This window comes from Arthrobacter sp. TJ-236 (genome assembly GCF_058269235.1).
On the sequence record NZ_JBZCNI010000001.1, the window covers coordinates 922,747 to 980,417 of the forward strand.

General features: G+C 69.6%; 47 protein-coding genes (2 of these 47 only partly in view). 21 read left to right on the forward strand and 26 right to left on the reverse strand.

Translation table 11 applies throughout. From position 1 onward, the window contains the following. Both AC4D16_RS04290 and rfbA read left to right on the forward strand, forming a co-directional pair. On the forward strand, positions 1-790 hold the 3' portion of the coding sequence (locus AC4D16_RS04290) for a polysaccharide biosynthesis protein (RefSeq protein ID WP_490954068.1). 341 nt of this gene lie to the left of the window's left edge; the window shows 790 of its 1,131 coding nt (coding positions 342-1,131); its start codon lies beyond the left edge, outside the window; its stop codon occupies positions 788-790. A gap of 136 nt (positions 791-926) precedes the next feature. After that, positions 927-1,790 (forward strand): glucose-1-phosphate thymidylyltransferase RfbA, encoded by an 864-nt coding sequence (gene rfbA / locus AC4D16_RS04295; protein ID WP_490954069.1) that lies wholly within the window; start codon positions 927-929, stop codon positions 1,788-1,790. 61 nt (positions 1,791-1,851) lie between these two features. Here rfbA and AC4D16_RS04300 read toward each other — a convergent pair whose 3' ends face one another. From AC4D16_RS04300 to glf, 4 genes are read right to left on the reverse strand one after another with little or no spacing between them, the layout of a single operon-like run. Beyond that, positions 1,852-2,577 (reverse strand): ABC transporter ATP-binding protein, encoded by a 726-nt coding sequence (locus AC4D16_RS04300; protein ID WP_490954070.1) that lies wholly within the window; start codon positions 2,575-2,577, stop codon positions 1,852-1,854. Between the two features lie 2 nt (positions 2,578-2,579). Continuing rightward, positions 2,580-3,473, reverse strand: coding sequence for an ABC transporter permease (locus AC4D16_RS04305; protein WP_490954071.1), 894 nt, complete (start codon positions 3,471-3,473; stop codon positions 2,580-2,582). Between the two features lies 1 nt (position 3,474). Continuing rightward, positions 3,475-5,481 (reverse strand): glycosyltransferase, encoded by a 2,007-nt coding sequence (locus AC4D16_RS04310; RefSeq protein ID WP_490954072.1) that lies wholly within the window; start codon positions 5,479-5,481, stop codon positions 3,475-3,477. Continuing rightward, positions 5,478-6,665, reverse strand: coding sequence for a UDP-galactopyranose mutase (glf, locus tag AC4D16_RS04315; protein ID WP_490954073.1), 1,188 nt, complete (start codon positions 6,663-6,665; stop codon positions 5,478-5,480). Before glf ends, AC4D16_RS04310 begins: the two co-directional genes overlap by 4 nt. A 416-nt stretch (positions 6,666-7,081) precedes the next feature. Between glf and AC4D16_RS04320 the strand changes: the two genes are divergently transcribed. Further along, positions 7,082-11,398 carry an FtsK/SpoIIIE domain-containing protein gene (locus tag AC4D16_RS04320; protein ID WP_490954074.1) on the forward strand — a complete coding sequence of 1,439 codons (4,317 nt, stop codon included), beginning with the start codon at positions 7,082-7,084 and terminating at the stop codon, positions 11,396-11,398. Here AC4D16_RS04320 and AC4D16_RS04325 read toward each other — a convergent pair. Next, positions 11,361-11,783 carry a hypothetical protein gene (locus AC4D16_RS04325; RefSeq protein ID WP_490948731.1) on the reverse strand — a complete coding sequence of 141 codons (423 nt, stop codon included), beginning with the start codon at positions 11,781-11,783 and terminating at the stop codon, positions 11,361-11,363. The genes AC4D16_RS04320 and AC4D16_RS04325 overlap by 38 nt on opposite strands. A 242-nt stretch (positions 11,784-12,025) precedes the next feature. Between AC4D16_RS04325 and AC4D16_RS04330 the strand changes: the two genes are divergently transcribed. After that, positions 12,026-12,274, forward strand: a complete 249-nt coding sequence (locus AC4D16_RS04330; RefSeq protein ID WP_055769355.1) for a WhiB family transcriptional regulator — start codon at positions 12,026-12,028, stop codon at positions 12,272-12,274. A gap of 151 nt (positions 12,275-12,425) precedes the next feature. Here AC4D16_RS04330 and AC4D16_RS04335 read toward each other — a convergent pair whose 3' ends face one another. From AC4D16_RS04335 to AC4D16_RS04350, 4 genes are all read right to left on the reverse strand, one after another. After that, the gene (locus AC4D16_RS04335) at positions 12,426-13,904 is read right to left on the reverse strand and encodes a sensor histidine kinase (protein ID WP_490954075.1); all 1,479 of its coding nucleotides are present in this window, start codon (positions 13,902-13,904) and stop codon (positions 12,426-12,428) included. 130 nt (positions 13,905-14,034) lie between these two features. Further along, positions 14,035-18,870, reverse strand: a complete 4,836-nt coding sequence (locus tag AC4D16_RS04340) for an NAD-glutamate dehydrogenase (protein WP_490954076.1) — start codon at positions 18,868-18,870, stop codon at positions 14,035-14,037. A gap of 47 nt (positions 18,871-18,917) precedes the next feature. Then, the gene (locus AC4D16_RS04345) at positions 18,918-20,246 is read right to left on the reverse strand and encodes a CpaE/TadZ family protein (protein ID WP_490954077.1); all 1,329 of its coding nucleotides are present in this window, start codon (positions 20,244-20,246) and stop codon (positions 18,918-18,920) included. Next, the gene (locus AC4D16_RS04350) at positions 20,243-20,896 is read right to left on the reverse strand and encodes a CpaB family protein (RefSeq protein ID WP_490954078.1); all 654 of its coding nucleotides are present in this window, start codon (positions 20,894-20,896) and stop codon (positions 20,243-20,245) included. Before AC4D16_RS04350 ends, AC4D16_RS04345 begins: the two co-directional genes overlap by 4 nt. Before the next feature lie 189 nt (positions 20,897-21,085). Between AC4D16_RS04350 and AC4D16_RS04355 the strand changes: the two genes are divergently transcribed. Continuing rightward, positions 21,086-21,313 (forward strand): helix-turn-helix domain-containing protein, encoded by a 228-nt coding sequence (locus AC4D16_RS04355; protein ID WP_490948726.1) that lies wholly within the window; start codon positions 21,086-21,088, stop codon positions 21,311-21,313. Positions 21,314-21,488: 175 nt separating this feature from the next. Here AC4D16_RS04355 and AC4D16_RS04360 read toward each other — a convergent pair whose 3' ends face one another. Continuing rightward, positions 21,489-22,049 carry a hypothetical protein gene (locus tag AC4D16_RS04360; RefSeq protein WP_490954079.1) on the reverse strand — a complete coding sequence of 187 codons (561 nt, stop codon included), beginning with the start codon at positions 22,047-22,049 and terminating at the stop codon, positions 21,489-21,491. Between the two features lie 121 nt (positions 22,050-22,170). On the opposite strand from AC4D16_RS04360, the gene AC4D16_RS04365 reads away from it, so the two are divergent. After that, entirely contained in the window at positions 22,171-23,055 is an 885-nt protein-coding gene (locus AC4D16_RS04365) for a LysM peptidoglycan-binding domain-containing protein (protein ID WP_490954080.1), read from the forward strand. A 312-nt stretch (positions 23,056-23,367) separates the two neighbouring features. Next, positions 23,368-24,009, forward strand: a complete 642-nt coding sequence (locus tag AC4D16_RS04370) for an Rv3235 family protein (protein WP_490954081.1) — start codon at positions 23,368-23,370, stop codon at positions 24,007-24,009. Here the strand turns inward: AC4D16_RS04370 and secA are convergent, their stop codons facing one another. The 7 genes from secA to mtrA all read right to left on the reverse strand — a co-directional run bounded on the left by secA (position 24,010) and on the right by mtrA (position 34,580). Next, on the reverse strand, positions 24,010-26,718 hold the full coding sequence (gene secA, locus AC4D16_RS04375) for a preprotein translocase subunit SecA (protein WP_490954082.1): 2,709 nt from the start codon (positions 26,716-26,718) through the stop codon (positions 24,010-24,012). Positions 26,719-26,832: 114 nt separating this feature from the next. After that, positions 26,833-28,038 carry a winged helix-turn-helix domain-containing protein gene (locus tag AC4D16_RS04380; RefSeq protein ID WP_490954083.1) on the reverse strand — a complete coding sequence of 402 codons (1,206 nt, stop codon included), beginning with the start codon at positions 28,036-28,038 and terminating at the stop codon, positions 26,833-26,835. 152 nt (positions 28,039-28,190) lie between these two features. Beyond that, complete coding sequence (gene hpf, locus AC4D16_RS04385) at positions 28,191-28,925, reverse strand: ribosome hibernation-promoting factor, HPF/YfiA family (protein ID WP_490948720.1); 735 nt, start codon at positions 28,923-28,925, stop codon at positions 28,191-28,193. A gap of 119 nt (positions 28,926-29,044) precedes the next feature. Next, positions 29,045-30,208, reverse strand: coding sequence for a ComF family protein (locus AC4D16_RS04390; protein ID WP_490954084.1), 1,164 nt, complete (start codon positions 30,206-30,208; stop codon positions 29,045-29,047). A 61-nt stretch (positions 30,209-30,269) separates the two neighbouring features. Next, the gene (locus AC4D16_RS04395) at positions 30,270-32,021 is read right to left on the reverse strand and encodes an LpqB family beta-propeller domain-containing protein (protein WP_490954085.1); all 1,752 of its coding nucleotides are present in this window, start codon (positions 32,019-32,021) and stop codon (positions 30,270-30,272) included. After that, a complete protein-coding gene (mtrB, locus tag AC4D16_RS04400; protein WP_490954086.1) occupies positions 32,018-33,931 on the reverse strand; it encodes an MtrAB system histidine kinase MtrB in 1,914 nt (637 codons plus the stop codon). Before mtrB ends, AC4D16_RS04395 begins: the two co-directional genes overlap by 4 nt. Next, entirely contained in the window at positions 33,903-34,580 is a 678-nt protein-coding gene (gene mtrA / locus AC4D16_RS04405) for an MtrAB system response regulator MtrA (RefSeq protein WP_490948716.1), read from the reverse strand. Before mtrA ends, mtrB begins: the two co-directional genes overlap by 29 nt. A 189-nt stretch (positions 34,581-34,769) precedes the next feature. Here mtrA and AC4D16_RS04410 point away from each other — a divergent pair, with 189 nt between their 5' ends. The 7 genes from AC4D16_RS04410 (at position 34,770) to AC4D16_RS04440 (ending at position 42,525) form a co-directional block, all read left to right on the forward strand. After that, positions 34,770-36,200: a DUF7847 domain-containing protein gene (locus tag AC4D16_RS04410; protein ID WP_490954087.1), complete on the forward strand. Its 1,431-nt coding sequence runs from the start codon at positions 34,770-34,772 to the stop codon at positions 36,198-36,200. A gap of 46 nt (positions 36,201-36,246) precedes the next feature. Next, entirely contained in the window at positions 36,247-36,909 is a 663-nt protein-coding gene (locus tag AC4D16_RS04415; RefSeq protein ID WP_490954668.1) for a DUF4129 domain-containing protein, read from the forward strand. A gap of 8 nt (positions 36,910-36,917) precedes the next feature. Further along, positions 36,918-38,207: a DUF4350 domain-containing protein gene (locus AC4D16_RS04420; protein WP_490954088.1), complete on the forward strand. Its 1,290-nt coding sequence runs from the start codon at positions 36,918-36,920 to the stop codon at positions 38,205-38,207. After that, a complete protein-coding gene (locus AC4D16_RS04425; protein WP_490954089.1) occupies positions 38,204-39,439 on the forward strand; it encodes an AAA family ATPase in 1,236 nt (411 codons plus the stop codon). Before AC4D16_RS04420 ends, AC4D16_RS04425 begins: the two co-directional genes overlap by 4 nt. A 148-nt stretch (positions 39,440-39,587) precedes the next feature. Beyond that, entirely contained in the window at positions 39,588-40,880 is a 1,293-nt protein-coding gene (locus AC4D16_RS04430; protein ID WP_490954090.1) for a DUF58 domain-containing protein, read from the forward strand. Further along, a complete protein-coding gene (locus tag AC4D16_RS04435; RefSeq protein ID WP_490954091.1) occupies positions 40,877-41,860 on the forward strand; it encodes a phosphotransferase family protein in 984 nt (327 codons plus the stop codon). Before AC4D16_RS04430 ends, AC4D16_RS04435 begins: the two co-directional genes overlap by 4 nt. Then, positions 41,857-42,525 carry a DUF4166 domain-containing protein gene (locus AC4D16_RS04440; RefSeq protein ID WP_490954092.1) on the forward strand — a complete coding sequence of 223 codons (669 nt, stop codon included), beginning with the start codon at positions 41,857-41,859 and terminating at the stop codon, positions 42,523-42,525. The genes AC4D16_RS04435 and AC4D16_RS04440 overlap by 4 nt, the downstream gene beginning before the upstream one ends. 48 nt (positions 42,526-42,573) lie before the next feature. Here AC4D16_RS04440 and AC4D16_RS04445 read toward each other — a convergent pair whose 3' ends face one another. The 4 genes from AC4D16_RS04445 to AC4D16_RS04460 form a co-directional block, all read right to left on the reverse strand. Next, positions 42,574-43,605, reverse strand: a complete 1,032-nt coding sequence (locus AC4D16_RS04445; RefSeq protein WP_490954093.1) for a uroporphyrinogen decarboxylase/cobalamine-independent methonine synthase family protein — start codon at positions 43,603-43,605, stop codon at positions 42,574-42,576. Then, positions 43,598-43,990, reverse strand: coding sequence for a chorismate mutase (locus AC4D16_RS04450; protein ID WP_490954094.1), 393 nt, complete (start codon positions 43,988-43,990; stop codon positions 43,598-43,600). The genes AC4D16_RS04445 and AC4D16_RS04450 overlap by 8 nt, the downstream gene beginning before the upstream one ends. A 71-nt stretch (positions 43,991-44,061) precedes the next feature. Continuing rightward, positions 44,062-45,231 (reverse strand): tRNA 2-thiouridine(34) synthase MnmA, encoded by a 1,170-nt coding sequence (gene mnmA / locus AC4D16_RS04455; RefSeq protein WP_490954095.1) that lies wholly within the window; start codon positions 45,229-45,231, stop codon positions 44,062-44,064. Further along, complete coding sequence (locus AC4D16_RS04460; protein WP_490954096.1) at positions 45,228-46,454, reverse strand: cysteine desulfurase family protein; 1,227 nt, start codon at positions 46,452-46,454, stop codon at positions 45,228-45,230. Before AC4D16_RS04460 ends, mnmA begins: the two co-directional genes overlap by 4 nt. A gap of 103 nt (positions 46,455-46,557) precedes the next feature. Between AC4D16_RS04460 and folP the strand changes: the two genes are divergently transcribed. Both folP and AC4D16_RS04470 read left to right on the forward strand, forming a co-directional pair. Continuing rightward, positions 46,558-47,502, forward strand: a complete 945-nt coding sequence (gene folP / locus AC4D16_RS04465; protein WP_490954097.1) for a dihydropteroate synthase — start codon at positions 46,558-46,560, stop codon at positions 47,500-47,502. Next, complete coding sequence (locus AC4D16_RS04470; protein WP_490954098.1) at positions 47,499-48,290, forward strand: pyrimidine reductase family protein; 792 nt, start codon at positions 47,499-47,501, stop codon at positions 48,288-48,290. Before folP ends, AC4D16_RS04470 begins: the two co-directional genes overlap by 4 nt. A 61-nt stretch (positions 48,291-48,351) precedes the next feature. Here AC4D16_RS04470 and AC4D16_RS04475 read toward each other — a convergent pair whose 3' ends face one another. Continuing rightward, positions 48,352-49,068, reverse strand: a complete 717-nt coding sequence (locus AC4D16_RS04475; protein ID WP_490954099.1) for a hypothetical protein — start codon at positions 49,066-49,068, stop codon at positions 48,352-48,354. A gap of 337 nt (positions 49,069-49,405) precedes the next feature. Between AC4D16_RS04475 and AC4D16_RS04480 the strand changes: the two genes are divergently transcribed. The 5 genes from AC4D16_RS04480 (at position 49,406) to AC4D16_RS04500 (ending at position 53,349) form a co-directional block, all read left to right on the forward strand. Continuing rightward, positions 49,406-50,365, forward strand: a complete 960-nt coding sequence (locus AC4D16_RS04480) for a J domain-containing protein (protein WP_490948702.1) — start codon at positions 49,406-49,408, stop codon at positions 50,363-50,365. 9 nt (positions 50,366-50,374) lie between these two features. Further along, positions 50,375-50,842, forward strand: a complete 468-nt coding sequence (locus AC4D16_RS04485) for a tRNA (cytidine(34)-2'-O)-methyltransferase (RefSeq protein WP_490948701.1) — start codon at positions 50,375-50,377, stop codon at positions 50,840-50,842. Between the two features lie 20 nt (positions 50,843-50,862). Beyond that, positions 50,863-51,690, forward strand: a complete 828-nt coding sequence (locus AC4D16_RS04490; RefSeq protein WP_490954100.1) for a class I SAM-dependent methyltransferase — start codon at positions 50,863-50,865, stop codon at positions 51,688-51,690. A gap of 182 nt (positions 51,691-51,872) precedes the next feature. Further along, entirely contained in the window at positions 51,873-52,490 is a 618-nt protein-coding gene (gene sigK / locus AC4D16_RS04495) for an ECF RNA polymerase sigma factor SigK (RefSeq protein ID WP_490948699.1), read from the forward strand. 16 nt (positions 52,491-52,506) lie between these two features. Beyond that, entirely contained in the window at positions 52,507-53,349 is an 843-nt protein-coding gene (locus AC4D16_RS04500; RefSeq protein ID WP_490954101.1) for an anti-sigma factor, read from the forward strand. Between the two features lie 149 nt (positions 53,350-53,498). Here the strand turns inward: AC4D16_RS04500 and AC4D16_RS04505 are convergent, their stop codons facing one another. The 4 genes from AC4D16_RS04505 to AC4D16_RS04520 form a co-directional block, all read right to left on the reverse strand. Then, positions 53,499-54,257: a PIG-L deacetylase family protein gene (locus tag AC4D16_RS04505; protein ID WP_490954102.1), complete on the reverse strand. Its 759-nt coding sequence runs from the start codon at positions 54,255-54,257 to the stop codon at positions 53,499-53,501. Continuing rightward, positions 54,254-55,201 (reverse strand): electron transfer flavoprotein subunit alpha/FixB family protein, encoded by a 948-nt coding sequence (locus AC4D16_RS04510; protein WP_490954103.1) that lies wholly within the window; start codon positions 55,199-55,201, stop codon positions 54,254-54,256. Before AC4D16_RS04510 ends, AC4D16_RS04505 begins: the two co-directional genes overlap by 4 nt. Positions 55,202-55,253: 52 nt before the next feature. After that, positions 55,254-56,084 (reverse strand): electron transfer flavoprotein subunit beta/FixA family protein, encoded by an 831-nt coding sequence (locus AC4D16_RS04515; RefSeq protein WP_490954104.1) that lies wholly within the window; start codon positions 56,082-56,084, stop codon positions 55,254-55,256. A 162-nt stretch (positions 56,085-56,246) separates the two neighbouring features. Then, positions 56,247-57,671, reverse strand: partial view of a trypsin-like peptidase domain-containing protein gene (locus AC4D16_RS04520; RefSeq protein ID WP_490954105.1) — the 3' portion only. It continues 180 nt past the right edge of the window; 1,425 of the gene's 1,605 nt are visible here — the last part of the coding sequence; its start codon lies beyond the right edge, outside the window; its stop codon occupies positions 56,247-56,249.

The window sequence follows — 57,671 nt, forward strand, 5'->3', positions numbered from 1 at the left end:
CCTCATCGGAGCGTCCAGGAGCGTGATGATCTATCCCGTGCTCCTCGTGCTGTTCACGGTCATCGCGCTCGTATCCTTCCGCTACGTCCACTTCACGCGCGGTACCAGCCTTCGACCAGCACCCCGGGACACCTGGCGCGAGATGAAGAGGCAGATCGGGTCAGCAGGAGTGAACGTGTCTGGCAGCGCGTACGCTTCGGTGCCGGTCCCGGTGGCAACAGTGAGAGGGCCTGCTGCTCTCGCCAGCATCTATTCATCGGCCGATCAGCTCTACCGTTTCGGACTCTTCACCACGATCGCCCTCGGCAATTCATTCCAGGGGTGGGTACTCGAGATCACCGGCAAGGACCAGATTCGCCGGCATCGCGCGGCCTTCATCAGCCACGCGATCCTCGGCTCGGTGGGAGCGCTCATCCTCACCACCCTGGGGCCTCCTGTATCTGCTGTGCTGTTCAGCGCCGACGTCGCTGCGACACAGGCAACGTGCGCGCTCTACGGAGTCGCCTTCGTCTTCATCAATCTGGCCACACCTCTCACTCGCAACCTTCTGATTCCGGCGGGTGAGGACACGTACGTGCTGCTCGGTACCCTGTGCTCGAGCGCCGTCGGCATCGCTCTGATGCTGACACTTCCCATCGACGGACATCTGACAGTCATCGCGGTGGGAGTTGCGGCAAGCGAATGCCTGTTGTTCCTGATCCTGCTGCCGAAAGCAGTTCGGATGGCGCGTGCGCTCGGAGAAGTACCCGAAAAAGTGGCTGATCCCCTGTCTGCGGACGGTGGAAGGTGAACCGTCCACGCCCTATTGCAGCGGCTGCAAAAGACGGCTCCGTCGGTGCCGTCCATGCGCCCGTTCAGGCGGGAATCGGTCCGCGGCCGCCCCGGCGAAACATCAATGTCAACTGAGAATGAAAGGTAGGTCCGTCATGCGCGGAATAATCCTCGCCGGTGGAACCGGTTCACGTCTTCACCCGATCACCTTGGGGATCAGCAAGCAGCTGGTACCGGTGTACGACAAGCCGATGATCTACTACCCGCTCTCCACGCTGATCCTCGCCGGTATCCGTGACATCCTCATCATCACGACACCTCACGATGCTGACCAGTTCTCCCGCCTCCTCGGTGACGGCAGCAAGTTCGGCGTCTCCATCACCTACGCGCAGCAGCCTTCGCCGGACGGCCTCGCGCAGGCTTTCATCCTGGGCGCGGAACACATCGGTAACGAGACCGTGGCCCTCGTCCTGGGAGACAACATCTTCTACGGCCAGGGAATGGGTACCCAGCTGCGACGCTTCGCCGACATCGAAGGCGGAGCCGTTTTCGGCTACCAGGTAGCCGATCCGACCGCCTACGGCGTCGTCGAGTTCGACGCTCAGGGAAAGGCCATCTCGCTCGAGGAAAAGCCCGACCGGCCTCGTAGCAACTATGCGGTGCCCGGTCTGTACTTCTACGACTCCACTGTGGTGGACATCGCCGCGAATCTCCAGCCGTCCCCGCGGGGCGAGCTGGAGATCACGGATGTCAACCGGACCTACCTGGACCAGGGGAAGCTACACGTCGAGGTCCTGCCGAGAGGGACAGCCTGGCTCGACACCGGCACGTTCGAGTCACTGAATGATGCGTCGAACTTCATCCGCACCGTGGAGAACCGGCAGGGACTGAAGATCGGCGCTCCGGAGGAGATCGCGTGGCGCCAGGGCTTCTTGACCGACCAGGAGCTCCAAGCCAGGGCTGAGGTGTTGGTGAAGAGCGGTTACGGGGCCTACCTCCTCGGCCTACTCGGCCAATAAAGTTCGACCGATAGACAGCTCGGGCCCGCAGCTCGGTGGGCGGGCCCGAGTCTCCCGAAGCTCAGGCGCGAAGCCGTGCCACTACGTCGGCGACGTCGCCGTCCATAACTACCCGACCGTGTTCGAGCAGCACTCCTCGCTTACACACACGAGCGACGAGGTCGAGGTCGTGGCTGACGACCACGAGCGTCTTCCCCGCTTCTCCCAACTCCTTGATCTTTGCCAGGCACTTCTTCTGGAAAGGCTCGTCACCGACGGCGAGAATCTCGTCTATGAGGAAGATCTCCGGATCCGTGTGAATTGCGACCGAGAAGGCAAGCCGGAGATACATACCGGAGGAGTAGAACTTCACCTCCGTATCGATGAACTGGCCGATCTCGGAGAAGTCGAGGATGCTCTCGAACCGCTCGTTGATCTGATCCTCCGTCATTCCGAGGATGGCGCCGTTCAGGTAGACGTTGTCGCGGCCGCTCAGGTCGGGATGGAACCCGGCGCCGACTTCAATCAGGCCGGCGACCCTACCCCTCGTCCTCACAGTGCCGCTGTCGGGGAGCATCACTCCGGAGATATGTTTCAGGAGCGTCGACTTACCGGATCCGTTGAGACCCAGGAGGGCGACCGACTCCCCCTGCTGCACTGTCAGCGACACCTTGTCGAGAGCATGGAACTTCTGCGAGAGGTCGCCCTTCCGACCCTTGACGATCCAGACGAACGCCTCCTTGATGGAGCGTGTGTGTCTGAGCACGAACTGCTTCGAGATCGACTGCACCTCTACTGCGATGGTCATTACTACAGCTCCTGTGCGAATCGGCCCTCGAGGCGCCGGAAGGTGAACTGACCTGCCAGAAGCACGATCAGTGCGATTCCCAGTCCTATCGGCGTCCAGACGTCGAGGAGATTGGGGGGGACGGCCAGCAGCGGATCGGTCCTGGGCACGGAGGTGGTCGGCATCCAAAAAGCGAAGTGGAACAATTCGACCGCGATGGTGAGCGGATTCGTCTGATACACGGCATGCAGGATCGATCCGGTGTCCTGGCCGAAGGCGTCGAACAGCCCGTCACGCACCATCACCCACGAGTAGAGAACCGGAGAGGCCCACGTGGCGATCATCAGCAGCATGTCGACGAAGTTCTCGGAATCCCTGAAGTAGACATTCGCCGCTCCGAAGAACAGCCCGAGTCCGATGGCGAGCATGCTCACGATCGCGAAGGCTGCGAAGGCCGCGGCGATCTGCACCGGCCCCGGCGACCAGCCTCCGATGAAGCATGCGATGAGAAGGACCAACAGCTGAGGGAGGAAGTGGACGCCGGACACCCAGACCGAAGCCACAGGAAAGAGTTCCCTGGGTAGATAGATCTTCTTGATCAGTCCGCCGTTCCCGACGATGGATCGCGCGGCGTTACCCAGAGCCTCGTTGAAGTAGTTCACGAGGACGATGCCGGAAAACAGATAGATGGGGTAGTTCTCCGTATTGCGATTCATCCCGAGAAAGATCCCGAGCGCGAACCAGAAGACGAAGAATTGGACACCGGGCTTCACGTAGGACCATAGGAGCCCGAGCACGGACCCCCTGTAGCGAACCTTCAGTTCCTTGCTGACCAGCAGCTTGAGCAGGTACCGGGACCGAAGGACGTCACGGAGACCACCACCGAGACCCGGTGTTGTCAGCTCGGACGTGCCCACGCTATTCGTCCTTTGCCGAGTGGGACTCAAACGTCCTCTTCCAGGACTCGAAGGAGGTGATGTCCTCCAGGGCGTCGCGGTACTGCCGGCTGAGGCTCGGCCACTTGCGGAGGATCTCCGCGTTGAGTCGCCCTGCCTCTGCGAGCAAGGTCCGCATCTCACGGGGATCTCGCCGGTACCAGGACGCGCCTGTGCCCTCGGCGTTCGAGACGATCGCGCTGTCGTACTGGGACATACGCCACCACTTGTTGTCCTGGTGAGCGACGAAGGCCTGGGGTCGCTGCTGGCTCGCCGAGGAGATCGGGGCGCTCAACTGACGGGCAATCGTCTTCACGGCCCACGGCACCAGGGTCGAGTAGGACGGCGCCCTGAAGCCCTGACCACGTCGAGGCGGCTTGTCCATCGTCGGCGTCGGGAAGGAGTCGGGATCGGATTCGATCCTGGCGTCCGTGTATCCCTTCGCCATGGCCCGGATCTCCGGCAGCTTGGTGCCGAGGATGTCGTGAAGCTGTGCCGGTCCCTCGAGGACGTCCCGCATCGCCATGACCCGACCGCGCGCGGTGTGGTACTGCATGGACACGAGGTGCTTGATGTCCGAGTAGCCGGACTCGCGCACCACACGTCCCCCGCGCTCGTAGGGACTGTGAATGAGTGCTGCGATCATGCGGTTGCGCGTGTGGAAGTAGGCCTGCCAGCCCACCATGTCGTCCTTGTCGATCCAGGACACGTGCCAGACGGCTGCGCCCGGCATGGACACCGTGGGATAGCCGGCCTTCTTGGCGCGCAGTCCGTACTCGGCGTCGTCCCACTTGATGAAGATGGGGAGTGACAGACCGATGTCCCGGATGACCTGAGTAGGGATGAGGCACATCCACCAGCCGTTGTAGTCGACGTCGATACGGCGGTGCAGCCAGGGCGTGCGGCGGAGGTTCGCTCGCGCGAAGTCGTGGCCGAGGACCTGCTCGGGAACCGGCTGGTCGGGCTGGAAACGATAGGGATTGACGATCTCGCCGAACGTGTGGAGGACGGTCCGGTTGTAGAGGTCGAACATGTGGCCGCCCACGATGGTGGGCGTCTTGCAATGCGTGGCGAACGAGAGGAGACGGGGGATGCTCTCCGGCTCCATCACGACGTCGTCGTCCAGGAGGAGGGCGAAGTCGCTGCCGTTCTCGACGGCCTCGTACATGCCTCGGGCGAAGCCGCCCGAGCCGCCGAGGTTGTCCTGGTCGATGATGCGCAGCTTGCCGCCCAGGCGCGCTGCGACGTCGTCGAAACCCACCTGGTCGGCGACCTTCTGGGTGCCCTGGTCGACGATCAGGATCTCCTGGACGTCAACGATTGCTTCAGGGTTCGATGCGAGGATCTCGAGGTTGTTGAGGCAGAAGTCCGGCTTGTTCAGCGTGGTGATTTCAAGGGTGATACTGCCGCGGCGAGGTTCGACACCAGCTGCCTGCCAGTCGGCCTCCTTCAGGACGAGGCTCTTGCTCCCGGCCACGAGATCGAACCAGTACCACCCTCCGTCGCCGAAGGGCTGGAGCGAGAGATCGAAGACGCTCGTCGTCGTCCCCTCGACCCTTGCGGTCTCCACGTGCTGCAGGGCTCCACGGGCATTCGACTTGTAGACGGTGACACTTCCGGCACCTTCGGTGCGGATCTGCAGGCGAACCGTGCGCAAAGGAGTCCAACGCCGCCAGTAACTCGCGGGGAAGGCGTTGAAGTAGGTTCCGAAGGACACGCGTTCACCGGGCCGGACCGACGTGGAGCGACGTGACCGGAAGTCCTCGACATGCAACTCGCTGCTTGAATCGGCCACGGCAGCGTTCTGGCTGGACACCGCACTACCGTCGGTCGTGTTGAGCTGAACGCCGAACGCATTTCCGGTGTCCATGTAGAGACCCGCGGTGTCCATCTGGCTCTGCTGAGGCAAAATGACGCGCTGGAGCGTATGCCATGCCTTGTCCGTACCGTCGATCGCGTTCAGCGAATCCTGCATCGTGTCCTCGGTCATGCGTCCACTCCGCCGCTCTCCAGCTTCTGCCCGCCGGTGAAGTGCGGCGTGATCTTGTTGTCGAACATGGACAGGGCAGATCCGATGGCCATGTGCATGTCGAGGTACTTGTACGTCCCGAGCCGACCACCGAACAGCACCGACTTCTCACCTTTGGCCAGGTCGCGGTAGGCCGTGAGCTTCGCGCGGTCCTCGGAGGTGTTGATCGGGTAGTAGGGCTCGTCGTCCTTCTCCGCGAAGCGTGAGTACTCCCGCATGATCACCGTTGCGTCCTTCGTGTACGAGCGCTCGGGGTGGAAGTGACGGAACTCGTGGATCCGCGTGTAGGCGGCGTCCTCATCCGGGTAGTTCATGACCGAACACCCCTGGAAGTCCTCGATGGGGAGGACCTCCTCCTCGAGGTCGATGGTGCGCCACGACAGGTCGCCCTCGGCGTAGTCGAAGTAGCGGTCCACCGGGCCTGTGTAGATGACGGGGACCTGACCCAGCGTGCTGGAGCGCGAGTACTCGTTGCCCTCGTCGAAGAAGTCCGTGTTGAGGTGGACCTCGATGTTGGGGTGATCGGCCATCCGCTCGATCCACGCCGTGTAGCCGTTGACGGGCAGTCCCTCGTACTTGTCGTTGAAGTACCGGTTGTCATACGTGTACCGCACGGGCAGACGAGAGATGATCTCAGCCGGCAGGTCCTTCGGGTCGGTCTGCCATTGCTTGCCGGTGTAGTACTTGATGAATGCCTCGTAGAGCGGCCGGCCGATGAGCTGGATGCCCTTGTCGTTCAGGTTCTGCGGATCGGTGCCCGCGAGCTCGCCTGCCTGCTCCTGGATCAGGGCGCGTGCCTCGGCGGGACCGAGAGCGGTGCGGAAGAACTGGTTGATCGTGCCCAGGTTGATGGGCATGGGATACACCTCGCCCTTGTGGCGCGTGTAGACCTTGTGCACGTAGCTCGTGAACTCGGTGAAGTTGTGGACGTAGTCCCAGACCCTCTCGTTGGAGGTGTGGAAGAGGTGGGCACCGTAACGGTGCACCTCGATCCCTGTTCGGGCCTCGTTCTCGCTGTACGCGTTACCGCCGATGTGGTGGCGCCGGTCCAGGACGGCCACCTTCAGGCCCAATTGACTCGCTGCTCGCTCGGCGATCGTGAGGCCAAAGAAGCCGGAACCGACGACGACTAGATCTACGCTCAAAATCTCTCCTGTGGTGGATTCAACTCCCAAGTATGCCGCAAGGACGCAGCCTGCTCCGCGCTTCGGCGTTGTGCGATGAGTCGCAGTGCCGCTCCCGGAGCCCGGATCGCCACCAACCGGTTGCAGCGGCGGACCGATCCTCGATCAGCGCGGGCGTGGTGGGTGCGTAGGTCGCCGTCAGATGGTTGTCCGGTCCGTGCACCTCCACGCACTCCGCCGCATCACGGTCGAAGCGTGGGCTGTGCGCCCCGCACGACGGCGTCACCTCATTGCCTGGGCCGACGTACTGACAGCCGCCGTCGACGAGAGCCACGACAGCCCTGTTGTTCTGCTCGGCGTTATCCACAGCCGCGTCAACCCGCCCGCCGTTGATCCGCGGGGAGCCCTACCCTCGGGAAGGACGAGGAGGAGGCCGTATGGACGTGCACCTGACAGTGGTCGGCGCGCCGCCGTCCGAGCGGGCAGCCCGCGACATCGTCGTGGACACCGAAGTGATCGACACCGGCGCCGTTCTCGCCCAGCGACTCGAGGCGGCCGGTTGGCGCGGCCCGTTCACGATCCACGGCGTCCTTCTGGACGAGCTCCGTGCCCCGAGCACCCTGCACGACGGCGGGGTCGTCGTCGCGGGTGCCCCTCCCACCAGGATGCCCCCGCAGCCCGTGTCGCATCTGGCGCTCGTCGTCCATGCCGGCCCCGACGCCGGGCAGGTCTTCCCCCTCACGCGCGGTACCTACGCAATAGGGCGGTCTGCGGCCGACATCGTCATCGCCGACCCGTCCCTCTCTCGGACCCATGCCCGGCTCACCGTGACCGAGGACGCGATCCTGGTGGAGGACCTCGGCTCCGTGAACGGCACCTTCGTGGACGGCGCCGCTGTCACGAGGGCCCCGATCACCGTCTCCGCGGAGCTCGTCCTCGGTTCAAGCCACTGCCGCATCGCGGTGTCCGATCGCCCCTCGTGGTCAGGGCCGGGTTCCTCGTCGTCGATCCTCGATCCCGTACCCGTCGGTCCCGAGCTCCCGCGAAAGCCCTCGCGCGTGCTGATCCTCACCGCCTTCCTCCCCCTGGTGCTGGGGGTGGTCCTGGCACTGACGACCGGTATGTGGTTCTTCCTCGCCTTCAGCGCGCTCTCGGCGGTGACCGGCATGGTCCCGCTGCTCACCTATCGCCGCACGGCCAAGGCGTTCAGCACCGCGGTGCGGGAGGCCTCCGACGAAGATCAACGGCGGCGGACGCTGGCGGTACCCGACCTGGGAGAAATCGCACTCGGCGCCCTGCGGACTCCGGGTCAAACGTCGGACCCCGCCCATGCCGCACGTTCCGGCCCTCCGGCGGCGACCGCACGCAGCGACACCCCGGACACCGCTCCTCCCGGCGTGGTGCTCCTGAGACTCGGCACGGCGAATCAGCCCGCACACATCGCCGTCCGGACGAACGACGGCGACTTCACCGCCCCGGAGCTTCCGGGCGTACCGCTCCTCCTCGCCTGCGCCACCGGATCGGGACCCGGAAACGACACCGGAATCGACACCAGGATCGACACGGGGATGACCCTGTCGGGGGATGCCGACGCCGTCAACGGTCTGCTCCGCGCCCTGCTCCTGCACCTCACGCACCCGCGCGCGGCCGCAACGAGCATCCTGTGCTGGGGCGCTCCCGTGGATCAGCCGGTGGACGCCAGGTTCCTCCCGAACGTCCGCCTGACCAGCGATCCCGCGGTCCTCGATCGGTTCCTCACCCGGCCCGGCTTCCGCCTCGTCGTCGACCTCGCGGGTGATCTGCCGTCAGGGCCAGGCGTCGCGCGGGCCTTCGTCCTCCGGGTCAATCCGGATGGCAACCGCTCCGAGCCCGTCGCGGCGACAGGACACAGCGCGGTGGTCCTGTCGGCGAGCGGCGGACGAGCCCTCGTCAGGGGCGAGGTGTTCGACCTGTCGCCCGACGCCGTGTCGGAGAGGACGTTCGCCCGTACCGCCCGGGCGCTCGCGCGAGGAGCCGCCCACGTCTCGGCGCTCGGCGGGCGTGATGCTCCGTTGGGCACCGGATCGGAGGGCGACGCTCCCCCGGAGTCAGCATCCCTGTGGTCGGCGGATCTCGTACCGGACACGCTGGCAGCACACGCGCTTGAAAGATGGTCCTCGTCCGATGCAGACCGTCCCGCCGCAGTTCTCGGGGCCGGCCGGAATGGACCGGTGACCTTCGACCTGGTGAAGGACGGCCCCCACCTGCTCGTCGCGGGAACCACCGGCTCGGGCAAGTCGGAGTTTCTCCGCACTCTCGTCCTCGGGCTCGCCATCAACCATCCGCCCGCAGAGCTTGCTCTCCTGCTGATCGATTACAAGGGCGGCTCCGGACTGGGCGAGCTCTCCGCTCTCCCGCAGTGCGTCGGGAGCATGAGCGACCTGTCCACGGAATCGACCGCCCGCGCGCTCGTCTCGCTCCGCGCCGAACTCCGGCGCCGGGAGACGTTGTGCGCGCAGTTCGGCGCAACCGACGTGGAGCAGCTCCGCCGCCTCGCTCCGGCCTCGTGCCCGCCCAGGCTCGTCGTGGTGATCGACGAGTTCCGCATGCTGGTCGACGACGTACCCACCGCACTGCCCGACCTCCTCAAACTCGCGGCGCTTGGGCGTTCGCTCGGGGTCCACCTCGTCCTGGCGACGCAGAAGGCCCAGGGCGCCGTCTCCCCGGACATGCGGGCGAACATCACGTCCGCAGTGCTGCTGAGGGTCCGCACCGCCATGGAGTCACAGGACCTGCTGGGTACGGCGGCCGCTGCCGACATCCCGGTGGACCTCCCGGGCCGCGCCTACCTCCGCCGGGGGAACGAGGCGCCGGTGGCCTTCCAGGTCGCCTCCTGTTCCGCACGGCCGGACTCCAGCGAGGCTCTCGGCTGGACCGACCTCGCCGCGCACATCGCCGGGTCCGCTCCTGGGTCCCGGACCGCCCTGTCCGTACAGTCGCCCACCCTGGTTCGGGAGGCCGTCGCGGCACTCGGTGCCGCCGCTGGTCAGGCCCTCGTTGCCGCCGCCCATCGACCCGTCCTCCCGCCCCTGCCCGATCGCTTGGTGCGCTCCGAGTGCGCCGCGTTCACACCGGCCGTGCTTGCAGGCCCTGCTGACCGCCGGCCCCGGGGCGGCGCCGCTCATGGCGGGGATGAGCGTGGCGGGGTCGACGCGAGATCGGTGGACCTCGGGGTGTCGGACGTCCCCGACCGTCAGGCGCAACGCCTGCTCCGGTGGAACCCGGCGGAGCACGGTCATCTCGCTCTCATCGGTCTCCCGGGCAGTGGCGGGCGCGAGGCCCTGGGGTCCCTCGTCGCCGCGCTGCCGGCAGCCGACCCGGACGTGCACCTCTACCTGCTCGACGGTGACGGGAGCCTCGGACACGCGACGAGCGCTGCGACGGACGACGCGCTCGGGGGAACCACGAGCTCCCACGTGGGCGCTCTCGTCGAGGCCCATGAGACGAGGAGAGCCGCCCGAGTCCTCGAGCGGTTGGCGAACCTCCCGATGTCACGGGGCGGTGGGCAGCCGATCGTCCTCGTCGTCTCGGGTTGGGGACGCTGGACCACCCAGTTCCGTGGCCTGCGGGGAGGACGCGCCGAGGAGGACCTGCAGGCGATCGTGCGGGACGGGGCGCTGAGCGGCGTGACCGTACTGATCCTCGGTGACCGGGAACTCACCGCGGCACGGTTCTTCTCCCTGATACCGAACCGCCTCTACCTGCCGGTCGGCGCCCATCAGGAGATCACTCTCACGTGGCCCAGGATGCCGCTGATGGACCCCGTGGCCGGACGGGCATTCGCGCAGGGTCGCATCACCGGCACGTGGGGCGACTCCGTCTGCCAACTCCTCCTCGATCCGCCCGTCCACGGGGTCGCGGCGGCGCCGTCGACGGTCCCGTTCCCGGTGCATGCCCTCCCGGCACTCGTGACGCTGTCCGATATCACCCGGCAGGCAGGGCCCGGGCCGGCGCAGCGGACGGACGTCCAGGGTCACCTCGGGGTGGGCGATCGCGTTGATGCCTCCCGCGTCCCGGGCCGACGGAGCGAGTCGGTGACGCTCGGGTTCCACGGTGACGACCTCCAGCCGTACAGCGTGACCCCGACGCCGGGAGATGCGTTCCTCGTCCTGGGCCAGTCCTCCACGGGCCGTACGAACGTCCTGCACTTGTTCGCAGCAGCGGCAGCAGCGGCAACCGCTGCCGACAGTCCGCACGGTCCGCACGGTCCGCACGGTCGAGAGGTCAGGACGGTCCGGGCAGCACCCTCCGGGGCGGACGCCACCCGGGCGGCGTCCTACTGGCGTGAGGTCGGCGAGCAGCGGCTCTCGGGCGAGGAGGTGCAGCGCACCCTCCTCCTCGTCGACGACGCGGAACTGCTCCCCGCGGACGTGCAGCGCTTGCTGTCGGAGCTGGTGGCAGGCGGGGCCGCGGCCGTCCTCGCGGCGCGGCCGTCACCCTCGCTCGTCACCCGGGTTCCCCTCGCACTGCAGGCTCGCGCATCAGGTGTGGGTCTGGTCCTCGGACCCAGGGCACCCGCCGACGGCGACCTGTTCGGCGTCCGGCTCGATGCCGATGGCGGGGCCGTCACGGGACGAGGGCACGCCGTCGACCCGTCCGGGACCTTCGAGGTGCAGATCGCCCTCGCGCCGAGCGGCCCGATGGGACCGCCGGATGACGACGTGTCCGCGCGGGGAGCTACAGCGTTCTTCCGTCCGCCGTCACTCGCACGGTGAACCGGACCACGGGCTGCGAGAAGAGGAGCACGATGACCACCGCCGCGGGAACGAGGAACGCCAGACCCAGCACGGGACTCCCCGTGCTGAAGTACGGGAACGCCAGGATCACGAGGAAGACCTGCAGGACGAGCGACGGCGTACGGGGCCAGCGCATCCCCGCTGTCAGCGAGCGCGCCATGGCGATGAGCGCTGCGGCGACGAGGGCGAGCAGCACGGCCATGAAGACCGATCCTCCGACGGACACCGCGGTGCCCCCGATGAGCGGGATCAGGGACAGGACCGCGAGGACCGCGATGGCGACGGCTTCGAGCACGAGGATCGCTGCGATGACGAGCACGCCGCGGGGTCGTACCGCGGGATCCTGAGCTGGAGGAGTGGCCACGGACGAACCCTATCGGACCGGACGACGGTCATGCCGAGGGGATCGGGGACGTGCCCTGTGATGAACCACTCATGGTCCTGCGTAAACTGGCGCCCCGGAAACCCTTGTTTACCTCCCGGTAACGTGACAGCCTTAAAAGCAGTGGATACCAGGGGGCCGGTCTCGGCCCCTTTACTATGAGCCCCTTCGTGAATGTTTTCACAAACACACGGACAGCGAGGCCGAAGGAGAATGTGATCATCATGGATTGGCGTAGTCGCGCGGCGTGTCTGGACAAGGATCCGGAGCTGTTCTTCCCCGTGGGCAACACCGGACCGGCTCTCCTGCAGATCGAGGAGGCGAAGAGCGTCTGCCGACGCTGCCAGGTGCAGGACACCTGCCTCCAGTGGGCGATCGAGTCCGGCCAGGACGCCGGAGTGTGGGGCGGTCTCAGCGAGGACGAGCGCCGCGCCCTCAAGCGCCGCGCTGCACGCGCACGCCGCGCATCCTGACCTGAGCAGTCGCGCGTCCCGACGGGAGCGCAGCCTAATCCTTCCCGCTGGCCGACCACCGGCGCGGAGGACGAACCACACGACGAAGGGCCGCCCCAGGGCGGCCCTTCGCCGTGTCCGGCCTGCTTCCGCCGGTGCGCGCGGAGGCCGCTCAGGCGCCGGCGGCCAGTCGTAGCGCGAGGTCGAGCGTGACGGATGTGCCGCCGCCCGGGCGCGTGGACCACTCGATCGTCCCGCCCAACTCGCTCGTCACCAGCGTGCGTACGATCTGCAGACCGAGCCCTTCCGCATGCCCTCCGGCCGGCAGTCCCACGCCGTCGTCCGCGATGGTCACGCGGAGGAACTCCTCGCCCTCCGCCTCGGTCCGGCGATTGGCCATCAGCCAGACGGTCCCGGCCTTGCCTGCCAACCCGTGTTCCACAGCGTTCGTGACGAGTTCGTTGATGACCAGCGCCAGAGGAGTCGCGAGGTCGCTCGGCAGCTCACCGAAGTCGCCGCTGCGCTCGGTCCGGACGGCCTGAGAGGGGGACGCGACCTCCGCCGAGAGACGGAACTGACGTGCGATCAGCTCGTCGAAGTCCACGCTCTGCGCCAGACCTTGCGAGAGCGTCTCGTGCACCAGGGCGATGGTCGACACCCGTCGCATCGCCTGCTCGAGGCCGAGCTTGCCCTCGTCGCTCACCATCCGGCGGGACTGCATCCGCAGGAGCGCCGCGACGGTCTGGAGGTTGTTCTTCACCCGGTGATGGATCTCGCGAATGGTTGCGTCCTTCGACACGAGTTCCATCTCGCGCCGCCGCAGTTCCGAGACGTCCCGGCAGAGGACGAGCGCGCCGAACCGCTCTTTCTCGTCACGCAACGGGATGGCCCGCAGGGACAGACTCACGCCTTTCGATCCGATCTCCGTCCGCCAGGGCATCCGGCCGGTCACCACCAGCGGGAGGGTCTCGTCGACCATCCGACGGTCCTTGAGGAGCGCGGTCGTGATCTCGGCCAGCGGCCTGCCCTCGAGCGTCTCGACATCGCCGAGGCGGCGGAAGGCCGAGACGCCGTTGGGGCTGGCGTACTGCACGATCCCGTCGACGTCGAGCCTGATGAGGCCGTCCCCCACGCGAGGTGCACCGCGCCGTGACCCCGTGGGAGTGGCGAAGTCGGGCCATAGGCCCAGCGTCCCCATGCGCAGGAGATCGTACGCGCACTGCCGGTAGGTCAGTTCGAGGCGTGAGGGCATGCGGGAGCTCGAGAGGTCCATGTGGGTGGTGACGACGGCGAGCGTCCGCCCGTTCCGGACCATCGGGACGGCCTCGACGCGCATGGCCATCTCCGTGGTCCAGTTCGTCTCGCCGGAGCGCTCGATCCGCTGGGAGGACCAGGCGACGTCGACCAGGGGTTGCAGGTCGGCGCGGATGCGTTCGCCCACGAAGTCGCTGTGGAACACGGTGTGCGACGTCGACGGCCGGGCGTGCGCCAGTGCGACGTATCCACCGCCCTCAAGAGGGAACCACAGGGCGAGGTCGGCGAAGGCGAGGTCGGCGACCATCTGCCAGTCCCCCACCAGCAGGTGCAACCACTCCGCATCGCCGGGCTCGAAGCCCGTGTACTCGCGGATGGGGTCGGTGAAGATTGCCATGTGTCCCTCTGTCGTTGTGGCCCTCTGCTCCGGCAGAGTGCTGTGGACCTAACTGCACCGGACCACCGGGTGGTGGGCGCAGCAAACCCTTACGTCGGGCACCCAGGCCCCCGGTCCGGCGTCGCCCGCATCACCGCACGATCGCCCTGAGCAGTCTCAGCGCGACCGACAGGGAGGAGATGTCGTCCTTCTCCAGCTGGTTCACCTCGGCGAACATGTTGCCTGCCCGCTGCAACTGGTCCGCGTTCTGATCCTGCCACGCCTGGAGCCTCTCGCCGGCGTCGTGCTCCCGGAGGTCGGTGGAGGCCTGGAGGACGGCGACCGTGATGTCGGCGACGGTCGAGTACAGGTCGTCGCGCAGCGCCGCCCGCGCGAGGGCCTGCCACCGGTCCCTGCGCGGGAGCTTCGTGATCCGCTCGAGGAGGGCATCCACTTCGAAGCGGTCGTACACCGCGTAGTACACCGCGGCGATCCTCTCGACCGGCTCGTCGATCCGGCGCGTGCTGTGGGCGATGTCGAGCAGCGCGAAGGACTCGAACTGTTCGGCCCAGTGCCGGCCGAGCTCCTCGGGCAGCTGCCACTCGTCGGCGACGGCCATCTCCTTCCGCACCCGCTCGAGGTCGCAGCCGCGGAGGTACACACTGAGCCGCGCGCGGAAGGGCTCCACCAGCGGCTTGAACGCCTGGATGTCCTCGGCCACGGACGTGCCCTGCTCCACGTGGTTCACGAACCAGCGCACCGCGCGGTCCAGCAGCCGGCGGAGGTCGAGGTGCACCGTGCTCCAGCGCCCCGTAGGGAAGTCCGCGGGAAGCGCGGCGAGGGCCTCGAGGGTGTCGTCCAGGGAGTAGATCTCACGCAGGGCGACGAACGCGCGTGCGATCACCGGCTCCGGGACGGAGGTCTCCTCGAGCACCCGGAACACGAAGGTGATCCCACCGAGGTTGATGATGTCGTTGGCGATGACCGTCGAGATGATCTCCCGGCGCAGCGGGTGGGTGTCGAGCAGGTCGTCGAAGCGTTCCACGAGCTGGCGCGGGAAGTAGCGCCTCAGGGTGCCGCGGAAGAAGGCGTCGTCCGCGAGGTCACTGGCGGACAGCACACGTGTGAGTTCGATCTTCGCGTAGGCCGCGAGGACCGAGAGCTCGGGCGAGGTCAGGCCCTGACCGGCGTCGAGCCGGCGGCGCAGCTCGGCCGTCGTCGGGAGCGCCTCCAGGCCGCGGTCGAGATCCACCTTCTTCTCGAGCCACTCCATCATCCGCTCGTAGCTCGGACTCCATTCGGTGACGCGCTGCCGGTCGTTGAGCAGGAGCACGTTCTGGTCGATGTTGTCCTGGAGCACGAGGTGCGCCACCTCGTCGGTCATCGAGTGGAGGAACTCCGTGCGTTCCTCGGGCCGGAGCCGACCGGCGCGGACCATGCGGTCGACGAAGATCTTGATGTTGACCTCGTGGTCCGAGCAGTCCACGCCGGCGCTGTTGTCGATTGCATCGGTGTTGAGGACGACGCCGGACAACGCCGCCTCGATCCGGCCGCGCTGCGTCATGCCGAGGTTGCCGCCCTCGCCGACCACCCGCACCCGCAGTTCGTTCCCGTCGACGCGGATCGCGTCGTTCGCGCGGTCCCCGACGTCGGCGTGCGTCTCCTGCGAGGACTTCACGTACGTACCGATGCCGCCGTTGTAGAGCAGGTCCGCCGGTGCGCGGAGAATCGCGCGGAGGAGTTCGGGCGGGCTCAGCGTCGTGACGTCGCCGTCGAGCCCCAGCGCCGCGCGCACCTCAGGCGAGACGGGGACCGACTTCGCATGGCGCGGGTAGACGCCGCCGCCCGCGCTGATGAGGCGGGGGTCGTAGTCCTGCCAGCTGGAGCGTGGCAGGTCGAAGAGCCGGCGACGTTCCGCGAAGGACGCCGCGGCGTCCGGAGCGGGGTCGAGGAAGATGTGGCGGTGGTCGAACGCCGCGAGGAGCCGGATGTGCTCCGAGAGCAGCATGCCGTTGCCGAAGACGTCACCGCTCATGTCACCGACGCCGACGACGGTGAACTCATCGGTCTGGGTGTCGACGTCGAACTCGCTGAAATGCCGTTTGACGGACTCCCAGGCGCCGCGCGCCGTGATGCCCATCGCCTTGTGGTCGTAGCCCACCGACCCGCCCGAGGCGAAGGCGTCGCCCAGCCAGAAGTCGTACTCGGCGGAGAGTTCGTTCGCGATGTCGGAGAAGGACGCCGTGCCCTTGTCCGCCGCGACCACGAGATAGGTGTCGTCGTCGTCGTGCCGCACCACCCGGGCGGGCGGCACGACGGCCTCCTGCACGCCGTCGGTCACGACGTTGTCCGTGATGTCGAGGAGGCCGCGGATGAACGTGCGGTAGCTCGCCTGCCCCTCCGCGAGCCAGGCACCGCGATCCACACCGGCGTCGGGGAGCTGCTTCGCGAAGAAGCACCCCTTGGCGCCGGTCGGCACGATGACCGCGTTCTTCACGGTCTGGGCCTTGACGAGACCCAGCACCTCGGTGCGGAAGTCCTCGCGCCGGTCGGACCAGCGCAGGCCGCCGCGGGCCACCTTGCCGAAACGGAGATGCACGCCCTCGACCTGCGGGGAGTAGACCCAGATCTCGTACTTCGGCCGCGGCAGTGGCGCACCGTCGATCCGCGCGGTGTCCAGCTTGACGCTCACGTGCCGCTTGTCCTGGAAGTAGTTCGTCCTCAGGGTCGCCTCGATGAGGTTCGCGAACGTCCGCAGCACGCGGTCGGCGTCGAGGGTGGCCACGGCGTCGAGGCCTTCGTCGAGCGCGGCGCGCGCATCGCGCATCGCCTCCTCTCGGTCCCCGACGAGGTCGGGATCGAAGCGCGCCGTGAACAGGGCCACCAACGCCCGCGTCACCGCGGGGTTCAGCAGCAGCGTGTCACCCACGAAGCCGTAGGAGTTGGTGTTCCCGAGCTGCCGCATGTACTTGGCGTAGGTGCGCAACACCACCACCTGGCGCCAGTGGAGCTGCTCCCGCAGGACGAGGCGGTCGAAGGCGTCGGACTCGCCGGCGCCCGTCACGGCCGCCCCGAAGGCCTGCTGGAGCAGATGCGCGGTCGCCACGGGAGAGACGCCGTCCGGGTACCGGACCCCGAGGTCGTACAGGAAGAACGAGGTGCCGTCCGACCGGGTGATCTCGAACGGACGCTCGTCGAGGACCTCGAGGCCCAGGTGGTGGAAGTACGGCAGGATCTGCGTGAGGCTCTTGGCCTCGGTCAGGTAGAGCTTGAGGCGGGCGTGTTCGACGCCGTCGGGCTCACGCCGTCGCGGCACGTAGACGTGGAGTCCCGGGACCGATCCGTCGGCGGCGGCGAGCTGTTCGAAGCGCGCGATGTCCTCGAGCGCATCCTCGACCTCGTAGTCGACGCGGTAGCTCGGCGGGAAGGACTCCCCCCACTGGCGGGCCAGCCGGCCTGCGACATCGTGCTCGAACCGGTCCTGCGCCACCTCGGCAATGCCCTCGGACCACGAGCGCGCGGCGCGGACGAGTCGCTCCTCCAGCTCACCGGCGTCGAGCTCCGGCACCTCCGCTCCGCGCTGCAGCCTGATGCGGAAGAACAATCGCGCGAGGGCGGACTCGCTCATGCGGGCCTCGAAGTCGATCGAATCGGCGTCCAGCGCGGCCCGGAGCTCCTCCTCGATCCGCAGACGCACGCTGGTGGTGTACCGGTCGCGCGGCAGGTACACCAATGCCGACATGAACCGCCCGTAGACGTCGGGACGCAGGAAGAGCCGCGTGCGGCGTCGTTCCTGCAGCCGGAGGATGCCGAGCGCGGTCGCCACGAGATCGGGGACCTCGATCTGGAACAGCTCGTCCCGCGGATAGGTCTCGAGGATGGACAGGAGGTCCTTACCGGAGTGGGAGTCGGACGGGAAGCCGCAGAGGCGCAGGACGTCGGTCACCTTGTCGCGGACGAGGGGGACGTTCCGGACGGAACCCGTATACGCACTCGTGGCGAAGAGGCCGATGAAACGGCGCTCGCCGGCGACGTTGCCCTGGGCGTCGAAGCTCTTCACGCCGATGTAGTCCAGGTAGGCGGCCCGGTGCACGGTGGAGCGCGAGTTCGCCTTCGTGATGACGAGCGCCCGGCGCTCGCGTGCCTTCGCCTTCCCCGCCGCCGTCAGCTGCTGGAGTCCGTGTCCGCTGGCCTGGCGCAGCAGCCCCAGTCCGCTCCCCTCCCGCACGGAGAGCGCCTCGGCGCCGGACTCGTCGGTCACGAGGTCGTACTCCTTGTAGCCGAGGAACGTGAAGTTGCCCTCGTCGAGCCACTGCAGGAGCTCCTGCGCCTGCCGGAGATCGGGGATGTCGCCGGAGCCGGCGATGCTGCCGAGCGACGCGCTGATGGATCGCACGGTGTCGCGCATCGCGGGCCAGTCCTCGACGGCGGCCCGCACGTCCTGCAGGATGCGCAGGAGGCCGTCGACCACGGATGTCCGCTCGTCCTGATCGGCGAGGCGTGAGACCTCCACCGAGATCCAGGACTCGATGTGGGTACTGCTGTCCGGCCCGCCCGCGAGCCCGCGGAGACTCGGCAGAGCCGCGGTGTCACCGCTGGACGCTCCCGCCGTCGACGGCACGCGCTTCAGCTCGAGGAGCGCGTGAGTGTCCGCCGTGCGCGAGGCGAGGAAGGTGGGATGGACCACCAGCTGGATGGCTGCGCTCTGCCGCACCAGCTCGGCCGTGACGGAGTCCACCAGGAAGGGCATGTCGTCGGTGACGATCATGACGATGCTCGAGGCGCCCTGATCGAGGACGTCGACGACGGCGGTGCCCGGTTCGCGCCGCTCCGCCAGGTCGCGATGTGCGAGCGCTCGTTCCCGGAGGTCGGCGTCGAGGTAGCCCGCGGCATCCTCGTCGGCGAGGTGCTCGAAGTAGTGCCCTACGAAGTCCTCCCGCGCGGTGTCCGACTCTGATTGATCCGTCGACCTGGATCCAGACGACATGGGGGAAGCCTCCGTAACGAAATGAAAGGCCGCTCCGTTGCGGCCTCTTACCCGGGAAGCCTATCGGTGTTCCGGGCAAACTTCACGTTGCCCGGACGGCCCCGCAGACCACGTCGCCGCCGGTTCTGCACGGGCACCTCCGCGAGCTCTGCGATGGCGAGGCGGAGCGGTGACGTGGCGGCGGTCTCGAGCAGGGCGGTGCCTGCGAGCAGGGCCTGGTCCGCAGCGGCGTAGTCGGCCGGGAGGAACGCCGAGATGGCCGCAGCCGGGCCGAATCGCTCCCACGCCTCGCGCAGCTGGGTCTCGGGGGCACGCCCGACGGCGGAGGTCCGGACCTTGTTGAACACGACCTGCGGGGTCGCGGTCGGCACGGCATCCGCCAGCTCGGTGAGTGCCTTCACCATGCGTGGCACCCCGATGGCGTCGGCTGCGCCCACCGCCATCACGGTGTCCGCCAGCTCGAGGCACCGCAGGGCGGCCCCGTTCCGCCTCGGTGCGAGCGTGTCGAAGCTGAGCTCCTCGTCGGCCTCCAGACAGAACCCGCAGTCGACGACGGTGACGTCCGCCAACGCCCTGGCCGCGTCGAGCACCTGCCCGAGCGCCGCCGGCCTGAGTTCCGGCCAGCGGTCCGGCCTGGTGATCCCCGTCAGGACACCCAGCTGCCCGCCCTTGATCGCGACACGCACGGCGACCCGGCCGAGAGCCGAGGAGGTGAAGCCGCCCTGGTCCGCGATGCGGCAGGCCTGAGCCAGCCCGGCCGATTCGTCGAGCAGCCCGAGGGACGCCCCGATGCTCGCGCCGTAGGTGTCCGCGTCGACGAGCAGCACCGATGAGCCGGACGCCGCCAGTTCGGCCGCCAGGTTGATCGCGACCGTCGTCCGTCCGGGCGCACCGGGCGGGCCCCAGACGGCGATGATCCGCCCCGCGCCCGGGCCGTCGGGAACGTCGACGGGCGGCGGTTCGATCGTCGTCAGCAGATCCAGCGGGTCCGCGTAGGCGAGCGAGCCGCGCCCCTGGCGGTCACCGGTCTCGAGGCGCTCGACCGCCCGCGTCACCGCAGCGGCGAGGACGGCGGGTTCCGCGTCGGCGTCGACGTACTCGATGCCGTCGAGCACCACCTCGCCCGCGCCCGGCGTCCCGTCCGAGAGCGCGATGACGGCGACCCCCGCGAAGCGCAGGCGCTCCACCAGCGACGCCGTCAGGTCCACCGTTCCCGGGGTCAGGATGGCCGCGCGCGCCAGTCCGGTCTGACACGCCGCGACGAGCTCGGTGAGTTCCTCGCAGCGCCGCACCACGGTCACGGGCCCGCGCAGCTGTTCGAGTCCCGGGACGTACGCGCTCGCGACGGGCCCCAGGGTGATGACGGGAATGCTCACGAACCGGCACCGGGATTCAGGACGACGGCGATCCGCGCGTCGTTGGACAGGGCATCGAGCAGGTCGGGCATCGTGACGTCGTCGACCAGCACCTGGACCAGCGTCGATGCGGTGGCTCCGAGCGCCGACTCGTCTACCGTCACCTCCGAGATCTCCGCGGCTTCGAGGAGGAGCTGCGGTTCCTCGTAGGTGTTGGTGTCCGTGCGCAGGGAGACCCATACGTCGACGCGATCGCCCGCCACGGTTCCGGTGGGGAGGGGGTCCTCGACCGTGAGCCCCACAGGTTTGCGGTCGAGATCGTCAGCGGCGCCGATCGCCGACGCGGGTACGAGTTCGCCCTGCGTGATCAGCCGCAACGCGACGCCCTGCTCCGGCACGCCGTCGGACACGGCGAGGTAGGACCCCGCGGCGTCGCCGAGCCGCACCGGGACGGCGACGAGATCGTCAGCGGTGATCAGGGTACCGACGGCGATGTCGTCCCGCGCGCCGTAGACCTGGACCGTCGTGTTCTGGCTGCTGAGGAGCGCGATCACGCCGGCGGTGGAGGCGAGGACCAGGAGGATGCCGATCAGCAGCCGTGGATCCCGCCACGACGGTTTCTTCAACCGCGGTGCCTCGGCCGTCTGCGACGTGCGTGTATCGATGCTCATGTCCTGTCCCCCAGATGTCGACGACCGGCCGCCGCCCATGCGGGCGACCTCCGTCGGTAATTGTGGTGCACGAAACACCTCAAAGGAACCGATCGTCCACAGAAGACGTCAAACTGTGGAAATCGACGTCATCCAGCGGCGACGATGGCAGACTGGTTCCACATCCCATCCATCAGGAGAGGCGGTCCCATGGCCGAGCGGCGGTTCCTCACTCTCGCAGACGTCGGCGAGGTGCTGAACATCAGTTCCTCACAGACGTATGCACTGGTGCGCTCGGGCGAACTCCCCGCCATCCAGGTCGGCGGCCGGGGGCAGTGGCGCGTCGAGACCCGCGTCCTCGAGGAATACATCGCGAAGGCCTATGAGAAGACGGCCTCCGCCCTGAAGAGCGACACCGGGATCAGCCCGCTCGCCTAGGCTGGCGTTCCGCCGGCGTGTCCGGCTCCTCGGCAGAGCCCGTCAGCACCGCCCGCGGTACTCCGGCACCGTGGGCGCGGCCCCATCCGCACACCGTCGGGAGCGGCGATCAGGAGACGACGGCGGGTTCCTCTCCCGCGGGTCCCCGACGACGCGGTGGTCCTACCCGGTGGTCCTACCCGGTCATGAGTGCGGCGTCGATCGAGTCGACGGACGAGAACGGTACCGTCACGACTTCCCGGGTCGTCGTAGCACGCCGCTCCTCCCCCGCGGGTGTCACACCCAGTTCGAGGAAGTCGGCGCCCACCCGGTCGATCACGCCGGCCAGCCGAACCGCCGGCGCCGAGAGCCAGACGACGACGTGCGCGCGGTCCCGGGACAAACCCCGAAGAGCGGAGCCCAGACCGAGCTTCGCCTGCACCCCCGACAGTGGCTGGCCGACACCGCGTCCCAGGCCGCGCAGAAGGTGGAGGGACTCCAGCGGTACGACGGAGAAGCGGCCCTCCACCTCGAGCGCGATCCACTGCGAGCCGACGGTCGTCAGGACACCGGACAACTGCCTGCCGCCGGTGGTGGTCAGACCGATCCGCGCCCCGCGTTGTCCCTGCAGGCGCTGCAGCAGGGTGAGCCTCGACTGCTCCGATCGGGTCCTGTCCCTGATCTCGCTCTCCTGCAGCGTGACCGACGCCGAATGGAGTTGTGCTTCGAGGTCGTCGAACAGGGCATCCCAACGCATCGCCTCAATGTAGGGGTGCCCCAGACCAGCGTCAAGCTGCAGCTCTTGCCATCTAAACAGTTCAGGGTAGACAAACTGCATCAAACTGCATCAAACTGTTTCCATACCCACGAAAGGAACGATGATGCGGCGCAGCGTGATGCAGGACGGACTGCAGGTACTGATGGTCCTGGCGTGTGCCGGTGCTCTGGCGCTGGCCGGGCAGGCCCTGCTCGCGCCTCAGCGCTCCGGCGCCTGGGGAATCGAACAGTTCCTCGGCGCGGGTTTTTCCCTCGTCGGCGCGGCCCTGAGCATCCTGTGGCTGCTCGCTCTCGCGCTCGCCGTCGTCGCCGCCGTCCTGCAACGCAGCGGCCGGCCAGCTGCTGCGTTGCTCGCGGCACGGTGCACTCCGGCGGTGATGAGGCGTCTGGCGGCGGCTCTCCTCGGGGTGAACCTCCTGGCCGTCCCGACTCTCGCTCAGGCAGCTCCGGACGGCGGGAGTTCCACGTCCCAGCACAGCGTGGCCGGTGCGTCTGCCACCCCGTACTGGGCGGTCGGGACCGGGACGGCACCGGGCGCGGAGGATGAGCGGGCTGCCGTCTCGTCCGACGACACCGCCGCCCCGACGGACACTCCGGGCGTCACCGACACCCCGGACACCCCGGGCGTCACCGACACCGCGGACACCCCGAGCGCAGGGCTCGACGAGAACTCGGCATCCACCGCGTCGGACGCGACGCCGCAGCCACCCGCCACGGTGAGTCCCGGCTGGAAGCCCCTGCCGATGCCTGCGGACGGCGGACTGTTGCTGCGTCAGGAGCTGCGCGCTCCATCGAACGCCGGCGAGGTGGTGGTAGCGCCCGGGGACTCGCTGTGGTCCATCGTTGCCACCCACCTCGGGCCTCTCGCGACCGCCTCCGAGGTCGCCGAGCTGTGGCCCGCCTGGTTCGACGCCAATCGCGCAACCATCGGCGATGATCCATCGCTCCTCATCCCGGGACAGGTGCTCACCCCGCCGCCTCCCTGACGGACCGCGCTCGTCCCCCGGCGTGAACAGGCCTGCACGAGCACCAGCCGGCACCCGCCGAGCGGCGCACGGTCATCACCCGAGCGACGCCCCGTCATCCGGCGCGCCCTGAAACGGCTCCCACCCGGTCTTCTGGAGGCCGGTCAGGTCGGATCCGCCGCCCACTCGATCGACCGCATCACGACATCGCATGACCGGTCGCTCAGCCGACAGCCCTGACCGATGGCCTCGTCAACGGCCCTGAGAACTCTTCCCGACCCTTCGTTCGACCCACCCTCCGACATTGCACCACCGACCTGGATTGGACCCGTCATGACTTCCGTCGCTCAGCTTCGCCGCCCCTCCACGGATCACCTCGCCGCCGTCAGCGGAGCACCGAGGCCTCTGCTCCCGGCAGCTCTCCGCCCGTCCCAGCCGGAATCAGCTCCTGTCATCCAGCTGCACCCCGTGCGGGACCTTGAACCTGCGGCGGATCCGCACGACACGACCGTCCAGCCTGATGACCTCGTCGGAGACCCGGGACGTCGGGTCGGCCCGCCGGCTCGGGGCGGTCTGGGACGTGTGACGTCGGGGTCCGAGGACGCCGCGATCGAGCGCATCTCGGGAATCGCGCGCTCCGTCGCGCAGGGAGCACTCGAGGTGCTTGCGGGAACGCGTCCGCTCCAGCAGCTGGCGCGTTGGCTCGACCCCGACAACTACGAGCGCCTGCAACTCCGTGCCAACCTCGTCCGCTGCATCTCCTCCGCATCCGGGGCATCGGCGGGGACCCAGCCCTCCGACTCCCCCAGCGTGCGCCGCCACGTCGTGGTGCGGTCCGCCCGGGTGTGTCCCGTCGACGCCGGGGTGTACGAGGCGTCCGTCGTGGCCTACGACCAGAAACGCGTCCGCGCCGTCGCTCTGAGGATCGAGCAACGACGCGGACAGTGGCGGGTGACCGCCCTCGAGATCGGGTGACTACTTCTTGCGGCCCTTCTTGGCCGACGGCGGAACAGCCTGCGTCTTGTTCCGCTCGACGTGCATCTCCGCCTCACCCTGGGCGTTGGGCGCCGAGAAGTTCAGCGTCGCGGGCTTCGCCGGAGCCTCCAGCCCGGCGGCCTTGATGGTCGGCGTCTGCACCACGCTGCGTCCGTCGGTGACGCCGGGCAGCCCGGTCCGCGCGGGAGCGGAGACCTCGACCTCGAGGTTGAACAGGTACCCGATGCTCTCCTCGCGGATGGCTTCCATCATGGCCTGGAAGAGGATGAAGCCCTCGCGCTGGTACTCGACGAGCGGATCCCTCTGGGCCATGGCGCGCAGCCCGATACCCTCCTTGAGGTAATCCATCTCGTACAGGTGCTCCTGCCACTTGCGTCCGATCACGGACAGCACCACACGACGCTCGAGCTCCCGCATCGACTGCTCCCCCAGCGCCTCCTCACGGGCCTGGTACGCCAGTTTCGCGTCGGAGAGGATCTCGCTGTGCAGGAAGTCACGGGTGATCTTCGACGTGCCTCCCGCTTCCTCGATGACCTCGTCGGAGGTCAGCGTGATGGGGTAGAGCGTCTTCAGGTTGGTCCAGAGCAGGTCGTAGTCCCAGTCGTCCCCATGACCCTGGGCCGTGGCCTCGTCGACCATCGCCGTGATCACGTCCTCGAGGAAGAACTGCACCTTCTCCCGAAGATCGCCACCCTCGAGGATGCGGCGCCGGTCACCGTAGATGGCCTCGCGCTGGCGGTTGAGGACGTCGTCGTACTTCAGGACGTTCTTCCGCTGCTCGGCGTTGCGCCCCTCCACCTGGCCCTGTGCGTTCTCGATCGCCTTGGACACGATCTTCGACTCGAGTGCGACGTCGTCGGGCATGGTCGCGCTGTTCATGATGCGTTCCGCACCGCCCGAGTTGAACAGACGCATGAGGTCGTCGGTCAGCGAGAGGTAGAAGCGGGAGCGGCCGGGGTCGCCCTGACGCCCCGAGCGGCCGCGCAGCTGGTTGTCGATACGCCTCGACTCGTGGCGCTCCGTCCCGAGGACGTAGAGCCCGCCCAACTCGCGGACCTCCTCCTGCTCGGCCTTCACCGCTTCCTTGGCGGCCTCGAGGGCCTCGGGCCACTTGGCCTCGTACTCCTCCGCGTTCTCCGCGGGATCGAGCCCGGTCTTCTCGAGTGCGGCGACGGCGTTGAACTCGGCGTTGCCGCCGAGCATGATGTCCGTCCCTCGGCCGGCCATGTTGGTCGCGACGGTGACCGCGCCCTTCCGGCCTGCCTGCGCGATGATCGCGGCCTCACGCGCGTGGTTCTTCGCGTTGAGGACCTCGTGGCGCACTCCGGCCTTCGCCAGCTGCTTGGAGAGGTACTCGCTCTTCTCCACGCTCGTGGTACCGACGAGGACGGGCTGCCCGGTCTCGTGACGCTCCACGATGTCCTTGACGACGGCGTCGAACTTCGCGACCTCGTTCTTGTAGATGAGGTCCGAGAGGTCCTTGCGTGCCATCTCCCTGTTCGTCGGGATGGGCACCACGCCGAGCTTGTAGGTGGACATGAACTCGGCGGCCTCGGTCTCGGCGGTACCGGTCATGCCCGAAAGCTTCTCGTACAGGCGGAAGTAGTTCTGCAGGGTGACCGTGGCGAGCGTCTGGTTCTCCGCCTTGATCTCCACGCCCTCCTTGGCCTCGATGGCCTGGTGCATGCCCTCGTTGTAGCGACGTCCGGCGAGGATGCGGCCGGTGTGCTCGTCGACGATCATCACCTCGCCGTTGAGGACCACGTAGTCCTTGTCGCGCTTGAAGAGCTCCTTGGCCTTGATGGCGTTGTTCAGGAAGCCGATGAGCGGCGTGTTGGCCGACTCGTACAGGTTGTGGATGCCGAGGTAGTCCTCGACCTTCTCGATCCCGTCCTCGAGCACGCCGACCGTGCGCTTCTTCTCGTCGACCTCGTAGTCGGTCTCGACGGTGAGTTTTTGCACCACCTTGGCGAACTCGTTGTACCAGCGGTTCACGTCGCCCGAGGCCTGGCCGCTGATGATGAGCGGCGTCCTCGCCTCGTCGATGAGGATGGAGTCCACCTCGTCGACGACGGCGAAGTTGTGGCCGCGCTGCACGAGCTCGGCTGCGCTCCAGGCCATGTTGTCGCGCAGGTAGTCGAAGCCGAACTCGTTGTTCGTGCCGTAGGTGATGTCGGCCGCGTACTGCTCACGGCGCGTCGCAGGATCCTGCTTGGAGAGGATGCAGCCGCTCGTCAGGCCGAGGAAGCGGTATACGCGCCCCATGAGGTCCGACTGGTACTCGGCGAGGTAGTCGTTGACCGTGACCACGTGCACGCCCTTGCCGCTGAGGGCGTTGAGGTAGGCGGGCGCGGTGGCGACGAGAGTCTTGCCCTCGCCGGTCTTCATCTCGGCGATGTTGCCGAGGTGGAGGGCTGCACCGCCCATGAGCTGGACGTCGAAGTGCCGCAGACCGAGGGTGCGGCTGGAGGCCTCCCGGACGGCGGCGAAGGCCTCGGGGAGTAGTTCGTCGAGCGTGGCGCCGTCGGCGTGGCGCTTCTTCAGCCGGTCGGTCTCACCGCGCAGCTCCGCGTCGGACATCTCCCGGAACTCGTCCTCGAGGACGTTGATCGCGTCGGCGTAGTTCCGGAGTCGCTTGAGGGTCTTCTTGTCCCCGGTGCGGAGAACACGTTCAAGAAGTGATGGCACTGATATTCGCTCCCAAGTCGATGCTGCCGAAGATGGCGTCCCCAGTCTATGTGAGGACGTGTGGGGCTCGGCGTGCGTTCCCGTGCCGAGCGCGGCGGCGGAGGCCGGCCGGGGTCAGACTAGCCTGCCGACCTCCACGTCGAGCCCAGGCGCGAGGTTCCCGCGGTCCTCGACCACGACGTCGTCGAGCCCGAGCCACCGCGCGAGCAACCTCAGCTCGGCGGCCAGTTCGACGGCGGTGTCCGCGGGAGCGCCGGGCTCGGCGTGCGCCGCCCTCACCAGCAGGAGCCCGGCCGCGCGGTCGGCCTTCAGGTCCACGCGCGCGGCGATGCCGTCGCGGAGCAGGAACGGCAGCACGTAGTAGCCGTGCACGCGACGGGCGGCCGGGGTGTAGATCTCGATGCGGTAGTGCACCCCGAAGAGCGTCTGCAGCCGATCGCGATCGAAGACCATCGAGTCGAAGGGGCTCAACAGCGCGCGGCCCCGCGCGTGTCGCGGAAGCACCGCCGCCGGGTCGAGGTACCACGGCTCCGGTGCGCCCCCGACGGTGACGGTTTCCACCTCACCACGCGCGACGAGCAGGTCGAGCGCGAGTCTTGTCTCCCGGACGGGCGTCCTGAAGTAGTCGGAGACCGAGCGGGCGGGAGCGACGCCGAGCGCGGCCAGCGACCGCCCGGCGAGCACACCCAGCGACTCCATCCGGTCCACGGGCTCAGCCTCGGGCTCTGGCAGGACGCGCTCGAGTGGCGAGTACAGGCGCTCGAACTGCGCGGTCCGCCCAGCCGACCCGATGACGCCGCGCGCGAAGAGATCCTCGAGGACGCGCTTGGAGGCCGTCCACCGCCACCCCCAGCCCTCCGCGGGCCTGTCCCCCTCGACACCGAGAGCACGCTGAACCGCGGTGGCCGTCAGGGGGCGGTGGCGGGAAAGCACCTGCAGGACGTTCTCCTCGAGGGTCGTCCGGGCCTCGGTCGGCATGGCGCCCGCCCCCATCCAGGTGCGACGCTGCCAGGACCTGAGATGCGGCAGCAGGTCGGGCCGGACGAGGCTCGCCTCGTGGGCCCAGTACTCGATGAGGGTGCGCGGCGCCCTGGAGGACATGCGGTCGAGGTCGGCGCGATCGTAGTCGCCCAGCCGCGAGAACAGGGGCAGGTAGTGGGACCGCACGAGGACATTGACGGAGTCGATCTGCAGCACCTGCAGTCGCCGCACGGTCGACGTCAGGGCGCGGCGCGACGACGGCGCCTCCAGACGGGGCCGATGGAGCCCCTGGGCTGCGAGCCCGATCCGTCGTGCCTGCGCGATCGACAGTCCTGTCATGCAGCTCCTCAAGAATCGTGCCGTGCTGCCGCGGTGCCGTCTGGCACCGGTCGGTCCGCCGAGCGCGGATGTCATGGAACTGCCCCCGCCGGGTGGCGGGGGCAGCTCGCTGGACGGTTGTGCCGGCGCGAATGCGCCGGATAGGGCGGCGGCTAGGCCGAGGCAGCTTCCTTGGCGCGGTAGGCGAGGAGCTCCTCGTGCGGCTCCTCGGTACCTTCCGCGCACTTCGCGTCGAGCGTGATCACGCCGTAGGTCCAGCCCTGGCGCCGGTACACCACGGAGGGTGTCCCGGTGGTGGAGTCGATGAAGAGGTAGAAGTCGTGGCCGACCAGCTCCATGTTGTCGACGGCGTCGTCGAGCGTCATCGGGACGCCGGAGAACACCTTGCGGCGGATCAGCACCGGCGAGTCACCCGCCGGGATGTCGTCCGGACTCGAGTAGGCGTCGACGTCCTCCGTCGGAGGAGCGGGCTCGGACGCCGTCGGCTCGATCACCGGGGTCTCGAGATAGATGGGCTGTGCGGGATCGGCCGGCTCGAGATCCGCCGTGGCGATCCGGACGGCGATCGGTGTGTGCCGACCGTGGTGGACCTTGCGGCGGTCGCGCGCCCTGCGCAACCGCTCGAGCAGCTTGCCGTAGGCGAGGTCGAAGGCGGCGAACTTGTCGGCCGCCGTGGCCTCGGCGCGGACGACCGGCCCTTTGCAGAGCACCGTCAGTTCGACGGTGAGTGAGGTGTCCGCCATCCGGGCGCTGGCTTCCTTGGTGATCTTGGCATCGACGCGCTGTACCTTGTCGCCGAGCTGCTCGATCTTGTCGATCTTCTCCGTCGCGTACTCGCGGAAGCGGTCAGATACCGCCAGGTTGCGACCATTGATCACGAATTCCATGGAGCCCTCCACATCACTAGATGACACGGCGGCGGCCGGGATGGGTGCAGAGCCACCGCCGACGGATACCTGTCTTCTTTGGGTGGTACCCGTACTTCACGGTAGTTCACCCCTCCCCGTTATTCATCCCTTGACGCACTCTTACTTCCGGCAGTTCGCTGGATGTCCGTCGGGCGTTCCCCGTGAACGGGTCGCCCGGTCGCCGGTGGCGTGCCCGCTCCCGACGAGGACGCCGTCGAGCCCTCCGGAGGTCCCGCCGGAGGTCCCGCCGGCGACCCGGCCGGGGAGCGGGTGGCGGCCACGACGACGGCGCCCACGACGGTCGCGCCGGCGGCGACGAGCGCCCGGTGCGCCTCACCGATCGTGGCGCCGGTGGTCAGGACGTCATCGATGACGAGGCACCGACGTCCGGCGAGATCGTGCTTCCTCCCCTCGCTAACGGTCATGGACCGCATGACGTTCGAGCGTCGGCGTCGTCGGCCGGCTCCTTTCTGGCCCCCGCTCATCCGCGACGTGAGGGCGTGCCGGAGGAGCCGGCCGGCGGACATCGTCGGGTCGTCGCGCAGCGCCGTGATGATCCGCTCCGGCAGCGGCACGTGCGCGAGCCACGGGGCGAGTGCTGCACCGGCGGGCAGCTGCCCGCGACGGTCGAGGTGGACCAGCAGGACCATCAGGGGGTCGTACCCGCGGCGTCGACGGGCGGCGCCGCGGGTGGGCACCGGGACGAGGAGGACGCGCCCACTCTCGATCCCCCGACCGAGCCCACCGCCGAGCCCACCGCCGAGCCCACCGCCGAGCCCACCGGATACCCCCTCGTGCAGCGCTCCGGCGAGTGCCGCCGCGACGGGTCCTGCGAGATCGAGGTGCCCGTGGTTCTTGAAGGCCAGCAGCACGGCGGACACCGCACGGCCGTACCGACCGGCGGCGAGGACCGGAAGGGGCCGGTAGCCGTCCGGAGTCGCCGGACCGTCGTCGTCGACCGCCGCACCCGTGCGCCGCGCGGATCGGGAGAGGGGTCTCGGAGGTACCACGACGTCCGGCAGGGCCTCCGCCGCGCCCTCGGCCCGGAAGGGGCGGGCCGTGGCGGAGCGGAAGCTGCGGGAGCATCCGCGACAGAGCGAGGTGTCCCACCGGCCGCACACCACGCACGCCGACGGGAACAGGAGGGCGGCGAAGGCCGTGGCAGCCGCCCCGATGGTCAACCCGGTCCGGCCGAGGGCCAGGCGGTCGAGCACGGAGTCGACGCGGGACCGGACGCCGGGGACGACGGAGGAGGAGTGCATGCCACCATCGCATCACCGGCTCGACGGCGGCAGCGGTCCTCTCCCCCGTATGTGGACGACGTCAGCCCGGGAAGGCGATGTCGCGGACGTCGATCTCGACGTCCAGCCAGCTGTTGTTCCCGATGCGCCGGAACAGGGTGGACCCTGCCTGCGCGTAGAAGGTGTCCTCGGCGTCGGAGCCCGCACTGATCGACAGCACGCCGTCGAGCTCGGTCATCGACTCCAGCGTCCCGTCCAGCTGCAGGACCACCGGCGTGGCCTCGACGTCGGCGCCGACGGTGGACGCCACGATGGTGCTCTGGCCTGCCCAGACCGCAGTGTCGACGTCGCCGGCCGTACGCAGCGCGAGCGGTGTGGTCAGTGACTGCGGTGCACCCTCGGCGGAGCGGGTGATGCCCGAGATCAGCAGTTCGCTCTCGCCGTCGCGCTCGGTGACCACGAGGACGCGCGAACCGTCGCGGGACACACGTACCTCCTTCACCAGCCGGTCGGCCAGCCAGGGAGCCGCGACCAGGACCGCGTTGGCCTCGGACCCGCCCGGCGGAACGGCGAGGACCTCGCTGCGGCCCTCCGTGATCCTGCCCGTCCAGACCCAGTTCTCGGGGTCGAAGGAAGGACGGGTCAGCGAACCGCCGGACACCACCCCGCGGGCCTGGCTACCCGGCGCCGTGACGTACAGGGAGGAGCGGTCGCCGGAGAGGAAGGCGTAGGCGCTGCCGGAGAGGGAGGTGGCAGGCATCCTGGGATCGAGCGCCGCGACGGACGCCAGCCCCTCGACGGGGGCGATCCCCCCGGTACGTACCCGCACGAGTTCGCCGTCGGCGATGGCCACCTGTTCGCCCCCGATGTCCGGGGCGAGTTGCGGCACCACCAGCTCGGGCGAGTCCGCGCCCAGCTGGATCGGCTGCCCGCTGGACATCTCGACCGTCGCGACGTCGTTCAGCCCGGTGAGATTGACCTCCAGCTGCTGGTTCATCTGCTGCAGCCCGAGGTCGGTGGCGCCGTCCAGCACCTCCGCCGAGAGTTCCACGGACGCCGTCCCCGAGGTGATCGGCACGGAGTCGCGTGCGAGCGTGACGCCCTCCGGGAAGGCACTCGTGACCGAGCCCTGCAGGTATGGCGCCGGGCCGGCGAGCATGGTGCTCACGACCCGCGCCGCCACGCCGGCCCTCCGCACGAACCAGCGGGCATCCGGCACCCAGTACCGGTAGTTGCTGCTGTAGAAGTAGAGGCTGTGGGAGATGAGGAGCTCCTGGGCGGCACTCTGGGCGAGCAAGATGCCGTCGGGCACCTCCGCGATACGCCACTGGCCGTCCACCTGCTCCATCCTGACCCCGAGCGTCTCGGCGACCGGGACCGGGAGGTCGGTCCGGACACCGCGCGCGTCGACCGTCCCCGTGGTTTCCAACTGGATCTGGAAGATGCCCTCGGTCTCGCGCTGCTCCACCCGCGGCTCGCTGCTGAACAGGACGATCCGCTCCTCGGGCTTCCAGCTCTCGGCGAGTTCCCTGGTCAGGAACTGCCGGGCGACGCTGTACCCGTCGCCGGCACCCGTGCCGGCCGTGATGAACCCGCGGAGGACGAGTTCGGGCGCCGCGCCGGGGGCCGGGCCCTCGGGCGAGAAGGCGGGCGCGTCGGCGTCGGGATCGCCCGGCGCGGCGGAGATGACGCCCACGGGACCCTTGGTGGGGATGGCCGAGCAGCCGGTGAGCCAGACCAGACAGAGGGCGAGCACGGCAGCGATGACGACCGTCGCGCGAGGCCTGCGCCGCGGAGGATTCTCGCGGGGACGCCCGCGCCCTGCCGACGTCATCGCTCGACCTCCCGCGTCACACGTGTGGAGCCGGTGTGGACCGACTCCGTCCCGGGCGCAACGCGGCCGGACTCGGTGGCAGGCGCCATCGACGACGGCGATGGCGGCAGAGCGAGCGGCGACGCCGTCAGGTTGCCGCCCTCGTGGCGAGGGACTGTGAGGCGGAAGCAGGCGCCGTCGCCCGGCGTACCCCAGGCCTCCAGCCAGGCGCCGTGCAGTCGTGCGTCCTCCAGGGCGATCGACAGCCCCAGCCCGCTGCCGCCCGTGGTGCGGGCTCGCGCGGGATCAGCTCTCCAGAACCTGTCGAACACACGGGTGGCCTCTTCTCCTGCCATGCCGATCCCGTGATCACGGACCGCCACCGCGACGGCCTCCGGACTGCAGGCGATGTGGACGTCCACGGGCCCCCCTTCGGCGTGCTCGAGTGCGTTGACGATGAGGTTGCGGAGGATGCGGTCGATCCGGCGGGCGTCCGCGTCGACGATGCAGCGCGACTCACCGGTGATGATCCTGAGCTCGGACCCGAGGCGATCGGCCAGCGGTCCCGCCCCGTCGATCGAGTGCTGCACCAACTGCACCAGATCCGTCGGCTCGGCCTCGAGCGTGGCTGCGCCGGCGTCGAACCGCGAGATCTCCAGCAGGTCCGCGAGGAGTGCCTGGAACCGCTCCACCTGGTCGAAGAGGATCTCCGCCGATCGCTTGTTGATCGGGTTGAACTCCTCCCGGGCGTCGTGCAGCACCTCGGCGGCCATACGGACGGTGGTGAGCGGGGTCCGCAGCTCGTGCGAGACGTCGGAGACGAAGCGCTGCTGCATCTGCGAAAGCTGTGCGAGTTGCGTGATCTGGTCCTGGAGGCTGCCGGCCATGTGGTTGAAGGACAACCCAAGACGGGCCACCTCGTCCTCCCCGCTCACCTCCATGCGCTCCTGCAGCTGACCGGACGCGAGCTTCTCGGCCACCGAGGCCGCGTGACTGACCGGGCGCACGACACTGCGGGTCACGTACCAGGTGATCGCCCCGATGACGAGCAGGAGCACGAGGCCCACGAGCCAGAGCGTGCGGTGGATGTCGTCGAGCGTGGCCTGCATCGAGGAGAGGTCGTAGTAGACGTACAACCCGTACGCGGTGCGCTCGGGCGGCAGTTGCACCTGCGTGCCGAACACCACGCCCGGTGCGTCCTGCTGCGCGTCCTCCGTCACCGGGATCACGGTGGGCGCCCAGTAGATGTCCTGGCCGGACTCCACGGCGCCCTTCAACTCGGGCGGGAGCATGCTGTCGGTGACACCCTGCTGCGTCACGGTGGTGGGGATCAGCAGTCCCCCGCCCTCGGACATGGGCACCAGGATGGCCTGCCGGGGGGCCTCCGTCTCGTTGCCCACGAGCGCGTTCACCGAGTCGATCACGAGGCGGTTGGTCGTGTCGGCGTCCGTGGCCGACGAGTCGCGGAACACGGCCTTCGTCGAGATCAGGGCGCGGCCCGCCTCGGCGCTGAACTGGTCGAACCGCTCCTCGTACAGCGCGTTGGCGATCTGGTTCGAGAGGAACCCGCCGACCGCGACGAAGGACACGGAGGTCAGGAGCATGGTGGCGACCACCGTGCGGAACTGCAGCGATCGGCGCCAGCGGCGACCGATGTCCTCGCCGACCCTGCGTGCGCGGGCGACGCGCGAGCGCCCGTCGGACGCGGGGGTCACGGGGGACGCCCCACCACCGGCGAGCAGGGCCGGCCCCTGAACCGCGGGGAACGCGCCGGTGCCGGGCTCGACGTCGTCGTGCGGACGATCGGCGTCACCGCCGCGAGCCACGGCGGTGCGGTGATCGACGGCGCCGTCGTGGTCGTGGGCGGAGACAGCGGGAGCGCCGTGGTGGGCGCCCCCCGCGTCAGCCCTGTCCGGCCTTATAACCGACACCGCGCACCGTCAGCACGATCTCCGGGGCTTCGGGATCGCGTTCGATCTTCGAGCGCAGCCTCTGGACATGCACGTTGACCAGGCGTGTGTCCGCGGCGTGCCGGTAGCCCCACACCTGCTCGAGCAGCAACTCCCGCGTGAACACCTGCCACGGCTTGCGGGCGAGCGCGACGAGCAGGTCGAACTCGAGGGGCGTGAGCGAGACCTTCTGGCCCGAGCGCGTCACCTCGTGACCGGCGACGTCGATGCTCACCTCGCCGATGCGGAGCGTCTCCGGCGCCTTCGACTCCGCGGGCCTCAGGCGTGCACGCACGCGCGCCACGAGCTCGGCGGGCTTGAACGGCTTGGGCACGTAGTCGTCGGCCCCGGATTCGAGCCCGCGCACGACGTCGGACGTGTCCGACTTCGCGGTCAACATCACGATGGGGAGGTCCGATTCCTCACGGATCTGACGGCACACCTCGATACCGTCCAGACCCGGCAGCATGAGATCGAGCAGCACGAGGTCGGGATGGCTGGAACGGAAGACGCCGAGGGCGGCTGCGCCGTCGGCGCAGAACACGGGATCGAATCCGTCGTTGCGGAGAACGATCCCGATCATCTCGGACAGTGCCTCGTCGTCGTCGATGACCAGTATGCGAGCCTTCATACCCCCATAGTGTCGTATCGGGCACGCAAAGTCCCACCGCCGGGAGCGCGCGCCGCGGCCCTCGGCGGCGCCGGCACGTCCGCAGCGCGGTCGCTTCCGACCGAAACGGCACGACGCCTCACTATGATGCAGGAGGGGACGCCGATCCACGCCTCCCCTCGGTGCGACGGAGGGGACGCGAGGGACGCCATGAGTGATCAGCGCAGCGACGGACCGGGCGAGGGGCCCAGCGACACACCCGACGTCTCGACGCCCGCCAACCCGTGGGCGAACCCGGGCGCACCGGCCGACAGCGGCCCGTCAGGTGGACCCGGTGGTGGTGCGGTCGGCTGGGGTACGCCGTCGACCTTCGCGCAGGGGAGCCACCCTCCCCAGGGAACAGCGGCCCCAGTCCCCCAGGCCCCGTGGCAGGGCCCCGCGCGGCCGCCCGGTCCGCCCACCGGCCCGCAGGCGCATGCGGGCCGGCAGGGCGGCACCGCATCAGGGCCGTACCAGGCGCCGCAGTATCCGCTACCTCAGCACCAGTCGGCGCAGTACCCGGCGAACCAGTACCCGGCCCGATACCCGGCGAACCAGTCCCCGGCCCAATACCAGGGCAACCAGTACCAGGCCCCGCCGAAGCCGGGGGTCATCCCCTTGCGTCCCCTGGGTCTCGGCGAGATCCTCGACGGCGCGTTCCAGGCCTGCCGGAAGAACCCGATCGCGACCTTCGGCAACGCCATCCTGTTGCAGGCGGTCGTGACCCTCGTGACGATCCTCGCGCTGGGCAACGTGCTGTCCTCCTTCGAGGCCCTCGAGTCCCAGAGCGCGTCCTTCGGGGACTTCGTCGGCGCCGTGGCGAGCTTCAGTGTGTTCGCGGCGATCGCGGGCATCCTCTCCGCCGTCGCCCTTCTCGTCCTGCAGGGGATCCTCGTGATCCCGATCGCGCGCGCCGTCATCAATCAGAGGACGACCTTCGGGCAGTCCTGGCGGCTGGCGCGCGGCCGCCTGCTGCCGCTCCTGGCGTTCGGCGTGCTCGCCTTCCTCGCCGGCCTGGTGGCTTTCGGACTGGTCGTCGGTCTGTCGGCACTCGCCATCTACGCCCTCGAGGAGTACTCGGCCTTCCTGGTGGTTCCCCTCGTCCTCGGCGCCGTCGCCGCCCTCGTCTGGGTGACCACGAAGCTGGTCGTCACCCCGGCTGCACTGATGCTCGAGCAGCGCGGCCCCCTCGCGGCGGTCAAGCGCTCCTGGGTCCTGACGCGCGGCAACTGGTGGCGCACCTTCGGCATCGTGCTGCTCACGGCCCTGATCGTGTCGATCATCGGATCCGTGATCTCCGCGCCCCTCACGTTCGCGGTGACACTCATCTTCGGGTTCAGCACCAGCACGTCCGCGACGCCGGACGCCCTGGACTCCCTCCCCCTGCTCGCCGCGACGCAGGCCATCACGGCCCTGTTCACCGCCATCGGCTACGCGTTCCAGTCGGGCGTGACCTCGTTGCTGTACGTGGACCTGCGGATGCGGCGCGAGGGTTTCGACGTCGTCCTGATGAAGGAGCACGAGCAGGCTCAGGCCGGACGTCCCGACGTGCTCCCCGGCGGCACCAGTTCCTTCGGTCACGGCACGGGCGGGCCGCGCTGATGCGCCACCACCGAGCCGGGCACACGCCCTGTCTGTCGACGCCGTGATGCTCCCCCCGGTCCCACGGCTGGCCCCCGACGCCGACGAGGCACGCCGGCTCCTCGAGGAGGAGCTGAGTAAGTCCGCGTACGTCGAGGCGCAGCCCAACATCTTCGAGCGCATCATCGCCGACGTGCTCCGCAGCCTCGCGCGGCTCGCGGACGGCGTCGGCGCCCTCGGACCCGGGCCGGGCACTGTGGTGCTCGCCGTCGGCGCAGCGCTCGTCATCGTGGTCGCGATCGTGCTGATCAAGCCGCGCCTGAACGCCCGTGGCCGGAAGCCGGAGGCCGCGGTTTTCGACGACGACGAGCGCCGCTCCGCTCGGGAGCACCGCGCCCGCGCGGACGCCCTCGCCGCTGCCGGCGACTGGAACGGGGCGGTCGCCGAACTGCTCCGCGCCATCATCCGCGGGGCGGAGGAACGCGTGATCATCGACGAGCAGCCGGGCCGGACGGCGACGGAGGCCGGTCTTCACCTCGGATCCGCCTTCCCGGGCGCGGCTCAGGACGTCACCTGGCTGGCGGACCTGTTCAACGAGACGCACTACGGCAGCGGACGAGCCTCCGCCGGCGACCACCGACGCGCGGCCGAGCTCGACCTGCGCCTCACGGGGGAACGGCCCGAGCGCGATCGCCCGGCGTCGTCGGCCCTGCCGGCGGCTCCCCGATGAGCGCGCCCATGGGCTCCAGGACTCCCGCCGGGACACCGGACGAGGAGACCGGTGGCGCACCGCGCGTCCCGACGGACACGTCCCGCTCCGCATCCTCGGGCACGTCCGTCGAGGTGATGGGCGACGGCGGCAGTGCCGGCGCGACCGCGCGCGCACGCCTCCGCCGCTCGATCCCCCTGCTGATCGGCGCGCTCGTCCTCGCGGTGGTCATCATCCTCAATCTTCTTCCGGGGGACGAGGAGGACGGCGCGCCCCTCTCGCCCGGCAATGCGGCGCCCGCGGGTGCCCGGGCGGTCGCACAGGTGCTCGAGGCGCAAGGCATCAACGTCGTCCGCGTCTCTTCCTACGAGGACGCCCTCGATGCGCTCGACAGTGCCGGCGCCACGCTCTTCCTGAACGACGACGCGCAGTACCTGAGTGCCTCGCAGGTGGAGGAGCTGACGGACAGCTCCGCCCGCGCCGTCCTCGCGGCGCCCGGCGAGCGCCAACTCAGTACGCTGTCGAGCGACTTCGGCGTCGTGGGTCCCGTGCCGCTCGACATCGGCGGGGACGCTCCGGCTCTCGCCGCCGATTGCCCGGACGCCGATGCCACGGCGGCGGTCTCCGTGCCTGCCACGGGCATCCTCTACTCGGGTGACGTCGAGTGCTTCCCGGCCACGATCGACGACACCACGGCCGAGGACACCACCGGCGGCCTGTATGTGACGGACGAGGACGGCAGCGTCGCGATCCTCGGGGCGCCGTCCATCCTCTCCAACGAGTCCATCGACGAGGCCGGCAACGCGGCCCTCGCCCTGCGGATCCTCGGCTCGTCGCCCACTCTGGTCTGGTACGAGCCGACGGGCGCCGACGTGGTGTCCACCGGGGAGGGCGTGGACCCGATGACGCTGCTGCCCGGGTGGGTGAACACCCTGCTCGTCTGGCTCCTCGCCTGCGCCGTCCTGGCCATGGTGTGGCGCGGGCGGCGCCTCGGACCGCTCGCGACCGAGCCCCTTCCCGTGGTCGTGCGTGCGGCGGAGACCGCCGAGGGCCGTGCGCGGCTGTACCAGGACTCCCGCTCCGTGGCCCATGCCGCGGCCAACCTCAGGGCCGCGGGTCTCGCCCGCATGGCGCGTCGCCTCCGGGTGGACCGGTCGGCGTCGCCGGTCGAGGTCCTGGAGGCCGCGGCCCGACACACCGGACGCCCGCAATCCGACCTCGAGCGACAGTTCCTCGAGCGCACACCGACCACGAACCGCGAGCTTGTGCTCTGGGCACAGGACATCCTCGACCTCGAGAAGGAGATCACGTCATCATGAGTCACTTCGACGACCGGCAGGATGAGCGCGCGGCGCCCACCGAATCTGCGACCGGGCCGACGGGCGCACCGACGGGCGCACCGGCGGGCCGGGGCGCGTGGCCCACGTCCGGAGGCAGCGCCCACGAAGCCTCCCGCGACGGCTGGACGGGGCAGGCGACCCCGCGGTCAGCGCCGCCTGCAACGTCGCCTGCCGCACCGCCTGCCGCACCGCCTGCCGCACCCTCCGCCTCCTCTGCCGCGCCGTCGGCCGGTGTGCTCGATGGTCGAGCGGCGGAGGACGCCGCGTCGGCCAGGGCGGCCCTGCTGCGGGTGCGAACGGAGGTCGGCAAGTCGATCGTGGGTCAGGACGCCGCGGTGACGGGGCTCCTGATCGGGCTGCTCGCCGACGGGCACGTGCTGCTCGAGGGCGTGCCCGGTGTTGCGAAGACCCTCCTCGTCCGCACCCTGGCGACAGCACTGAGCCTGGACACGAAGCGGGTCCAGTTCACACCCGACCTCATGCCGGGCGACATCACCGGATCGCTCATCTACGAGTCGAAGACGGCCGAGTTCACCTTCCGCGAGGGGCCGGTGTTCACGAACATCCTGCTCGCCGACGAGATCAACCGCACGCCGCCGAAGACACAGGCCTCCCTCCTCGAGGCCATGGAGGAGCGGCAGGTCTCCGTGGACGGCGTGTCCCGGCCCCTGCCCCGCCCCTTCATCGTCGCGGCGACCCAGAATCCGGTGGAGTACGAGGGCACGTACCCGCTACCCGAGGCGCAGCTCGACCGATTCCTCCTGAAATTGACCCTCCCCCTGCCCGGGAGGGAGGACGAGATCGAGGTGATCCGCCGCCACAGCGTCGGCTTCGACCCCCGCAACCTCGCCGGGGCGGGTGTCAGGGCCGTGGCCGGCGTCGAGGACGTCGAACGTGCCCGCGCCGCGGTCGCGCGCGTCGCGATCGCACCCGAGGTCCTCGCCTACATCGTGGACGTGGTCCGGGCCACGCGCACGTCGCCGTCGTTCCAGCTGGGCGTGTCCCCTCGCGGGGCCACCGCGCTGCTCAACACGTCGCGCGCCTGGGCGTGGCTCTCGGGTCGGTCCTTCGTGACGCCCGACGACGTCAAGGCCCTGACGCTGCCGGCGCTCCGGCACCGTGTGGCCCTGCGGCCCGAGGCGCAGATGGACGGGGTGAACGTGGACGACGTCCTGGTGGGGATCCTCGGGACGGTGCCCGTTCCCAGGTGACCGGCATGTCCGGTCCATCGACCACCTCGGCCACGTCGGCGACGTCGGCCCGACCACCGCGGTGCGGCGCCGACCTCGCTGAGCCCCGCCCCGTGTCCACGCGACATCGCCCGGCCGCCTCCCACGGGCGGGCACGAGAGGAGCACCCGTGGTGATCACCGGACGCCTGGTCCTGCTGGCGCTGCTCGGCGTCGTGCCCGTCATCGTGTACCCGGGCGCCACGTCGGCGCTGCTCTGGGCCCTGCTGCTGGCCGCGGCGGTCGGCGTCGACCTCGCCCTCGCGGCCTCCCCGCGGCGCGTCGGCGTCACCCGCACGCTGCCCGCGAGCGTCCGTCTCGGCGAGGACTGCCGCAGCACGCTCGTGGTCCGGAACGATTCCCCGCGCCCGCTCCGGGCGACCGTCCGCGAGGCATGGCAGCCCTCCGCCGGTGCCGCCGACCCCGAGCAGACCCTCCGTGTCCCGCCCGGTGAGTCCCGGCGCATCGCCGTGTCCCTGCGCCCCACGCGGCGCGGGATCCGCCGCGTGGACACCGTGACGATCCGCAGTGCAGGCCCGCTCGGGCTCGCCGCACGGCAGGTGAGCCTTGGCGCGCCGGGGGTGCTGCGCGTGCTGCCACCCTTCAACTCCAAGCGGCATCTGCCGTCCAAGCTGCGCCGCCTCAGGGAGCTCGACGGCCAGTCCGCCGTGCAGATCCGCGGTGCCGGTACGGAGTTCGACTCACTCCGCGACTACGTGCGGGGCGACGACGTCCGCTCGATCGACTGGCGGGCGACCGCGCGCCGGAGGGACACCGTGGTGCGGACCTGGCGGCCGGAGCGCGATCGGCGCGTGGTGATCGTCCTCGACACCTCCCGCACCTCCGCGGCACGCGTCCTGGACGAACCCCGCCTCGACACGGGGATCGAAGCCGCCCTGCTCCTCGCGGTCCTGGCCGAGCGCGGCGGCGACAAGGTGCATTTCCTCGCCTTCGACCGGAGGCTGCGGGCGCGCGTCGATTCCACCGCGAAAGGGAACCTCCTCAGCTCCCTGGTCACCGCGATGGCACCGCTCGACGCCGAGCTGATCGAGGCGGACTGGTCCCGTGTGCCCGCGCAGGTGCGGGCCGCGTCGGCGCATCGTTCGCTCGTCGTGTTGCTGACCTCGCTGGATTCGGGCGCCGCGGAGGAGGGCCTCCTGCCCGCGCTCCCGGGACTCACCGAACGGCACGTCGTCGTCGTGGCGTCCGTCCTCGACCCGAAGCTCGAAGAGCTGCGTGCCGACCGGTCGACGGCGGCGGCCACCTTCCGCGCCGCCGCGGCCGAGCGAGCCCTCCTGGAGCGTGCGGCCATCGCCGACCAGATCAGGCTGCTCGGCGCGGAGGTCGTGGACGCCGTTCCCGCCGACCTCCCGCCCCTGCTCGCGGACACCTACATCAGGCTCAAGGCCGCCGGCCGGCTGTGACGGGCTTCGACTACACCTCGACGGCCCGCAGGCCGCCCTACCCGGGCCTCCCGCCCGAGGTCAGGGCCGCCGTCGCGACCGCCGTGGGCGGCCCACCCGATGCCGTGCGGCCGGCCGGTGGAGGTTTCACCCCGGGCTTCGCAGCCGGGGTCCGCCGCGGAGACCGCACCGTGTTCGTCAAGGCGGCACCGAGCACGGAGCCGTTCGCCTACCCCGCCTACGTCCGCGAGGCCGAGGTCCTCGCGGTCATGCCCGAGGGCCTTCCGGTACCCCGCCTCCTGGACAGCATGCACCTCGAGGCGGGTCTCGGGGTCCGGTGGGTCGTCCTCGTGCTCGAGCACATCGACGGGCACATGCCCGGCGGGCCCTGGACCCGCACGCAGGCCGATGCCGTCCAGGCGAGCCTCGTCGAGCTGAGCGCCGGCCTCGACGGTCTGCCGGCACCCATGGTGCGCGGCTCGTTCACCGTCGGACTGGTCGAAGACGAGAACCTGCTCGGCACGTTCGAGCGATCCGCCACGGATACTTCCGGTACCCCGTTCCTGCCCCTGCTCACACCGGACGCGGTGCGCGATCTCGAGGGGCTCCTCCGGGCCGCGCCCGCTCGGCTCGCAGGCTCACGGGTGGTCCACAACGACCTGCGGCCGGACAACCTGATGATCGAGCGCCGGTCGGGACGCGCCGTGGTGTGCGACTGGAACTTCGTGACGCGTGGCCCCGCCTGGTCCGACTGGGTGGGGCTGCTGCCCTACCTGCGCCATGACGGACTGCCCGCTGAGGATCTGCTCCGCGCCTCACCGCTCTCCCGCGACGCCGACCCCGAGGCGGTGGACTCCTGGCTCGCCGTCCTTGCCGCCTACATGGTGACCAGCGGTGCGTCCGCGGAGGTCCCCCACAGCCCGGCCCTGCGAGGGCACGCCCGGTTCACGGCGCGCATCATGATTGACTGGTTGTCCGAGCGACGGAAGTGGGCGGCATGACTTCGATCTACCAGCAGGCGATGGGCACGGAGTTCGGGCGTCTGCAACCCGAACTCCGCGAGTACTTCGGCCTCCACGCCGACAGCGGGCTGTCCGGCCATGGCCGCGGGGTGTTCGACGTCGCCGGGTGCCCCGCATGGTTCGCCCGGCCCGCGTTCCGGCTCACGGCCCTCGAGAACGCGTTCTTCCCGGAGTACAACACGGACGTCCCGTTCGAGATCAGGAACTACCCGCACGTGGACCCCTTCGGCCGGCCGGCCCTGACGGCGCGCCGCGAACTGGACTTCGGCACCGCGCTGCGCGTCTTCGAGGACACCACGTCGCTGCAGGACGGCGTGCTGACGGACTACGTGGGCCGGCACCGCCGCATGGCCACGCTCCTGACCTGCACGGCGACCGAGAGCGGGCGGATGCGGATGCTGTCGTCGCAGACGCGCGTGTTCGCGGGGCTCACCCTTCCCGTACCCGACGCCCTGGGCGCCCTAGCGTACGTGGAGCAGTGGTGGGACGACGACGCCGGGGCCTTCCGCATCTCGACCAACGTGGTGCATCGCCAGCTCGGCACGCTGCTCGTGTACGCGGGGACGTTCCGGTACGAGCTCGAGGAGTTCGACGGCGTCCTCCCGGCGGACGCGACCCCTCGCCGTTTCGAGCAGCGGGTCTGATCCGCGGGCCTGATCCGCCGGTCGTCAGGCCGCCGGTCGTCAGGAGGGTCAGCCGTCCGTCCGGACCTGGTCCAGCGCGTCGGCGACCTGCGCGAGTCGGGTGAGCACGCGCACGGCCTCGGTCGGCGATGTCGCGGCCAGTCCGGGGACGGTGGTGATGGTGAGGTGCGCCAGGGCACCGACCGGTAGGCCGACCCGCCGCCAGGCGGAGAGGACCGATTCCGCGAGAGCCGTCACCTGCGGGAGCGCCCCCGTGGGATCGAGGACCGCGAGGACCAGCCGCCGGCCGGATTCCACGTCCTCCGCCAGCGACTCCCAGCGCGCGTCCGTGATGTCGGGCAGCCCGAGGGACAGCACCGGGTCCGACGTCGCGCGGGCAGCGTCGAACGCTGTGTCGCCCGCCCCGGGAACCAGGACCGTGCCGGTCGCGCCGGCCGCCTTCACGGACGCGGTCACGAGGTCCCACGCCTCGGTGGCCTCGCGCCGATCGACTGCTCGGAGTGTGCGGTAGCCGCTCGCCGTCGGGACGCGCCCGGTGAGGATCTGCTCCGCCGAGTGTTCGTCGAGCTGCACCGTGATCCCCGCACCGCGGGCCACCGAGGAGACGCGACCCACCAGGTCGGCCGCCCCCACGGCCAGCGAGGCGTAGAGCTCGCGCCGGGCCCCGTGATCCACGAGGACGCGTTCGCCGCCGTGCAGCGAGACTGCGGCAGCCAGGGTCAGGGGCCCGCACAGGTGCAGCTTCAGCCGGCCGGCCGGGCTCTCCTCGGCGCCGGCCACGTCGCCGAGTGCGTTGATGTCGGAGGACAGCGCGGACTCCGCCCGCCGCTGGTCCTTGCCGGGCCGCTGTACGAGCCGCCAGCCGTGGGGTTGCAGATCGAACGGCATTTCCACGAGCACACCGAGGGTGCGGCCCACGGCGTCGCTGCCCGGTCCGCGGGCGGGCAGTGACGGGAGGAACGGGAGGTTGACGCCGCCGAGTTCTCCCCGCACTGCACGGTGGGCGTCGTAGGGGTCCGTGCCCGGCCAGTCCCCCGCCGCGGTGGCACCGACGGTCGGCAGATCCTGCGCCTCACTCATGCGGTCCGGCGCTCCTGGGTGCTTCTCCGGAGCCCGGCCTGCGGTTCTCGGAGATGGCCTGATGGTGGCGGATCACCTCGGAGATGATGAAGTTCAAAAACTTCTCGGCGAAGGCCGGGTCGAGCTGCGCCTCCTCGGCGAGCGTCCGCAGCCGGGCGATCTGCGCAGCTTCACGCTGCGGGTCCCCGGCCGGGAGATCGTGTTCCGCCTTGAGGTGACCCACCCGCTGTGTCGCCTTGAAACGTTCGGCGAGCAGGTAGACGAGCGTGGCGTCGATGTTGTCGATCGAGCTACGAACGGACAGCAGTTCCGTCATGACCTCAGGTGCCACGTCGCCCGCGAGCGAGCTGGCCGCCGGATCGAAACCGCTGCGTGGATGCGTCATTCCTCCAGTCAAGCAGACGCCGGGCGGCCCCCGTGAACTGCGACGGATCCGCGCCTCGTGGCGGACGGGACCTAGGTCCTGATCTGCCCGCCCGCGGCGGAGACTGCCTCCGCGGCGGCCACCTCGGGGCGCAGGGCCGAGCGTGCGGAATCGATGGTGGCCTGCCCGAGCACGCGCGTGCCCTGGTACAGCACCACCGTCTGGCCGGGGGCGACACCACGCATCGGCTCGACCAGCCGCACGACGAGCTGCTGGGCGCCGTCGGACTCCTCCACCCGTGCACGGGCGGCGACCGGATCACCGTGCGCGCGCACCTGGGCCATGCAGTCGAACTCCTCGCCGGTCGCCACCTCGGTGATCGGCAGGCCCGCCCAGGAGAGCTTGATGCCCTTCATCTCGTCGATCGCGAGCAGATGCTCGGGCCCCACGATCACCTCGTTCTGCTTCGGACGGATCTCGAGGACGAAGCGAGGCTTGCCGTCCGCGGCCGGGGTGCCGAGCTTGAGCCCGCGCCGCTGGCCGACGGTGAAGGCGTTGGCGCCGGGGTGGCTGCCGATCTTCTCCCCGTCCACGTCGAGGATGTCCCCCTCGGTCATGTCGATGCGCTCCTCCAGCCACCCGCGGGTGTCGCCGTCGGGGATGAAGCAGATGTCGTGGCTGTCGGGCTTGTTCGCCACGGAAAGCCCGCGCCGCTCGGCCTCGGCGCGGACCTCGGCCTTCGAGGGCGTCTCGGCCAGCGGGAACATGGAGTGCCTGAGCTGCTCGTGCGTGAGGACGCCGAGCACGTAGGACTGGTCCTTCGCCCAGTCCGCGGCGCGGTGCAGTTCGGGGTTCCCGTCGGCGTCCTCGACGACCTTCGCGTAGTGGCCGGTGCAGACGGCGTCGAACCCGAGGGCCAGTGCCTTCTCGAGCAGGGCGGCGAACTTGATGCGCTCGTTGCAGCGCATGCAGGGGTTCGGGGTGCGGCCCGCGGCGTACTCGGCCACGAAGTCGTCCACCACGTCCTCCTTGAACCGCTCGGAGAAGTCCCACACGTAGTAGGGGATCCCGAGGATGTCGCAGGCGCGCCAGGCGTCCCGCGAGTCCTCGATGGTGCAGCAGCCACGGCTGCCGGTGCGCAGGGTGCCGGGCATGCGGGACAGGGCGAGGTGCACCCCGACGACGTCGTGCCCGGCCTCGACGGCGCGTGCCGCCGCCACGGCGGAATCGACGCCGCCACTCATCGCTGCCAGTACCCTCATGATGAAAAACCCGTTCCTGCCGTCTGGATGGTCGATGCGTGCCCGGCCATGCCGGCCTTTCGGGCTCGCGCGTACGCCTCGCCGATGGCTGCGACCACGGCGTCGACGTCCCGATCGGTGGAGGTGTGTCCGAGGCTGAAGCGCTGCGCACCGCGTGCCTCCTCCTCCGTGAGACCCATGGCGAGCAACACGTGTGAGGGCCGCGGGACGCCGGCGGTGCACGCCGAGCCCGTGCTGGACTCGATCCCCGCGAGGTCCAGGAGGAACAGGAGCGAGTCGCCCTCGCAGCCGGGGAAGGTGAAGTGGGCGTTGCCCGGCAGTCGCGTGCCCTCGGGTGCCGGATGCGCCACACCCCGGAGGACGGCGTCGGGCACCTCCTGCAGGATGCCCTCGATCAGCCGGTCGCGGAGGCCTGAGAGGCGTGGTGCCTCGACGGCGAGGTGCGCGACGACGTCGTCGGCCGCCGCCGCGAAGGCCGCGATGCCCGCACCGTCCAGCGTGCCCGAGCGGATGTCCCTCTCCTGTCCGCCGCCGTGCTGCGTGGGAGTGAGCGTGACATCGCGGCGGACGAGGAGCGCTCCTACTCCCACGGGCCCGCCGATCTTGTGGGCGCTGACGGCCATGGTCGCGAGACCCGACTCGCGGAAGGAGACGGGAAGGGACCCGAACGCCTGGACGGCGTCGCTGTGGACGGGGACGCCGTACCGGGCGGCCTCCTCGACGACGGCGCGTACGGGCTGCACCGTCCCCACCTCGTTGTTGGCCCACATCACGGTCGCGAGGGCCGTGCGTTCCGGGGCGTCCGCGAGCGCGGTACGCAGCGCGTCGAACGACGCCACACCGGCGGCGTCGACGGGCAGCCACACGACCTCCGCACCCTCGTGGCGCTCGAGCCACTCCACGGTGTCCTGCACGGCGTGGTGTTCGATCGAGCTGCAGATGATGCGCGTACGGGTGGCATCGTCCGCGCGCCGCGCCCAGTAGAGGCCCTTCAGGGCGAGGTTGTCCGCCTCGGTGCCCCCGGACGTGAAGATCACCTCCGACGCCTGCGCACCGGCTGCCGCTGCGAGGGTCTCGCGGGCGTCCTCGACGGAACGCCGGGCACGGCGGCCCGAGCCGTGCAGGGAGGACGGGTTACCGCTGCGGCTGAGTTCGTGGGTGAGGGCGGCGAGCGCGGGCGCCGAGATCGGCGTGGTCGCCGCGTGATCGACGTACACGGGCATGATCCAAGACTACCGGCGCGCGCCGACCAGCCCCATTCGCGTGGTGGCCGTCACCCGCTCTCCCTCCCAGGGCGCCGCTGGGCGCCGGTGGTATGAATGCACCATGGACAGTCATGCAGCGGCTCCTCCCTCCCCGGGCACCTTCCGCCCGAGCTTCCGTCACCCCGTGCACTCCTTCGGCTCACGAACGGTCGACTTCGACCGGCAGGTGGCGCTGATGGCGGTCATCAACCGGACGCCGGACTCCTTCTACGACAATGGAGCCACCTTCGCGTTCCAGTCGGCGGTCGACGCCTCGCTGAGGGCCGTGGAGGACGGCGCGGACTGGGTGGACATCGGCGGCGCTCCCTTCTCCCCGGGCGTTCACATCCCGGCCGCGGAGGAGATCGACCGGATCGTCCCGGTGATCAGCGCGGTGCGGGCCGTCTCGGACGTCATCATCTCGGCGGACACGTTCCTCCCGGAGGTGGCGCACCAGGCCCTCGCCGCGGGGGCCAACGTGGTCAACGACACCACGGGCCTGCGGGATCCTGACATGGCGGCCGTGGTCGCCGAGGCCGGGGCGCACCTGATCATCACCCACAGCCTCGCGGAGCCCCGCACGGTCTATCCGCGGCCCACCTACGGCGACGTGGTGCGCGAGATCTCCGACTTCCTGCTCCGCAAGGTCGACGACGCCGTCCGGCTCGGTATCCGAGAGGACCGCATCCTGCTCGATCCCGGTCACGACCTCAACAAGAACACCCTGCACTCCCTCGAGATCACGCGACGCTTCGCCCAGATCGCAGGCATGGGCTTCCCGACGCTCGCCGCGGTGTCCAACAAGGACTTCATCGGCGAGACCCTCGACCGCCCCAAGCGCGAACGCGTCGAGGGTTCCCTGGCAGCGGCCGTGATCTGCATCCTGGGCGGTGCCCGCGTGGTCCGCATGCACAACGTCGCCGCGTCGCGTGCCGCCATCTCGCTCACCGAGGCCGTCCTCGGCTGGCGGCAGCCCGCCTACCTGCGCCACAACATGGGTGACGTCAACGAGCCGGTGGCGCCGTGATCACCTCCCTGGTCCCCGCCGCCGCCGGGGGCGCTGCACCAGCGGTGGACGACGCCGACCTGCACCGCATCTACGCCTACCCCGGGGGCAGCTCCGGTTCCGCTGCGCAGGCGCCCTACGTGCGCTTCAACTTCGTGGCCGCTGCGGACGGCGCGGCCACGAGCGGAGGCTTCTCGGCCGGGCTCGGGAACGACGGCGACAAGCGCATCTTCGACGTCCTCCGCAGGCTCGCGGACGTCGTGCTCGTGGGCGCCGGTACCATCCGGGCGGAAGGGTACGAGGGCGACCTCGTGGACGACGACGCCCGGTCGTGGCGCTCGACGCAGGGCCTCGCACCGCACCCGGCCGTCGCTGTCATCTCCGGCAGCCTGGACCTCGACCCGGACAGCGGATTCTTCACGGAGGCGCCCGTCCGCCCGATCGTCTTCACCTCGCGGGGCTCGGACACCGGCCGGCGCGAGGCGCTCGCCGCGGTGGCCGATCTCGTGGACTGCGGGGAGGACACCGTGGAGACCGGGCCGCTCCTGGAGGAACTCCGTCGGCGGGGTCACCTGAAGGTCCTGTGCGAGGGCGGGCCGGCCGTGCTGGGCGCGTTCACCCGCTCCGGAGCCGTGGACGAGCTGTGCCTGTCCGTCAGTCCCCTCCTCGCCGGTGGTGACGGCCCGAGGATCTCCGTGGGCGAGAGTCCCGAGGATGCCGTGCAGCTGACGCTGACCTCCCTCCTCACCGAGGACTCCGCGCTGTACTGCCTGTACAGGACGAAGGGAACGGGCCCCACACCTGCCTGAGGGGCATGCCTGAGCGTCGTGTCGTCCCGGTCCTTCGTCGGCGATGAGCACCGGGCCGGGCTCAGGCGCGAGGCGGTACCACCGAGATGCGGCTCCTCACGTCGCCGATGGCGCCGTCGAGCACTTCGTCGGACGGGCAGGAGATCGTGACGCCGAGCGCGGTCTGCGGCTGGTTGAACAGCCTCAGGGAGACGGAGCTCGCGGGCGAGGAGTCCGTGGCCCGTTGGCGGTAGGTGAGGAACTCGATGGATGCCAGCGCCTCCGCCGGATTCTCGCCCCAGAGCCAGGTCGACGACGTCAGGTACTCCGGCAGGATGCTCGGGTCGAGGAAGGCGAAGAGCGCCTCGGTGGACGCGCGATCGTCACCCTCGACGACCAGGGGCGTCTGGAGTCCGGTGTACCGCAGCGAGGTCCGGCAGCCCGCCGCGTTCTCGTACACGGACTCGCCGTTGACCATCATGACCCGCAGGGTCCAGCCGTCCGACCGCGTCATGCCGTCCGCGAAGGCCACCGGACCCTCGGTGATGTAGCTCCCGCGGTCGAAGGTCATGTCCTCCCCCACGATCTGCGCGCGGGTCAGGGGCGGGAGGACCGCCGCCGAGGGATCCGCGGTCGGCTCCTGCGGCGCCCCGGGTGTGGACACCGATGTCGGCGGGGCGGAAGCCGGAGGGATCGGCACCTCGATGGTGCAGGCTGTCAGCGCGAGGACCGGTGTCAGCAGCAGCACGGTCCTCGTCAGCCCGGCGAGCGATCCCGCCGTCCCACGCCACCGCCCCATGCTCGACCGTCCTGTCCTGCCGCTTCCACGACGCCCGGCGGACGCCGCTCCCACTGTAGTGCGGCGGCTCCGCAGCACCATGGGTAGCAGTCCCCATCCTGCTGCCGCCGGTGTCGCCGGGGTCGGATGCGCCCGTCCGCAGCCGTCCGGCGAACTTCCGCTGCCCCTGCTCCGTTGTACGGAATGGCCTCGGCGGTCCCGTACGGGTCGTTTCCCGGCTTTGGAGCCGACGAGCCGCTGCCTCTAGTCTCGGATGAAGGGAGTCGCTCGCGAACGACGCCGGGCGGGACGCACCGGCGGAGGCCCGGGACGCGCAGCACACGAGAAGGGTCGGTTCATGGCAGAGACACCACGGAGGTCGTACTACGACGTCCTCGGCGTGTCCCCGGAAGCCGACCCGAAGGACATCAAGGATGCCTACCGCCGCGCCGCCCGCGCCGCCCACCCGGACCTCGGGGGAAGTGCCGCACGCTTCCACGACGTCACCGTCGCCTACGAGACCCTCGGTGACCCGCAGCGGCGGGAGCGGTACGACTCGGACACGGGACGCCGTCGCCCCACCCCGAGCACGGCACCCGCCGCGGCTGCCGGCGCAGGTCGGCGCGCCACGCCGCCGGGCACCACGCGGACGAGTGTCGCGGACGAGGACGCGGCGTCGTCCGCTCCCCTGTACCTGCCGCCGTTCTCACCCTCCGCCCCGCCCGCCGTCCCGCTGGTGCTCGCCGGTCGGCAGGTCCACGGATCGCCCCGCCGTCCGGGCGTCTTCGCCCGCATGTCCGGTGCGGTGCGCTCGCGGATCGACGGCGAGCTCCGCACCGCGGCGCTGCTCGAGCGCGCGCTGATCCCGACCTATCCCGCCGCCCGGCTGGTGAACGGGATCGAGCTGGACGACGCGTCGTCGACCACCGCGGGTCATGTCCTGCTCGCCGGGTACCGTCTGGCCGTCATCGATTCGTTCACCGCACCGCCCGGGAACTTCTCGTGGGACGGACGATCCCTGAGGCACCAGGGGCGGCTCGTCGAGGTTGACCTGTTCCGCACCGTCAGGACGGTGCAGGAGCTCTTCCCCGACTGCAACGTCGCCGGTTGGCTCGTCATCCACGGGGCGCCCGACAATCCCTTCGCCCCGGTGATCGATGTGCCGCCCGCCTTCGACAGGTCCTCCATGACCGTGCCGCAGGTCGTCAACGCGGGCACCGCCGTCCGCACGCTGCGTCAGTTCCTGGCGTCGGGCCCCACGCCCAACGTGGTGCAGCTCCCAGTGCTCGCGCGCTTGCTCGCGGCCGCCGGAAGCTAGGATGGCGAGGTGTTCCGCATCCTCTTCCACACCCCCGAGATCCCCGGTAACACCGGAGCGGCGATCCGCCTCGCCGCTGTCGCGGGTGCGGAACTCCACCTCGTCGAACCGCTCGGATTCAGCCTCGAGGACTCCAAGCTCAAGCGGGCCGGCCTCGACTACCACGATCTGGCCACGCTTCACGTGCATCCGACGCTCGACGACGCCCTCGGCGCCCTCGGACCCGCGCGGGTCTACGCCTTCACGTCCGACGGCGACGTCTCCTACACCGACATCACGTACCAGCCCTCCGACGTCCTCATGTTCGGGCGTGAATCGGACGGCCTCCCCGCCGAGGTGAAGCACGATCCCCGCGTGACGGCGCGTGTCCGCGTACCCATGCTGCCGTCACGGCGCTCACTCAATCTGGCGAACACCGCGTCGATCGTTCTCTACGAAGCCTGGCGGCAACAGGGTTTCACGGGCGCGCAGCGGTGAGTGCCGTTCCAGGAGGCCCTGTGCCCGCCCGTCATCCCGAGTCCACGACCGACAACGCCGCGGAGGACTACGACCTGCTGGCGCCGGCCGTCTGGAACCCCGTGAGCAACGCGGTGGTCGCCGCGGCCGACATCCTTCTCGGTGAGCGCATCCTCGACGTGTTCGCCGGGACCGGCGCGGGCACCATCCCGGCCGCCCAGCTCGCCGGCCCGGACGGTCGCGTCGACGCCGTGGACCGATCCTCGGCGATGCTCGCTCTCGCTGAGGGGAAGGCAGAGGCGCTCGGCCTCGACAACGTCGTGTGCCACCGCCTCGACCCTGCGCGCTGGGTCGCCGACGAGGACTACGACGCGCTGATCAGCTCCTACGGGATCTTCCTGCTCGACGACATGGACGCCGACATGGACCGTCTCGTCCGGCTCCTGCGTCCGGGAGGGCGGGCCGCGGTGAGTGCCTGGGACGACGGCGCCCTCGAGCCGTTCGGCAGCCTGCTCCTCGAGAGCATCGCAGCGGCGGCACCGGTGGGTGGAGCGCCCTCGGACAGCGAAGCGCCGATACCGGCCTTCGTCGAACACTGCAGGAGGGTCGCCTCCGCAGAGAGACTGCAGGTGTGGCTCGAGGGCCGCGGACTCACCGAGGTGTCGGTCGAGAAGCTTGCCCTCACGGTTCCGCTCGATCCGCACCACGCCTGGTCGCTCGCCCTCGGCAGCGGCTACCGGGGCCTGCTCCCCGACGGCCCCGAGGATCGTCGACGTGTGCAGGAGACCTTCCTCGACCTGCTGGGCGATCACTTCGTGCTCAACGCCGACACCCTGATCGGCGTCGGGGTGTTCCAGCCCCTCAGTTAGGTCTCCCGGCGAACCATCCGTCCGACGAACTGCTCCGAATTCAAGGTGGCAGACACTGGGCAGAAGGAACATGAAGGGGTGGTGGAATGGTCACGATGCAGTCGGTCGGCGTCCGCACACCACGCCACGAAACCGCGTATCCTGTTCGGTTTGCGACGGGTGGCGGCCTATGCTGGAGCCCTATGGAAACGCCACGAGCACGACGGGTCAGCGCCATCGCTCCCGCAGCCGACGAGTTGGACGTTGATCCCGATGTCGGGCCCACACTGACCGACCTGCTGCTGCGCGTCGCCCAGCAGGACCGCACTGCGTTCGCGCTCTTCTACGAGCAGACGTCCAAGCGGGTCTACGGTCTCGCCCGGCGGGTCCTCATCGACCCGGATCTGAGTGAGGACGCCACCCAGGAGGTGTACCTCCAGGTGTGGAACACGGCGGACCGGTTCAATCCGGCGTTGGGCAGCCCGATGGCATGGCTCATGACTCTCGCCCACCGTCGCGCCGTCGACAAGGTCCGCTCGGAACAGAGTGCCACGGACCGCGAAGCCCGCTACGGAGCGGCGACGCAGACCATCGACCACGACGACGTCGTGGACACCGTGACGCAGCGCCTGGAGGCCGAGGGCGTGGTGCGGTGTCTGGAGACGCTCACGGCGACGCAACAGGAATCCGTCCGCCTGGCTTACTACGGCGGACTGACGTATCGCGAGGTCGCCGAGAAGCTCGGCGTCGCGGTACCGACCATCAAATCAAGGATCCGCGACGGATTACTTCGCCTCAAGACATGTTTGGGGGTGACCTGAGATGCAGGACAAGGAAATGAACAGACAATTCGCAGACGACCTCGACACGGACCTGGCCCGCGGCCACGTGCTCGAGTGGGCTGAGCTGTACGCGCTCAACGCGATCAGTGCAGACGAACGGCGCGTCATCGATGCGTTCATCGAGAACGCCGACTCGGCGATCGAAGCCACGTTCGCCGAGCGTGTGCGGACGTGTCGCGAGACGGTCACCTCCGCCTACGCGACCGATCAGGTCGAGCCCCCGGGCGATCTCTTCGAGCGCATCGTCGCCCAGCTCCCCGGCGCCGCGCGGCAGGAGCACGGGCAGCAGGGCCCCCTGCGCCTGGTCCCGACCTCGCCGGCCGGCGACGGCCGTGGGGCGGGTGTCGTGCAGGACGACCTCGCCGAGCGACGCAGCGTCAAGGCATCGCGGTCCTCCAGAGCTTCACGCTGGATCGTCGGGGCGGCCGCCGCCGTCGTCATCGCCGTGGGTGGAGTCACCATCGCCCAGAACCTGCAGCCGTCCTCGCTCGAGCAGCAGGTGCTGCAGGCCTCGGACGTCCGTACGGAGCAGCTTTCCCTCGACCCGGGCGGACGCGCGGAGATCGCCGTCTCCGGCGAGGAGGACGCCGCCGTGGTCACCCTGACCGGCGTGCCGTCGCCGGCGGAGGGCTACGTCTACCAGATGTGGCGCATTCCCGCCGATGGTACTGCTCCGGTGTCCGTGGGGCTCATGACGGGCGACGACGTCGCTGGGACGAGGGTCACCGAACTCGACGACATCAGTGGCTTCGTCGCCGTCGCGCTCACCGTCGAGCCCGAGGGCGGGTCCGCCACGCCGACTCTTCCCATCGTCGCCGAGATCCCGCTCGGGGCCTGAGCAGCCGAACCACCTCCGGCTCCGGAGACGCAGCCCGACCCGGACGGTCCCGTCGCATGAGCGACGGGACCGTCGTCGTGCGGGCCACTGCCGGGTGACGGCGACGCCGCGGGCGGATGTCGGTGCATGTCGGAGGAGGAGCGAGCGGTTCAGAAGCCCGCGATGGTGCTGTCGGTGTTGATCCCGACAGTATGGAATGACTCCGCGCTCCGGCCGGCGGGCAGCCCTCCACGCACGGCGTTGTCCATGAGGAAGCTGCGGACACGCGTCTGCATGCGCTCGACGTCGGGGTGCTGGCTCTGGTGCGCGGTGATGGCGCGGATCTTCAGGTCCTCGCGTCCGGTCACATCCACGAAGCGGTTCTCGAGGTGGGCGGGGCCGCCGTAGAACCACAGCCACGGCACACGGTAGCTCTGCAGGCCCGCGGCCTCGAGCTCCGGATAGGCGAACGAATTCTCGACCGCGGGGTACACGGCCCGCGTGACGGCCTCCCCGCACGCCAGATGGTCGGGGTGGCTCTTCTGGATGCGGTCCCAGCTCCGCTCGGGATGCATCGACAGGACGACGTCGGGGCGCACCCGCCGCATGTGACGCACGATCTCCCGGATGAGGTCGTGATCGACCTCGAGGTGACCGTCGGGTCGGCCCAGGAAGCTGACGTCGGACACACCGACGATGGCCGCGGCCGCCCTCTGCTCGTCGCGGCGGAGTGCAGCCACGCCCGGTCGGTCCTCATCGGAGAAACCCCCGGCGTCGCCGTCGGTGAGGATGCAGTAGCTCACCTCGACCCCCGCTGCCGTCCAGCCCGCCACGGTCCCCGCGGCGCCGAAATCGATGTCGTCGGGATGAGCTGCGAACACGAGGACCCGTTCGGGCAGGTCCCCCTCGGCACCGATGTCCGCGGTCACAGTCCGCGCTTCCGGATCTCCTCGGTGGCCTGCGGCAGCACGGTGAACAGATCACCCACGATCCCGAAGTCGGCGATCTCGAACACCGGCGAGTCTGCGTCCTTGTTGATGGCCACGATCACCTTCGACGTCTGCATCCCGGCCTTCTGCTGGATGGCACCGGAGATGCCCACGGAGATGTACAGCTGCGGCGAGACCGTCTTGCCGGTCTGACCGATCTGCGCCGAGTGTTCGATCCACCCTGCGTCCGTCGCGGCACGTGACGCTCCGACCGCTCCTCCCAGCGCGTCCGCGAGGTCCTCGAGGGGGGCGAAATCGCCGTCGACGCCTCGACCCCCGGCTACGATCACCCGAGCCTCGGTGAGCGCAGGCCTGCCGCTCACCGGCTTGTCCACGCGCCCGGTGATGCGTGCGACGGAGGCGGGGAGATCCACGGGAATGCTGGTCAGTCGTGGGGAGGAGGGCACTCCGGCCTCCGTTGCCTCGATGCTGTTGGGCTTGACGGTCAGGATCGAGATGTCCGTGGTGGCCGTGCACCGTACGGTGTAGGACCCCGCGAAGTCCGCCTTCACCGCGGTGAGCCCTTCCTCGAGCCCGACGACGTCCGTGATGACCCCGGCGTTCAGACGGATACCCGCACGCGCCGCGATCTCCTTCGATTCGTACGAGTTGCCCAGCAGCACGACGGTCGCTCCGACGTGTCGGACGGCTGCCACCACGAAGACGGCCTTCCCGGCGACGAGCACGTCCGATACGTCGGCGACCTCCGGGCGGAGGCATTCCTCGACCCCGTAGGACCCGATGCCGTCGAGGTAGGCCTGGTCGGCCTCGCCGGCGAGTGCAACGGTCACCGTGCCGAGGCTCGCACCGAGGGAGAGGAGCTCCCGCTCGCTCTTGGCGAGGCTCGCTCCGGCGTGGTCGAGGACGACGAGGACGCTGGTCATGATGGTTCTCCTGAGAATACTTCTCGGCTGGGGCGGGGGACTGGCGCGAGCGCTAGAGGAGCTTCTGGCCGGCGAGGAAGTCGACGAGCCGGACACCCGCATCGCCCTCGTCCGTGATGACCACTCCCTGTGATCGTGCAGGCCGCGGCGCCGCCTCCTCGACCCTCGTCCAGGAACCGGCGAACCCCACGTCCGTCGGCGCGAGGCCGACGTCGGCCAGCGAGAGCACGCGGATCTGCTTCTTCTTGGCCGCCATGATGCCCTTGAAGTTCGGGTACCGGGGATCGTTGATCTGGTCCGTTACGGACACGAGCGCGGGCAACGATGCCTCGATGGTTTCGGCGAACGTGTCGTTGTCGCGTCGCGCAGTGACCGTCCACCCCGCGGTGCGGTTCCCTGCGACGTCGAGCGACGCGGCGAACGTCACCTGGGGGAGGTCGAGGCGCTCGGCCAGCTGGGCCGGGACGATCGAGGTCTCGCCGTCGGTCGAGGCCATACCGGTGAGGATCAGGTCGAAGGGCCCCTCGTGGGCGAGGAGCGACGCGAGGGCGCGCGATGTGGCGGAGGCGTCCGAGCCGTGGAGGGCGTCGTCCGTGAGGTGGACGCCGTCGTCGGCGCCGATCTGCAGCGACTTCTTCACGGCCGCGACCGCAGCCGCCGGGCCCATGGTGAGAGCCGTGACGCGGTGTCCTGCTGCCGAGCCACCCTTGGCCTCCACGAGTTGCAGCGCGGCTTCGAGGGCGTACTCGTCGAGCTCGGAGAGGATGCTCTCGGTCCGCACCGTCGTCAGGTCGTCGCCACCGATGTGGCGGTCGAACTGAGCGTCGGGAACATGCTTCACCAGGACCGCGATGCGCAGTCCTTCCAGCGTGGCCTCGTCCATTGATGACCTTCCTCGTCGCGGGGATCTTCCCGGGCACTAGCTAACCACAGGGCGGCGACACTCCCGGAGCAGTCCCGCCGAGCGCGTGAGGGGCGGTCCCGGATGGGACCGCCCCTGTTCGTCACATCGCCGGTCGCGGACCTCGGGCCCGGCGTCGGACCGTTACGGCGTCGGCGCCTGCGTCAGGGTGACGTCGATGGTCCGGGCCTGTCCGTCCCGGAGGATCTCGATCGGCACCTGCTGCCCCACGGTCTGGATCCTCACGGCGGCCGTGAGCGACTGCGGGTCGGTGACCGTGTACGTGCCGACCTTCGTGATGACGTCCCCCACCTGCAGTTCGGCCTGTTCGGCCGGCGAGCCCGGCTCCACGGAGCCGACCAGCGCGCCCGACGAGAAGGTCGATTCGCTCTGCGTCCCTTCATCCGAGGCGGCCGTGACGCTGACCCCGAGGAAACCGTGGGTCGCCTCGCCGTCGGAGATGATCTCGTTCGCGATGCGGCTCGCGTAGTTGATCGGGATGGAGAAGCCGACGCCGATATTGCCCGTGGATTCGCCCGAACCTCCGGAGGCGATCGCCACGTTCACACCGATGATCCGCCCGTCCGCATCCACGAGGGCGCCTCCGGAATTACCCTGGTTGATCGCGGCATCCGTCTGGATGACGTTCAGGTAGATGGACCCCTGCGGCTGCGGTTGCTGCTGTCCCGAACCTCCCGGCGGCAGGAAGTTGAAGCCTTCGCCGTCGTCGGACCCGCTGTCGTCCGTCTGCTCCTCGGGAACCGCGGAGGAGGCGACGCTGATGGTGCGGTTGAGTGTCGAGACGATGCCGTCGGTGACGGTCCCGCTGAGGCCGAGCGGCGCGCCGATGGCGATGGCCGTGTCCCCCACGTTGAGCTCGTCCGAGTTCCCGAGTGTCGCGGCCGTGAGATCCGGCGCGTCGATCTTGATCACCGCGAGGTCACTGAGCGGATCTGTTCCCACGACCGTCGCGGGGAAGACCCGGCCGTCGTTGAGCTTGACCTCGACCGTCGGGTCTGACACCTGCCCGCCGAGGGTCACCACGTGTGTGTTCGTGAGGATGTGTCCGTCGGTGTCGAGGATGATGCCGGAACCGGATCCTCCCGATCCTCCGCCGCTCACCGCGATGGTCACCACGCTCGGCGAGGCGGTGACTGCGGCGCCCGTGATGGTGTTCACGTCGTCCGTGTTGTTGACGACGATCGACTCGGGTGCGGCCTGCGAGGAACCGGAGGGCGCCGAGTCGTCGAAGGCGCTCGTCGCCGCTCCGGCGACGCCGCCGCCGATCAGTCCCGCGACGAGGACGCCTGCGGCGAACGTCCCCAGGCCGATCCTCCTGCGTTCCTTCGCGGGCGCGGCCCCTGGGCCCTGTGTCGACGCACCGTAACCGCTCTGTCCGCCGTAGAAGGGCTGGTGGCCTGCGTAGGCCGGGTGCGGCGTTGCTGCGTTGTGATCGTGAGCGGACTGCTGACCCGGCTGCTGACCGAACCGCTGACGATCGTCGCCGTGATCGGGCGTCCGCTCGACGGCGGACTGCTGCGCGGTCGGGGCGCCCGTCGTCGGCTGGGC

Bases quoted from the DNA above. Each gene is read 5' to 3' on its own strand.
- rfbA (WP_490954069.1), top strand. From the start codon at position 927: ATGCGCGGAATAATCCTCGCCGGTGGAACCGGTTCACGTCTTCACCCG.
- AC4D16_RS04300 (WP_490954070.1), bottom strand. From the start codon at position 2,577: ATGACCATCGCAGTAGAGGTGCAGTCGATCTCGAAGCAGTTCGTGCTC.
- AC4D16_RS04310 (WP_490954072.1), bottom strand. From the start codon at position 5,481: ATGACCGAGGACACGATGCAGGATTCGCTGAACGCGATCGACGGTACG.
- AC4D16_RS04320 (WP_490954074.1), top strand. From the start codon at position 7,082: ATGGACGTGCACCTGACAGTGGTCGGCGCGCCGCCGTCCGAGCGGGCA.
- AC4D16_RS04330 (WP_055769355.1), top strand. From the start codon at position 12,026: ATGGATTGGCGTAGTCGCGCGGCGTGTCTGGACAAGGATCCGGAGCTG.
- AC4D16_RS04335 (WP_490954075.1), bottom strand. From the start codon at position 13,904: ATGGCAATCTTCACCGACCCCATCCGCGAGTACACGGGCTTCGAGCCC.
- AC4D16_RS04340 (WP_490954076.1), bottom strand. From the start codon at position 18,870: ATGTCGTCTGGATCCAGGTCGACGGATCAATCAGAGTCGGACACCGCG.
- AC4D16_RS04350 (WP_490954078.1), bottom strand. From the start codon at position 20,896: ATGAGCATCGATACACGCACGTCGCAGACGGCCGAGGCACCGCGGTTG.
- AC4D16_RS04355 (WP_490948726.1), top strand. From the start codon at position 21,086: ATGGCCGAGCGGCGGTTCCTCACTCTCGCAGACGTCGGCGAGGTGCTG.
- AC4D16_RS04360 (WP_490954079.1), bottom strand. From the start codon at position 22,049: ATGCGTTGGGATGCCCTGTTCGACGACCTCGAAGCACAACTCCATTCG.
- AC4D16_RS04365 (WP_490954080.1), top strand. From the start codon at position 22,171: ATGATGCGGCGCAGCGTGATGCAGGACGGACTGCAGGTACTGATGGTC.
- AC4D16_RS04370 (WP_490954081.1), top strand. From the start codon at position 23,368: ATGACTTCCGTCGCTCAGCTTCGCCGCCCCTCCACGGATCACCTCGCC.
- AC4D16_RS04380 (WP_490954083.1), bottom strand. From the start codon at position 28,038: ATGACAGGACTGTCGATCGCGCAGGCACGACGGATCGGGCTCGCAGCC.
- hpf (WP_490948720.1), bottom strand. From the start codon at position 28,925: ATGGAATTCGTGATCAATGGTCGCAACCTGGCGGTATCTGACCGCTTC.
- AC4D16_RS04390 (WP_490954084.1), bottom strand. From the start codon at position 30,208: ATGCACTCCTCCTCCGTCGTCCCCGGCGTCCGGTCCCGCGTCGACTCC.
- AC4D16_RS04395 (WP_490954085.1), bottom strand. From the start codon at position 32,021: ATGACGTCGGCAGGGCGCGGGCGTCCCCGCGAGAATCCTCCGCGGCGC.
- mtrA (WP_490948716.1), bottom strand. From the start codon at position 34,580: ATGAAGGCTCGCATACTGGTCATCGACGACGACGAGGCACTGTCCGAG.
- AC4D16_RS04410 (WP_490954087.1), top strand. From the start codon at position 34,770: ATGAGTGATCAGCGCAGCGACGGACCGGGCGAGGGGCCCAGCGACACA.
- AC4D16_RS04415 (WP_490954668.1), top strand. From the start codon at position 36,247: ATGCTCCCCCCGGTCCCACGGCTGGCCCCCGACGCCGACGAGGCACGC.
- AC4D16_RS04420 (WP_490954088.1), top strand. From the start codon at position 36,918: ATGGGCTCCAGGACTCCCGCCGGGACACCGGACGAGGAGACCGGTGGC.
- AC4D16_RS04425 (WP_490954089.1), top strand. From the start codon at position 38,204: ATGAGTCACTTCGACGACCGGCAGGATGAGCGCGCGGCGCCCACCGAA.
- AC4D16_RS04440 (WP_490954092.1), top strand. From the start codon at position 41,857: ATGACTTCGATCTACCAGCAGGCGATGGGCACGGAGTTCGGGCGTCTG.
- AC4D16_RS04445 (WP_490954093.1), bottom strand. From the start codon at position 43,605: ATGAGTGAGGCGCAGGATCTGCCGACCGTCGGTGCCACCGCGGCGGGG.
- AC4D16_RS04450 (WP_490954094.1), bottom strand. From the start codon at position 43,990: ATGACGCATCCACGCAGCGGTTTCGATCCGGCGGCCAGCTCGCTCGCG.
- mnmA (WP_490954095.1), bottom strand. From the start codon at position 45,231: ATGAGGGTACTGGCAGCGATGAGTGGCGGCGTCGATTCCGCCGTGGCG.
- AC4D16_RS04460 (WP_490954096.1), bottom strand. From the start codon at position 46,454: ATGCCCGTGTACGTCGATCACGCGGCGACCACGCCGATCTCGGCGCCC.
- folP (WP_490954097.1), top strand. From the start codon at position 46,558: ATGGACAGTCATGCAGCGGCTCCTCCCTCCCCGGGCACCTTCCGCCCG.
- AC4D16_RS04475 (WP_490954099.1), bottom strand. From the start codon at position 49,068: ATGGGGCGGTGGCGTGGGACGGCGGGATCGCTCGCCGGGCTGACGAGG.
- AC4D16_RS04480 (WP_490948702.1), top strand. From the start codon at position 49,406: ATGGCAGAGACACCACGGAGGTCGTACTACGACGTCCTCGGCGTGTCC.
- sigK (WP_490948699.1), top strand. From the start codon at position 51,873: ATGGAAACGCCACGAGCACGACGGGTCAGCGCCATCGCTCCCGCAGCC.
- AC4D16_RS04500 (WP_490954101.1), top strand. From the start codon at position 52,507: ATGAACAGACAATTCGCAGACGACCTCGACACGGACCTGGCCCGCGGC.
- AC4D16_RS04510 (WP_490954103.1), bottom strand. From the start codon at position 55,201: ATGACCAGCGTCCTCGTCGTCCTCGACCACGCCGGAGCGAGCCTCGCC.
- AC4D16_RS04515 (WP_490954104.1), bottom strand. From the start codon at position 56,084: ATGGACGAGGCCACGCTGGAAGGACTGCGCATCGCGGTCCTGGTGAAG.